This is a genomic window from Flavobacterium sp. GW821-FHT11G01 (assembly GCF_058808175.1).
This window is the reverse complement of record NZ_JBXARK010000006.1, coordinates 173,014-229,176: the sequence shown is the minus strand read 5'-3', so window position 1 is coordinate 229,176 and position 56,163 is coordinate 173,014. Positions and strand designations below refer to the sequence as shown.

Below are 56,163 nucleotides of genomic sequence, written 5' to 3'. Positions count from 1 at the left end.
CAATATTTAAGGATGGATCATCAAATTTAATTCCACCTTCAGAAGCTTTATTATAAAATTGATCACATTTGTACATTACTGAAGCAGTTTCACTAATAACTGAAAATCCATGTGCAAAACCTTGTGGAACTAGTAATTGTTTTTTATTTTCCGCAGTTAATAAAACACTAAAAGATTTACCATATGTTGGAGAATCTTTTCTCAAATCTACTGCTACATCTATAATTTCACCTTCTAAAACACGAACTAATTTAGTTTGTGCAAAAGGTGGATTCTGATAATGTAAACCTCTTAAAGTTCCTTTTTTTGAAAAGGATTGATTATCTTGGACAAAATCAATATTAATTCCTAAATTTTCAAATTTAGTTTTACTATATGATTCAAAAAAATATCCTCTCTCATCCCCAAAAACACTTGGCTCTACAATAACTAAATCTTTTATAAATGTTTCTTCAATTCTCATATTATATTTTATTGTATTTTATGATTTAAAAAAAGTGGTAATTACTTCTCTTATTCTATTTTTATCGTACATTGTTAAATCTGAACCAGATGGCAAACATAAACCTTTTTTAAATAAATTCACAGCTACAGTAGTCCCATAATAGGGATATTTTTTAAAAATTGGTTGTAAATGCATTGGTTTCCAAAGTGGACGACTTTCAATGTTTTTTGCTTCTAGTGCTAACCTTAAATTTTCTCTATTTTTATCTGGGCTTTCAGTATTTATCAAAATAGTGTTCAACCAATAACTTGAAAAATAATCTTCATTTAAAACATCAAAAAGTTGTACGGCTTCTATCTCTTTAAAAATTTCTTTATAAAAACTATGATTTTCCGTTCTTTTTGTAATATTGTCCTCTAGAATTCTCATTTGTCCAAGACCAACTCCTGCACAAATATTACTCATTCTATAATTGTATCCAATTGAGCTATGTTGATAATGTACCTCATTATCTTTTGACTGAGTAGCATAAAAAATTGCTTTTTCTTTGAGCATTTTAGAATTAGAAATCAATGCTCCGCCACTAGAGGTTGTAATAATTTTGTTCCCGTTAAAAGACAAAATTCCTAGGTTGCCAAAAGTTCCACATTTTTTGCCTTTATAAGTACTGCCTAAAGCTTCGGCACTATCCTCAATAATTGGAATTTGATATCGATCTGCTACTGCATGAATCTCATCTACTTTGTAAGGATTTCCGTACAAATGAACTGCTATAATCGCTTTTGGTTTTTTGCCTTTTTTTATTCTGTCTTTTATTGCTATTTCAAGATTTTTGGGGCAAATGTTCCAAGTTTCTTCTTCGCTATCAATAAAAACAGGAATTGCTCCTTGATACAAAATGGGATTTGCAGATGCAGAAAATGTCATTGTCTGGCAAATAACTTCATCATCTTTCTCGACCCCCAATAAAATAAGTGCTAAATGAATTGCTGATGTTCCAGAGTTTAATGCCGTTACAAATGAATTTTCACCTAAATAGTCTTTAAGTTCTATTTCGAAATTATCTACATTTGGTCCTCCAGAAGTTATCCAATTGTCTTCTAAGGCTTTTGAAATGTATTCTTTTTCAAAACCACTTTGTTGAGATAATGATAAATAAATTCTTTTATCCATTTATATTCCAATAATCTGAAGGATAACGAATATCGTCATTAGCAACATCTGATAAAGGCAAAGTAGAAAACGAAATCAATTTTGAATTACTTTCTAAAGATTCCACAGCATTTGCGTATCCTGCTGGAATATGAACAATCTTACTTTCAGATTCAGATAAGAACACTGTTTCAATAGTAAGATTTTTTGAGGGCGCTTCCCAATTATCAACCTTTACAAAATGAATTTTAAAAGATCCTGTAACACAATAAAAGTTTTTAGCATCTAATTTATGACCTTGCCATGCCCTAATTGGATTTTCATCAGAATTACTTATAATATAAAACCTTTCGATATCTTGAAAACTAAAATCATTTACAAATGAAATAGTTCCGCGATGGTCAGAGAAATTTCCACCTTGAATTATTGATGGAATCATGTATTTAACTTTAAATTAATTTTGTTTAATAAATAAAACTTTAGTGTATAAACCAATACTAAAGGTGCTATAACAATTACAAACAATAATACATCATCAACTTTCTGATATAAAAAGATAACTAAAATTGAAATGGCTATTTGAACTAAAGCATAATAAAGAGAAACTAATCTGTGCTGTATTTTATATTCATTACTTAAAACCTGATATAAATGTAAGCGATGTGCTTCAAAAATATTTTGTTTTAAATATAATCTGTGCATAATTGTACAAACCGAATCTATTCCATAAACAGCTAAAAACAGCAACCAGATCAAAGAACTAGTGACTAGAATAAGTTTTAATACCAAATAAATGATGTAAAAAGCAATTGCAATACTCCCAACGTCTCCTGCAAAACATTTAGCTTTTTTTCTATAATTAAAAAATAGAAAAATTAAACTCGCAATCATTCCGTATTTAATAAAACTACCATCAATAAACCATTGAATATTGGAATTGACGTACAAAAGAGATCCCAGTACTGCCAAAGTATAAAGTCCTGTAATACCATTTATACCATCCATAAAATTGTAGGCATTAATTAATCCAATTGCAAAAATATACGCTATCGCTATTCCCCAGATTGGAACTAAATTAAATAATCCTAAATCATAAAAAATTAAGGTAATGGATAAAAAATGAATTGAAATTCTGACCTTATTTGACAAACTTTGAATATCATCCCAAAAACTTACAAAACTAACCAGAGTAATTCCAATAAAGAAAAAATAATTGTTTTGAATATGCTGTAGAAAATACAAAAGAGCAGAGAACCAAAAGATAATTCCTCCTCCTCTTAATGTTATTTCTGTATGAGAACTCCTTAGATTTGGTTTATCAATGATATTAAATTTGTCTGCTACTTTAAAGTAAAGAAGCATTATAATCATTAAAAGAATTCCTAATATTGTGTATTCCATTATTTATTTATAAAAGCTTTTATCGTTTTTTCTAATCCTTGTTGAGCTGTAAAAGGCATTTTTTGGATTCTTAATGCTGTCTTTATTTTTTGATTTGAAACTCTGTAATTTTCAGTCAACTTTTGAATAGTTTCTGTATTTAAAGGAAAATGAACAAAATCACCAATTTTAGCCACTCCATTAATTATATATTTTGGAATTGCAATTGATAAGTTTCTTTTATGAGAAACAGAAGATATAATTTGGATCAATTTATTAGTTGATAAAACATCATCATCTGAAAAATTATAAATCCCAGAAGGAATTTCTTTATTCTGAAGAATTTCTTTAATCAAAAAATTAAGATTGTCAATTCCTAAAAACGATCTTTCATTATGAAATGCTGCCAAAGGATAAGGAATTCTCTTTTTCACCACATTATAAAGTAAGTTTAAATTCCCTTTATTTCCCGGGCCATGAATCATACAGGGTCTAATAATGAAAACTCGTTTTCCGGATGGAATTTCCTTAGATAAAATATATTCTTCTGCTTTCAGTTTTGATTGCCCGTATGGTGTTTTTGGATTAGGCGTAACATCTTCATATAAAATTTCTGAAACTTCGTCTGCAACAGCTTTTACACTACTGAAATAAATAAAATCTTTAATTTCGCTTTGCAAAAAAACATCAAACAATTCTTTGGTTAATTCTGTATTAACTTGAAAATATTCTGAACTATCACTTACATTTTTGGTATCATGTGCCTTTCCTGCTAAATGGATTACAGCTTCTCCCTCAAAATTATTTTTCCACTCTAAATTCCTAAGAGATATAGCGTTTATTAAAAAATAATAATGTGAAAGATACTGTGAAAGATTTTGACCAACGAATCCTGACGTACCTGTAATTATTATATTTTTCATTTTTCGAATTGCTCTAATACTTCTTTATTTATTTTTTTCCTCTCAGAGTCAAAAAACCAACCCCATTTGTTAAAATATGTTATTGCTGAATTTACAAATATCTTGAATAATTTTCTGCTTTTATTTGCCCCCGATTCATATCCATGATAAACAGAAACGATCGGAAAATAAATTGTTTTATAGCGTTGATGTATTCTTCTGGAAAGGTCCCAATCTTCAAAATACATAAAATAGGCATCATCATACATTCCTACTTCTTTAATAGCTTTAAGATTTAATAAAGTAAAGCAACCAGAAATTATAGGTACACTATAAATTTTATTTTTTTCAACAAATCTTAATTCATATTTATCAATAAATTTTTGATAATAATTTTGAGGGATTTTAAATTTCCTAAGTAATATACTAAAAGGATTTGGTAGTAATTTTGGAAGATATTGAATCGTACCATCTATATTTAATATTTGCGGCATCATCATCCCTACATCACCATTTTGTTTCATATAATCAATCATTGGACTAATTATATCAGTCTCAAAATAAATATCGGGATTAACTACAAAATGATATTTTATTCCTTCTGCAATTGCTTTTTTAATTGCAATATTGTGAGCTGATCCAAAACCAGGATTAGACGGATTATGTATATAAATTACATTTTCACGGTTACCCAGACTTGATAAATCATCAGTTGGGGAATTATCGACAATATAAAGTTTAAAGTTTAAATCATTTAAAGAAATATTATTAATTAAATTATTAAGTTCTTCCTTTTCATTATTATAGCTAACTATACTTAAACTAAATTCATTCATTATATTTTTTTTATTAGCGCTAAAATTAGGTTAATCCTAAACATCATTTTTTGAGTCAAACTGTAATTACTTTTCCCTGTTGAAGTACTAGAAGAATTATTTGAATGCTTCCTATGCAAAATTAAGGGAGTGTTAATAAACTTTACTTTAAATTTTAATTCTCCAACAAGCCCAATATAAGAATCATGCATTGGTAAATTACGAGGAAATGGAAGACATATGTCTAATAGACGCCGCGACATTGCCATGCAGCATCCCATGTAACTATTTTTGAAAATATTTTTCACTATTCCTGGTCCCGAATTATTAAAATGAAAATATGATGAATTCCATCTAACTAAATTTTGATCTACTAATTCACAATCGGAAACAACAAGATCATATCCTAATTTCATTTGTTCTACCATTATTTTAACCTTATTATCTAACCAAACATCATCTTGATCGGACATAAATATATATTCACCTGTAGCGTGCTTTAATGCATTTTCAAAATTATAGATAGGGCTCTTGAAATTATTGCCTTGAATTATTTTTATTCTTTTATCATATAATGATTCAACTAACCTTATTGTTGCATCTGTAGAACCATCATCCGAAATAATTAATTCATCACAAATATCTAACTGATTTAAAATAGAACGAATTTGTTGTAAAATAAATTCCTCTCCATTAAATGTAGCAATGCATACTGATACCATTATTATTTAATAAAACTTATGATTCTAAACTTAACCAATAAGATAATCTGTAGGATCTTATTAAAAATTGTATTGCTATAATTCGAACGAATGCTATTAGTTTCTGATATAAATAAGTCCTTTCTTGAATGACTTAGACCATCATTAGCACAAACTGAAATAAATTGATCTGTCGTTATTATTTTTAGTTTAGCTCTATCGAGATAACACATTAAATTTAATTCATAATCTGCAATTGTCTTATATTCTATATTATATCTAAATTCCTTAAATAATCTTTTATTATAAAAGGTTCCCTGATGGTGTATAGTATTGTGCAAAAATAACAAAGAATTAAACCTTGGCTTAACGACTATATTATTAGTATATGTCATATTTCCCAATAAAAGATCTGGTTTATGTTCTTCTAGAATACCAGCCACTTTACTTAAAACATTATTATCGTATAAAATATCATCCGATCCAATAAAATAAAGAAATTGACCTTTTGAAGCATTAATACCTTTGTTCATTGCGTCATAAATTCCCCTATCCTTTTCGGAAACATAATAATTAATAGATTTTTTATATTTTTCTAAAATATTAACTGTATTATCCGTCGATAGGCCGTCAATAATAATCAATTCATAGAAAGGAGATTGATTTAAAATACTATTTATACAATCTTCGATAGTTTCCTGTGCATTAAAGACAACTATTATAATAGATATTAGTGGTTTATTCAAAATTAAATTTATTATATGAATAGAAAAAAATAAAACTTAGTGAAAGCATCGAAAACATGTCTTCAATTCCTGGTCTTTGTAGATAACTAACAAGAAGAACAAGCACCAAAACAAATTCCTTAGTTTTAATATACCTTAAAACTATAGAATAGATTGGTGTAAGAAAGAAAATAATACCATAAAATCCATAATTAGCTAAAAAACCAATAATACTGGGATTATAAAGTTCATATTTTGTCTTGATTTCTAAGTTATCACCTAACCCTAAAAAGAAATTATCTTTTATAGCCTGCCACTGTAAAATAAATGATTCAGACCTATTATCTCCTTCAAAAGTCCCTGATTTATCATTATATTGAAATCTACTGAAAAAAGAATCAAAAATTCTTGAAAGAGCTTCTATTGGGTACAAAAAATTAAATATTAGAACCACAGTAACTATAACTATAGAAATCCAAAATAGCTTTTTAAAATTGATAACCTTTGCGATGATCCAATATATTAAGAACAATATAAATGTCAAATAAAAAGCAAGAGAGAAAGTTAGAATTCCTGCGATAGAAAAAACCCATCTATATTTATTATTTTTAAAAGTTATTTCATTAATAAATAAAAAATAATTCAGCATTAATGCAAATGCTCCTGGCTCATCTGCAAATCCAGCGGACCTTAATGTCGTAATTCCACCCCAATTATATACTGCATTACTAGCTCCAATAAAAAAAAAGTAATGTGGCCTACTATCTAATTTTGTGAATATAAAATAAGGAATAGGTGCTCCTGCTGTCCATAAAACAAAAAGTATAATCGACAATACTGCTATAATATAATTTGCTTTTAAATATATTGTAACGAATTTATTACTTTTAATGATGAGAATAAATGCGGAAATCACAAAAAGTATCTTAAAAAATAACCCTATAAATCTTCGAAAATCAAATAAAGTACCCTCTCTCAAAAAAAGAAAGACAGCATAAATAAATCCCGAAAAGAGATAGATTATCCAGATAATAAACCACTCCTTATCTTTCTGAGCTATTATTTCCTTACTATAAAAATTTGGTATAATTATTATTGATATCAAAAGGATAAGCCCTGATGAGATCAATATATAGAATGAACCAAAAAGGTAATTCCCTATGTAAGGAAATGACGAAAAAGTTATAACAAGAAAAATCCAACAAAAAAATTTGTTCATGAATTCGCTAATTTATTTGAAATCCTGTTATAAACTTCAAAATATTTATAGGAAATTACCTTATAATCAAATTTATTAACTGCATATTTTCTTGAATTCTGTTTAACCTCTAAAACCTTAGAATTATTAATCGCCCATATAATTCCTTTTGCGAAATCATCAACGATAAATGATTTTGCAATATATCCATTCTCTAAATGATTTACTATATCAACTGTTCCGGAAGAATCAAAGCACACTACTGGTTTCTCCATTGTAATACCTTCTAATGCAGTTTGACCAAAACTTTCAAAATAAGAAGGTACTAGAATTACATCACTAGCTGCAAAAAGTATTTTCAAAACAAGTTCGTCAGAAATTTCACCCATAAATTTAGTTTTGACTCCTGATATCATAATATCCTCGCCGCTCGTTCCAAACATAAGAATTTCTAAATTATCTTTCATTTCATCAGGAACTATTTTAATTGCCTCCTTAAGCAACGAAAAACCTTTTCTAATGTCAGAGGTTGGATTTACAGCACCTAAAGTTAAATACATTTTTTCTGATGATAGATTAAGAAGGTTTCGAGCAAATTCTGTGTCAATAGGCCTCCAAGAATCGGTATTAATTGAATTGTGAATTCTAAGCAGATTATTTCCCTTAAAAATTTTGCTATCTTCCACCTCTTTCTTTAGCCAATCTGAAACACATATAATTTCCATATTAAGATTTTTCCACATTTTGCTCTTAATCTTCTTTAAATAAATATCAATAGATTTATTTGTAGCTTCACTATCATTAAAAATCTGAAAATGATGTCTGCCTAGATATGACCAACTATCATGCAGTGTCCACACTATTGGTTTTTTAATTCGGCGAAAGTCTTCTATAGAAATAGTTTCACCTCCGATCCAATGAAGATGTACCAAATCAAAATCAGAATTATTTATAAATTTAATGATTTTTCTTGATGATAGAATATTATATGATTCAGTGCCGACACCGCTTGATCTAAAAATCAAATTCATTAAAACTCTAACGATTCTTGGTCTAAGAAAACTAATTAATTTATCCCAGTTACTTTTAATAGGGGTAACATAATTTGAACGATCATTACTTACTGGATCAATTATCAAATAAGAAGAAGAATATTTTTCCGAAAAATTAAGTCGTAATGACTCATCAATTCTTCTAAGCGCTATAAATGCACCTCCTCTATCAGTATAATTTACATGTAATACTTTCATTTCTTTCTACAATTAGATACGAATAAAATCATAGAGAACTTAAATAAAAAATAAGGCCAATAATAATTAATTTTATTTTTAAAAATAATACTTAAATATTCTCGAATATATAATCTATCCATTTTTGATGAAACTCCGCCACCTTCAAAAATTGCAATAGTTGTATTTTCATAAATAAAACTTTTTTTATCCTTAATTAATCTCTGAAACAAGTCAAAATCTGCAGCAATTTTATAATTTGAATTAAAGCGATATTCTTTCATTAACTGAGTCCTAACAATGGCGGCTTGATGACAAAAAGGCATTGCATAACCAATTGTTTTTAAATCATAAGGAAATACAACTTTATTATTTTCTAAAAGAATATTTCCATAAAAAACATCTTTATTTTTAGTAGATCTCAGGAAATTGAAATTGAAATCTAAAATTTGATCTCCAGCATTGATATAAATTAAATATTTACCATTAGCAATATCAGCCCCCTTGTTCATTGCATCATAAATTCCTTTATCAGGTTCACTAATCCAATGAGAAATTTTATCTTGATAATTCTTTATAATTTCTACTGTACCATCATTACTTCCTCCATCAATTATTATGTACTCATAATCATTGAAGTTTTGATTAGTGACACTTAAAATTGTCTTCTCAATAGATCTAACAGCATTAAATGAAACTGTTATTATAGAAATTAAAGGAATATTGCTATCGTTATTCATCATATACAGAAGGTGATTATTCAATCACTTACTTTATTATTTATAAAAAATTATTAGAATTTTGCTTCATGAAAAGTAAATACTTTCCTTCATGACTTTAACTTAACTTACTTCAAATAGATTTGAATATTTAATGAGAACACGTGCAGCATTCACTAAAAAAGTTATTTAATTTTATAACACGTGCAAAGTAGAATGGTCGCTAATAACTTCTACTTTTAGAAATATATTCTAAGAATAATTAAGAATTAATAAATAGACCAAGGAGGAATTGAAAATTTCACATCAAAATGTAATTTTAAAAGTTGAATATTTACTAGCTAGTTTATATTATATCTAAATTCGCTCTCGCATCCAATCAATTTCATTTTTAACAACTTTTGCTGGTATACCTACTGCAATTGAATTACTTGGAACACTTTTGGTAACTATAGAACCTAAACCTATTATACTATTGTTACCTATATTAACTCCTTTTAAAATTATGGAATTTCTCCCAATCCAAACATGATTGCCAACTACAATATTTTGAGCAGTATTTATTCTTTTCTTATTTAGATTATCAATTATAGAATGAGAATCTCCTGTTCTAATCTCAATTCCGCTTGAAAACATGCAATCTTCACCAATAGTGATAGTTCTTTCCGGTTCCGTAACCGCTAAATGAGCAGATTCTATTGTTGTATTTTGTCCAATAGTTATTTGACAATGATTATCTTCAAACCACACTATTCCATCTTTAAAAAGACAGCTTTCGCCAATTATAAATTTATGATTATCACCTCTAATATAAATTATTAAATTAGATAATCTCGATCCTTTCATAATTTCAATAAGGTTATTATTACCAATAACATCATATTTCACATTGGATAACATACCTTTATTGATGATTTTGTTATCCTTTCCTATTATTTGTTTTCTATATTTAGCCCTTAAGTTTTGAATTCTAATTTTGATCAAACGAATCAAAATACTTTCATTAAGAATTATTTTAATTTTATTTTTCATTACTATTGAAATTTAAAATTATTTTTTATCAATTCCCAGAGATCTAATTTCTTCATCAATTAACATATCTAAAACCGAATAAAAATCTAAATCATAACTCCACTCTAACAGTTCTTTTGCGGGAATATTATCTCCATATATATCTTCAATATCCGTAGGTCTCATTAATTCCTCGCTAACAAGCAACTTATCAAGTGAAATATTTAATGATTTAAAAACATATTCAATAATGGAACGTAGTGTAATGCTTTTTCCAGAGCATATAATAAAATCAGCAGGTACATCTCTTTGGAGCATCAGCCACATGGCTTCAACATATTTTGGAGAATAGCCGAAATCTCTCTTTATATCAATATTACCAACTTTTAAATACCAATCAGGATTATTTCTATTATGAACAGACTCAGTCAAAACTTTTTTTACAAAAAATCCACTTGACCGTAAGAAAGATTCATGGTTAAACAAAACCCCATTACATGCAAAAACATTGTATGATTCTCTATAGTTAACAACAGTCCAATGCGCAGAGGCTTTTGAAATTGCATAAGGACTTAGTGGATGCATTGGCGTGTTAATAGTAATAGGTAGATCCTTTACTGTTCCATACATTTCGCTACTTGAAGCTTGATAGAAACGAGTATCTGGTTTTATAATTCGAATTGCTTCTAATAAATTTATTACAGAAATAATATTAAAATTTACAGTTCCGATAGGTTGTTTAAATGATAAACCTACTGAACTTTGAGCTGCTAAATTATAAATTTCATTCGGTTGATATTTAGTAATTAATGAAATAATACTTGACAAGTCAAGTAAATCGCACTCTTCAATCACAACATTTTCACTTACTTTTAAATAACTGATTTTCTGAAGTATATCTGAATGATTATTTCTAGTTATCCCAATAACTAGATAGTTTTTATTAACTAATAATTTGGTCAAATATGCACCATCTTGTCCACTAATTCCTGTAATAAAAGCTACTTTCATAAAATTTTATTATAAACTTTTATTGTGTCATCAAATGTCTTATCCCAAGAAAAGTGCTGTAATCTTTTAGTTCCTTTTTCAATCAATTCTACACGCAACTGCTGATTATTAATCATACTTGAAGTTGCCTGATAAAGTGAATTCTTGTCGTTAGCATCAAAATAAACCGCTCCAGCTCCACCAATTTCAGGTAACGATCCACCATTACTTAATAACGTTGGACAACCTGAGCCAAAAGACTCTAGAACAGGAAGACCAAAGCCTTCGTATAAACTTGGAAAAGCAAAAAATAAGGCATTTTTGTATAAGTTTGACAAAATTTTGTCATCAATTTTTTTTACAAGGATTATTGTCTTATTTAAACCCATTTTATTAATAAAATCGACCTCGCTAGTAGAAAATTCACCTCCGCCTGCACAAACTAATTTTAAGTTATTTTCAGTTAATAATGAAGAAATCACAGTAACAAAACCTTCAAAATTTTTATATAATGAACGATTACCAACAAATAATATATAATCTTGCTCAACAAATTTATCGACCTCCGCAAGGTTATTTTCCAACGAATTACCTAAATATACTACGTCAATTTTTTCCTTTTCAATACCATAAAGATCAATTATGTCATTTTTGGTTGTTTCGGATATTGCAATAATCCTGTTGGCCTTTTGAGCTAATGTTTTCTTAAATTCATAAATCTTGGTATCGTTAGCGAATTCAGAATATTTATCTGCAAATTTTTCTTGAATCAAATCATAAAAAGTAACTACAAATGGTTTGTTTTTTATGTACTTTAGGAAATAATCATCATAATACGTTGGATGAAAAACATCAAATGCGCCTTTATTAACAGCATTTACTGATGATCTTATATTAAGACTTTTTGTTATTCTAGCCTTTCCTCTAAAATTCACATCATGTAGTACTCTATTTAGTTTAGGATTAAATTCTTTATTATAGTATGCATTCTCTGTAAAAAGAGTCGCTACCTTACAGCTATCATTTACATCATCAAACCTTTTGATTAATTCAAAAAAATATCTCGAAATTCCTCCGTATCGTTGATGTGTAAAGATTTGATGATCAAAAAGTACTTTCATAATTTAAGACTTATTGTGATATTAGAAATGTTAAGAATTTTAAATTAACTTTTATTTCCCCTATTATTTTTATAAAATAAATACACTGGATATAATAAATTTACAAGAAACCATTTAAATCGATACTTAAGTGGGAAATTAAATTTATTTTTATAAAATATTTCTCGATTATTTTTATTTTTTTTAACATCACTAACAAGCTTTAATAAAGGGAATAAATTAAAAATATTGTCTAAATATTTGGCATAAGCTATATCCGAATATGGTTTAATCTTGTTTGGCAATAGTTTAAACCAAATTGGAATATCTTGAAAATAAATTTTAACAGACATATCCTGCCAGGTCTTTTCGACTTCTATAGTTTGTATAATTTTAGTACTAATTACTCCAAATTTACCGGTTGAATATTGACTTAATGCAAGTTCCCATAGTACTCCAGAATAAACATGATTTGTTGTATCTATATATTTTGAATAATCCTGCTTATCAAGAAGCTTCGCTCTATCAACATTAACAACAACATTCCCGAAAGGAATCTTATCCCATAAAGATAAAAACGCACGGCCAACGCTATCTGAATCATGTATATCATGAATTCCCTCTTCATAACTTTTTATTGTATTTCCATCGAGGAGCACAATAAAATCAAGATCCTTTTCCAGATAAGAACTTAGTGTTGAATTTGAATTATCGTTTAAACAATCATCATCTCCAAGTAACCAACAATATTTACTTTTACATAGATCTAAGAATTTAATCATATTTCTATCAATTCCTATATTAGTAAAATTTGGCGAATATTGTATATATTCAGATTTAAATTCATCTACAACATTTTTAGCTAAATCATCTTCATTATTATCTGATACTATTATTTCATATAAACTCTCAGAACTCCAATATTTAAAAACACTTTTTAAAGTTTCTCTAAGTGAATCTTCGCGCTTATATGTTGGTACAAAAAAGGATAAATTCTTATCATTCATATTAACTTAATATTTTTGTTAGTCGCTGACTAGTTTTTGTGCTAAAAATAAAATAATAAACTTGAATAGGAGACAAAATAGAACTAATCCCTATACAAATAATGTTACTAATAATAATTCCGTTTAAGCCAAGACCGCAATATTTAGCGAGATAAATAGATAATGGCACATTTAGAATACCTTGAAAAATTGTTGAGTACATACCAAGATTAATTTTCCCAATACTACCCAAAACACTACCAAAAATATTATTCCAAACAGTAATTATTGAATACACACCAATTAACATTGGCAAATATTCGGGAATTTCCAATGTGTCTCCAATCCAAATTTTAATTATATCAGCAAAAAAATATATGACTATACCGATAGTAATAATAAATGGAATCATCAGCTTGCATAACAAAAGTATTTTAGATTGTATCCAATCTAAATTTCCTTTAGTATATGCCTCTGTATATGAAGAGTAAAAAGGCATCATAACAATATTAGCTAACATAGCAATATTATTAAAAACTAAAAAAGGAATATTATATAACGTAATAAATTTAGGACCAAATAACTGAGTTATAACAACATTATCGGTTGAGAATATTATCATAACCGTAATTTGTATTATAAAAAATTTACCTCCTAAGGAAAGTAATGATTTAACTTTATCTTTTTTAAAATACTCTAATTTAGGAATTAAGTTATTATATACTTTGTAAAAAAAATAAGACACTAAAGATATGCCTAAAATTAAAGCCAAACAATATATGATTGATACAAATAATAATCCCCCCCCATGTGTAGGAAAAAAAAAATAAATTGTAGCTATAAAAAATAAATTTGTAATTATAGGTGAAATAGCTGTCAGCGAATTACGCTGAACTGCATTCATTACCTGATTTAATAATGATAAGACAAAGTAAATTAACATTGAGTAGATAAATATCATCATAATCCATCTAGACTCTTCAACTGTCAATAATTTGTTTGAATTAAGAACTTGATTTAAATCAACTATAAAAAATAACGGCAGCAAAATTACAATCAAACAAACTGCAATAGATGCCATTAAATAGTAAGCTGTTGAAACATACTCTCTTGCATCCTCAATTTTATTACTGGAAAGTGATTCTGTTAATTTATTTCTTAAACCATTTCCTATACCAATATCCATCAATGAAACCCATTGTATTAATGATAGCAATAACGACCATATTCCATAATTTTCTTCACCTAGTTTATTTAGTAATAGGGGGACCAATGCTATACCCATCAAAACAGATAATGCTTTAAAAGAAACTGAAGAAAAAATTTGCTTTATTAGATTCTTATCTCTGGCTTTTCGGTCAATTTTATGTATTTCTAATTGATTTGATTTAAAAATATTTAATTTGATTTTTCTCATTAAAAATTAAAATTCTGAAAACAGGATGGTGTCCTCTGGTAAATATAATTGATCTGAATATGCTAACAATATGAAATCAGATAAATTGTGATTAATAAAAATATGTGCTAAATGGTTAGGTACATAAATAGTTTCAGCCCTTTTTGATGACAAACTAATAGACATTTTTTCTCCGGTTACAATGTCAACTAATTTTAGCTCACATTCTCCAGTAATGAGTGTAAACCACTCATTAGCTAACCTATGATAATGTCCTCCCTTAGCCTCGCCTCCTTTTGCATTAGTAAGATAAACTTCTCCTGTAAAAGTTGGTAAGTTTTCTTCCAAACCATTTATTACTTTTAAAAACCAACCTCTAGAATCTTCAATTTTATTTCTTTTTATAATTCTTATTTTGGATGATATAGTCATATTTTATCGTATGATTGAATAGTTATTTTTAATCCTTCAACAAGATTAAATTTTGGAGTCCAACCTAGATTATTTAGAATTTGAATATCAGCATTTGATTTCATTAATTCAGTTTCTCTCATTGGTATTTTACCAAATAATAATTCCGTTTTACTTCCCGTAAGTTCTTTAATCTTTTCAACAATTTGTCTTATAGAAACAACCTCACCAGACCCTAAAGGCACATTGTTAAATCCCTCAAATTGTGAAATATTATTAATCATAAATGAATAAGCATCTAAAACATCATCTACAAAAATAAAATCTCTTAATTGGATTCCAGCAGTTAGTTCTATTGACGATGTGCCATTATTCATTTTAGCAATCATACTAGAGATAAATTTAGATTGATCATCTTCAGGACCATAAAAATGCTCTAATAAAATATTAATAGATGTTATTTTTGAAGAGTAAAACTCCAAGCATTCAGAAAATTGATTTTTAAATAATGAATAATGATTTGTCAAATATGGTAAAGAAGTTCCAGTATTTATAAAATATTTTACGGAATTTTCCAAAGCAAATTTTAATACTAATAAAGGAAAATCTAAATTTGCTTCTTTAATTTCAAATATAGTTTCTCCCTTTCTGCCGTAAAGCGTTGCAAAATGAATTATAATATCTATCTTATTTTCATTAAACAAATTTTGCAAACTTTGCTCATCATTATTATAAACTTTGACTGCATCAGATGTCAGTTCAATTTTTGAAATATCAGAACTTTCCCTTTTAACAATGCAAATCTTGTAATCGTCTTTTATAAGTTTTTTTAAGAATTTATTTCCTAAATATCCAGTTGCTCCAGTAAGTAGAATTACTTTATTCATTCAAATAAGATTTAATTTGTACCTCTGTAAAATCATTTATATCCATTGTAGACTGAAACACTTTGTACCAATCAATCGTTGCCGTTATTGTTTGTAAAGCATTCATTTTCGGTTTCCAACCTAATTCAGATAAAACTTTACTAATATCCAACTTCAGCAAACCTGCTTCATGAAGTTGATCAGGCGACTGCTGGATATCAAAACTACCAGTTCCAAATGCATTTATTGCTTGCTTTACCATATCCAAAACAGGAAGGGTATCTGAAGTATAAGGTCCAAAATTATAAGCTTGGGAATATTTTTTTGGAGAGTTAGACAATTTAGATCCTAACAATAAATACCCGATTACTGGTTCCAACACATGTTGCCAAGGACGAACAGCATTTGGATTTCTAATTACAACCGATTCATTATTCTTCAAAGCTCTAACTATATCCGGTATTAATCGATCTTGAGACCAGTCGCCTCCACCTATGACATTACCGGCTCTAGCGACTGCAATTGCTTTCTTATGAATTTCGTATCTATCAAGATTGAAAAAGGAATTTCGATATGAATCTATTACTAATTCAGCGCAAGCTTTACTGGCACTATAAGGATCATATCCTCCTAAACGATCATTCTCACGATAAGGATAATCCCATTCATTATTATGATATACTTTATCAGTTGTAATCATTACAACTGAGCAAGGTTTATTCAACAAATTAATCGAATCTAAAAGATTAGCAGTTCCTATTGCATTAACTTCAAAAGTCTCCGATGGTATTTGATAGGATAAACGGACTAAAGGCTGAGCTGCTAAATGAAATACAAAGTCAGGTTGAAAGTCTAATACTGACTGTGTAAGTTTCTTTTTATCACGTAAATCACCAATAACAGACTCACAGATTGAATCTCCTTTTATTACATAATATAAATCATTTTCTGTATTAGGTTTTAACGCATATCCTTTTACTTCTGCACCCAAAAGTGTTAACACTTTCAACATCCAAGAACCTTTAAAACCAGTATGGCCAGTTAAAAAAATTTTCTTTCCTTGGTATACATTTGTTAATTTTTCTAACATAATTACCAGACTTTCCAAGCAGCTTTACCTACTGTCCAACTTTCTTCTAATTCAGTTCTATCTCTTAGAGTATCCATTGGCTTCCAAAAACCTGAATGCTTAAAAGCAACCATTTGTCCCTCTAATGCCAGTTTCTCCATTGGTTCTCTTTCAAAAGTAGTAGAGTCACCATCAATATAATCGAACACTTTAGGTTCACAAACGAAGTATCCTCCATTGATCCAAGAACCATCTCCTTTTGGTTTTTCTAAAAAAGAATGTACTTCATTATTTTCTTTAATATCCAAAGCACCAAATCTTCCTGATGGTTGAACTGAAGTAACCGTACATAATTTTCCGCTTTTTTTATGAAAATTAACTAAATCTCTGATATTTACATCTGAAACACCATCACCGTAGGTTAGCAAAAAAGGTTCGTCTCCAACGTGAGATTTAATTCTTTTAATACGACCTCCAGTCATAGAATCAATTCCGGTATCAACTAAAGTAATTGTCCAAGGTTCTGCTTGTGAATCATGAACCTTTAAAGAATTATCTTTTAAAGAAATAGTTACATCTGATTTATGCAAAAAATAGTTCGCAAAATATTCTTTTATAACATAGCCTTTATAACCACAACATATAATAAAATCATTGAAACCGTAAAACGAATATGTTTTCATAATATGCCACAAAATTGGCATGCCCCCAATCTCAATCATTGGTTTTGGTTTTAATACAGTTTCCTCAGAAATTCTTGTACCTAACCCACCCGCTAATAGAACTACTTTCATACTTAGAATAAATAAAATTTAAAAATCTCTAAACAATTTTAATGAAATGAATAAACTACAAATAATAATTAATAACCAAATTAAATGCAAAACACATATCCGACATTACTCAAATTATTGAAATACTATACAATTTTTTGCATTTAAGATTTAATTTTAATACAATTTTAAATCACTTGCAATCATTTCTTTAATCAATGCAGATAAATCATATTGAGGCTCCCATTTCAATTGAGTTTTAGATTTTGTAGGATCTCCAATAAGCAAGTCTACTTCTGTAGGACGATAATATTCTGGATCTACCCGAACCACAACTTTCCCTATCTCCAATTGATATAGTGGATTATTACACACAGCAACTTTAGCTATTTCACTTTCATTTTCGCCCTCAAAAATCAATTCAACTCCTACCTCTGCAAAAGCCATTATAACGAAGTCTCTAATATATGTAGTGACACCTGTTGCAATTACATAGTCTTCAGGCACCTCTTGTTGTAAAATTCTCCACATTGCTTCAACATAATCTTTTGCATGTCCCCAATCCCTTTGTGAATTTAAATTGCCAAGATAAAGACATTCTTGTTTTCCTTTAGCAATAGCAGCAGTGGCCATGGTAATTTTACGTGTTACAAAAGTTTCTCCTCGTCTTGGAGATTCATGATTAAATAAAATACCATTACAGGCAAACATATTATAAGCTTCACGGTAATTTTTCGTTATCCAAAAACCGTAAATTTTAGCTGCACCGTAGGGAGAACGTGGGTAAAATGGTGAGTTCTCATCATAAAAACCTTTTTCATTTTTATTTTCCGCTAAACCTCCATAAAGTTCAGAAGTGGATGCTTGATAAATTCTAGTTTTTTTTGCTAACCCTAATATTCTTACAGCTTCTAAAATTCGTAAAGTTCCAATTCCATCTACATTTGCTACATATTCAGGAGAATCAAATGATACTTTCACATGAGACATTGCTCCTAAATTATAAATTTCATCTGGTTGAACTTCCTGAATAATTCTAATAATATTAGTTGAATCAGTCAAATCTCCATAATGCAATTTAAAATTCACATGTGTCTCATGTTGATCTTGATAAATATGATCTATACGCTGTGTATTAAAAGAAGATGCTCGGCGTTTAACACCATGAACCATATATCCTTTTTCTAATAATAATTCTGCTAAATAAGATCCATCTTGACCTGTGATTCCTGTAACAAGTGCTATTTTCATTTTCTCTTTTTTTAATCATGAAAGTAAAGAAGTATAAAAAAGACTCCTTTATTTCAATAATATATATTTACAATTTTACTTCTTTATAATTCCCTTCATTTGCAATAAACCAATCATAAGTCTTCTGAATCCCTGATTGCAAGTTTACTTTATGATTCCAACCTAATGTATGCATTTTTGAAATATCCATTAATTTTCTTGGTGTTCCATCTGGTTTGGAATCATCCCATATTATTTCGCCCTTATGGCCTACAATTTTTTGAATAATTTCCGCTAACTCCTTGATTGTTAAATCAACTCCTGTGCCTATATTATACAAATAGTCAGGTAGTTTATTTTCTAATGCAAAAACGACAGCTTCTGCCATATCATCAACAAATAAAAATTCTCTCATTGGGGCACCACTTCCCCATAACATAACAGGACTATTATTGTTTAATTTTGCCTCATGAAATTTTCGGATCATTGCTGGCAAAACATGCGAAGTATTTAAATCGAAATTATCATTAGTCCCATACAAGTTGGTTGGCATTAAACTAACATAATCTCTACCAAATTGCTTGCGAATTGCTTGACAGGCTTTTACTCCAGAAATTTTTGCAATAGCATACCATTCATTTGTGGGTTCTAAATAATTGGACAATAAGTACTCCTCTTTCAAGGGTTGTGGTGCCAATTTAGGATAAATACAAGAACTTCCTAAAAAAATAAATTTCTCTACATCATTACGGTGGGCGGCATCAATTAGATTATTTTGAATTTGCATATTCTCCATAATAAATTGATATGGATAATCATTATTGGCTAATATTCCGCCTACTTTCGCTGCCGCATCAATTACGATTGAAGGTTTCTCATCTTTAAAAAAAGTAGATACTGCATCTTGATTGCGTAAATCTAGTTCTGAGCTTGATCTACCAATTAAATGTTTATATCCCTTAATTTCCAAAACCTTCCAAATTGCGGCACCAACCATACCCTTATGCCCAGCAATATAAATTTTAGTATCTAGATTCATATTCTATTATTCAAAAATTATTTTGTAAACTCTTTTTAAAATCAAAACGAAAACAGTTAAAAATCCTGCTAAAAATGCTCCCAATAATAAGCCTTTTCCTTTTCCAAAACGTTCTTTAGGTAAAGGTAGAATCGGTCTATCAACAACCTGAATTAACGGTGTTTCTTTACGTAATGTAACTTTAGCCAGTTCAGCTTGTTTCACTAATTCTGTAAGTATTGCAGTATTTGCCTGAACATCAACTTGTCTCCTAGCTGAAGGCGCGCGACGAACATTTAGCGCCGGATTTAAATTAAAAGTATTATCATTAGCAACTGCCACCCCTGTAATAGCCCCATTTAATTCTCCTCTAATAGAATCAACTTGACGTTCTAAAATATCCATATTTATTCTTGCTTTTTTACTTTTTGTATCAACGTAAAATGTTCCTACTTGTTTAGCTAAAGCTTCACAAAAATATTTTGAGAACATTTCGTTTGTAGAAGAAACCTCGATACTTGAAATATTTGATTTCTTATCCTTTTGTCCTACAAATAAATCTGATGCTGATAAATGTTCATACATTCTACCAAGTATACTATCTTGTGTGCGAGTAAATTTTTTACGATCAGGATTAGGTAAAAATTCAATGTTTGATAATTTCGGATTTTCTTTCCAAGTTTCTCTCCAATGATTATTTTGTATATACATCTCCGCTAAAGAAACTTGTTTTCCATTTAAATAAACTGGAGATAATAATGTTTTTTCAACCATAATTCTTGACTTAAATAGCTCTGTTAGATTAGATCCTGCAAAAATTCCTCCACCACTTCCTCCAAGATTTAATCCGAATGAGCTAGCCAATCCAAGTGCGCCCCCTACACCGCCACCTTGTTCATCCTCTAATGCGAAAGATAATGTTGCAGTATAGATCGGCTTTTTTGTAAAGGAATATATTAATCCCAATGAAGCTCCAATGATACCAGCTAAAACAATAATTTTCCATTTCGAAACTAAGTAGAAATACCATTCTTTTACTTTTTGCATCAAATCTTTTAACGAAATTTCATCGTTTTCAATAATTCTATTCTCCATGAAATTGATTTATTTAAAAGCTGTAACAATTAATAATGCTAAACTAGTAAGAACACTACCAATACTAACCCACTCTCCGGTACTCATTTTCTTAGTCTCTGGTTTTTCAGGAACAACAATTTGAGAATCTGGCTCTACGGTAGGATAAGATCGAAAAAACAAAAATGATTTTGTTACATCGGCTTTACCATTAGGATAAATAATGTATGCTTTTTTCTTCCATCCTTTACTATCTACCCCACCAACAGCATTAATATAATACTTAAATCCTTTACCACCACGATATGGGATCTCAGATGTCAACAATACATTACCTGTAACTTTGACTCCTTCATTATAAACCGCAACCTCTATTTCGTCTCCTGGAAATAAAGTCACATTCGAATAGTGATTTTTATCTTTTACAATTTTTTCCCAGTTAACAGGGATGGTTGCATATTTTAGATCTTCTTTTAACTTTTTAGTTAATTTTTCTTTTAGTGTATCATTTTTAGATAAATTCAAATCAATACTTTCTATTTTTTCAATTTGCTCTTCTTTAATAGGTCTCTTAATTTTCATTCCATCTAAATTTGCAATTGAAGTTAGTCCGCCGGCTCGCATGACTACATTGTAAACTGTTTCCTTTTTATTGGCCAAAACATATTTTCCAGGATAACCAACTGCTCCTGTTACCGTTACCATTTGTGGTTTTTCATAAACAGCCATTCGACGAATATTAATAACATCAAAAGGTTTTAAAACAAAGTTTTTAATTTGTTCATTGTTATCAGCTGTAATTTCAAGTTCAATTAATTCAACACGTTTTGGATCAGCATCATCTATTACATCCGATTTTACCATTCGGGCAATTTCTACTCTTTTAGATGCAGAACCTGTCAAACCTCCGACTTGTACTACCAGGTCATTTAAAGTTAAATTTTCAAAATATTCATATTCACCTGGATTTTTAACTTCTCCATCAATAGTAACTTTGTATTCTTCTCTAAAATCCAGAATAGAATAAACTGTTATTATATCTTCTCTTTTTAATTCAATATCAGCATTTAAATCACCTGATAGTGCAGCACTTAAATCTACGTTTACAATTTCTGTGGTTAAATCTGTTTTTAAACGAATAATTCTTGCTCTTTTAGTGTACGCATCTTCCTTAAGGCCTTCAGCTCTTGTAATAAGATCAGAAATTCGCATTCCTTCAGTGTATGAATAATAATCTGGTCGAAAAACAGCCCCTTCAATTTTTATTCGATTTTCAAAACGATTTAAAATCTTAGTTACTCTAAAAACATCTCCCGATTGTGGTATATATGAACTATATTCGCTTTCATTAATATCATGAACTTTAAATTCCTTGCCTGTCTTCTGTATAACATTTACAGAAGCTGTATAGGCAAATTCATTAAAACCAGAAGCAAAATTTAATAAATCAGAGAAAGTTTCTCCTTTTTTCATTTCAAAAATACCAGGACGTTTTACTTCTCCTTCTACTACTACCTTTTGACTATATGCTGGAATTCTAATTACATCATTGTCTTTCAAACTAACATTATCAGATTGATCTCCTTTAACTAAAAATCTATAGATATCTATATTTCTATAAACTTTATTGTTTCTTATTAATTCAATATTTCTGTAACTTCCATTTTTACCAGGACCTCCTGCTAAATGCAATGCATTGTAAACTGTAGCTAAAGATGAAATCGAATAATTGCCTGGCTGTTTACCTCCTACAACTGTAACTTTAATTGTGCGTATACGCCCCAAACTTACACTAACTTGTGATTGACCTGATCGAACTGTGCTATAAACTCTAGCAATTGCAGCTTTAATTTTTTGAGTAGCTGCCTCAATTGTCATACCAGAAACAGCAATTTGACCCACATATTGAATTGTTATTTTTCCTTCAACACTAACAGGAATACTCTCGTTATACTCTTGAACACCGTAAACACTTACTTGTAATTCATCACCTGGTCCCAAAACATAGTTCATTGGAGTCGCTAACTTCAAATCAGGTTCAAAATTTAAGGTTGGATTATCAAATAATTCTGAACCAAAAATTAATGCGTTTGCAGAATCTTTTACTTTCTCATTTTTGATTTGTTCCTGTTTTCTTCCGAATTCAGAATCTTTCTCTTCTAATTTTGGTTTAATACTTTTATCATTCCCAGAATCCTTAGCATTTTTTTTCTCATATGCATTAAGCTTAATCTTAAGCTTATTGAATTCTGCTTGACTCATACCTTTTGACAAAGCCATCGCCTCCACTTGATCAATGGTTGCATTATTGCTTTTTAATTGAGCACTAATTTTCGCTAAATCATCGTCTGAAAGATAATCTACCTGTACTGTACTCAAATCTTTAGATTTCATTATATCCTGAGCATGTACACTTAAAGACATTGATAATATCAAAAAGAGAGTAAGAACGTATGTTATTTTTTTCATATTGAATTAAAATTTAAATCTTAAATTTTTATGATTAATTATGAATATTGTTTTTGATAATAATCCTTATATGTACCTGAAGTTACATTTTTCAACCATTCTTCATTACTTAAATACCAATTAATTGTTTTTTCCAGACCTTCTTCAAAAGTTACAGATGGCTTCCAGCCTAATTCCTTATTAATTTTTGACGCATCAATAGCATAACGTAAATCATGTCCCGGTCTATCCTTCACATAAGTGATTAATTTCGCCGAAGTTCCTGTATTTCTATTTAGTTTTTGATCCATAATTTGGCATAACAATTTAACCAAATCAATGTTTTTCCATTCATTAAAACCACCAATATTATAAGTTTCATGATTTTTACCCTCATGAAAAACCAAATCTATGGCAATAGCATGATCTTCTACAAAAAGCCAGTCACGTGTATAATTTCCATCTCCATACACTGGTAATGGTTTATTATTTATAATGTTGTTTATAAAAAGTGGAATTAATTTTTCAGGAAAATGATACGAACCATAATTGTTTGAACAATTTGTTAAAACATAAGGCAGTCCATAAGTCTCACCATAAGCTCTTACAAAGTGATCTGAACTTGCTTTTGAAGCAGAATAAGGCGAATTTGGATCATAAGATGTAGTTTCAGTAAAAAGCCCTTCAGCACCTAATGAACCGTATACTTCGTCTGTACTAATATGATAAAATCTTTTACCCTCAAAATTACCTTTCCATTGATTTTTCGCTGCATTTAGCAGATTCATAGTCCCAATAACATTGGTTTTCACAAATGCTAAAGGATCTTCAATCGAACGATCAACATGTGATTCAGCAGCTAAATGCAAAACACCATCAAAATTATGTAATGAAAAAAGTTCATTTATAAAGTTCTCATCAACAATATCCCCTTTGACAAAGGTGTAATTTGATTGACTTTCAATATCTTTAATATTCTCCAAATTGCCTGCATAAGTTAAGGCATCTAAATTGAATATTTGATATTGTGGATATTTGTTTACAAAACGTCTAACTACGTGTGAACCAATAAAACCCGCACCACCAGTTATAAGAATTTTTTTCATTGTAAATCTGAATTAATTTAGTAAATCTGAATTTATCTTTTCTAACTCACTGTAGATATCCTTAACATCTTGTGAGTTTTCTTTTTGCAAAATTAAATTTGCAGTATCAGTATATACAAAAATAGTATTTTTTAATCCCAGAAAAGTTGTATGCTTACCAGAACCAATTACCATATTACCATTCTTATCAATAGGATGATTTCTTGAGACCAAATAGTCGTAAACTGATTCAAACGACCCTAAATCTGACCATGAAAAAGAAGCTGGTACTACTTTTATTTTTTTACTGCGTTCCATTACAGCATAATCGATACTAATTGAAGGAATCTCTAATGATAAATTCAAGTCTAAAAATCCATCTTTACTAACTTCCCAAACTGCCTTAGACTTCTCATAAACATCTGGTTGAAATTGTTTCAATTCCTCTAGAAGAACACCTGCTTTAAAACAAAACATACCGCTATTCCATAGAAAGTTACCTTTTGCAATAAATTCTTTAGCAGTGGTTTCATTTGGCTTTTCACGAAATGAAATCACCTTATCTCCTTTTGATTCAATATAACCATAACCCGTTTCTGGTTTAGTCGGTATAATTCCGAATGTTACAATAAAACCATCTTTCGCTTTTGATACAGCTTCATCGATAGCAGAATTATAATTATCCATTAAATCAATAATATGATCTGAAGGAGTAACAATTAAAACATCCTCAGGATTAGATGCAAACGCAGCGAATGCAATTGCAGCGGCAGTATTTCTAGGGGTTGCTTCTACAATATTCACATAAGAAGTATTGGTTTTATCCATAACTTTACCACTCAAATGATGATTATCAACATTCCCCACTACCATCACCTTTTCTGCCAAATGACTATTTCTATCAACAGTCATTTCGAATAAAGATCTACCCTCAAATATTTCTAAATATTGCTTTGGCTGGCTTTTACGAGAAAGCGGCCATAATCTACTACCTACTCCTCCAGTTAATATTACATGTGTAATTGACTTGTCTGTACTCATATTGTTTTTAAATAAAAAAAAGAATTTTAGGTACTATAATCTATTATCAGCTACAGTACCTAAAACTCCCTTTACATCGTATAATAAACTATTTTCTTTTTGCAAATCTGAAAAATTTAGTTTTAAAAATTCATTGTGTGAAACTCCTAAAACAATAGCATCGAATTTATCAGTTGGAACAGAATCAACAGTTACTAAATTATATTCTTTTTTTACATCTTTTACACTAGCGAGAGGGTCGTAAATGGTTACAGAAACACCATATTCTGTTAATGCTGTTATTACATCGACAATTTTAGTATTTCTAACATCCGGACAGTTTTCTTTAAATGTAATCCCAAGCATTAGCAACTTAGCTCCATTTACTGAAATCCCCTTTTTAATCATCAATTTCACTACTTGCGAAGCTACATATTCTCCCATACTATCATTCAAACGACGTCCTGCTAAAATTATTTCAGGGTGATACCCAAATTCCTGAGCTCTTTGTGCTAAATAGTAAGGATCTACACCAATGCAATGCCCTCCAACTAAACCAGGCTTGAATGGCAAAAAATTCCATTTTGTAGCGGCAGCCGCTAATACTTCCTGAGTATCAATATTCATTAAATTGAATATTTTAGCTAACTCATTTACAAAAGCAATGTTTATATCCCTTTGAGAATTTTCGATGACCTTAGCTGCTTCAGCTACTTTTATTGTGGGAGCCAAATATGTCCCTGCAATAATAACAGATTTATATAAGGCATCAACTTTTAAACCGATTTCAGCTGTAGAACCCGAAGTGACTTTTAAAATTTTCTCTACTGTATGTTCTTTATCTCCTGGATTTATTCGTTCAGGAGAGTATCCTGCGAAAAAATCTTCATTGAATTTTAGCCCTGAAACTTTTTCTAAAACCGGAACACATTGCTCTTCTGTTACACCAGGATAAACTGTTGATTCATAAATTACAATATCTCCTTTTTTCAATATTTTACCGACAGATTCGCTCGATTTATACAATGGCGTTAGATCAGGACGATTATTCCTATCAACTGGCGTTGGAACAGTTATTATAAAGTAATTACAATCTGCGAGATCAGTGAGAGCAGTTGTACAGAATAATCCTATTTCAGCCTTGGCATTATTAACCAATACTTCTTTAAGTTCTTCCTCATCAACTTCTAATGTCGAATCTATTCCTGATCGCAGGCTTTCTACTCTTGATTCATTAACATCAAAACCAATAACTGGATATTTTGTGGAGAATAATCTGGCCAATGGAAGACCAACATACCCCAAACCTATAACAGCTATTTTTATGTTCTCTTTCATTTAAAAAATATTAGCTTAAGTAACAACTGAACACGGCTTCGCCATTCCAAGTCACATCTATTTACTTGGCTTTTAAAAAGTATATTCTCGGCAAATATAACATATTAAGTCAATTTATTCAATACGGTTTCCCGTAATACAAGAAAAACAAAAGTTAAAAAAGTAACTAAAATTAGCAACTCCCTATTTGTCAGTATGTAAAAAATTACATTATAAAAAAAACAGAAAATAAAATCTCAAATTAGTAAAATTTTATCTTTCTGTTTTTGACTTTGGCTAAAATAATTATATCTTAACCTATTTATATTTTATTTTAAGTACACATCCTAAAGATTCCAAAACCAAAGTATAATAAGTTTTTGATATTTCCTGAACAATTGCAGTTTGGTTACTGAAAGCTCCAGAATCTAATTTTATTCTATCCCCAACCTGAATTGAAGTCACAGAAATATCGCTTACATTTGAATCACTAAGGCTCTTCTTTATAATATTTATCTCTTCATCTCTAACAATTGCAGGTTTCCCCAGCCAAAAAAGATAACGCACAACACCTGGTGCTTGAAAAACAGCATTTCGATCTATATCTTCGAGCTGTACAAAAACATAGGAATTAAACAGAGGTACTTCTACTTTTTTCTTTCTATCTGACCATTGTTTAATTTGAGTAATTAATGGACAATAACACTCGACTCCTGATTGAGTTAGTTTTTCTGCAACTTTCTTTTCCCATTTGGGTTTTGTATAAACGACGTACCAATTCATAATTCACATTTATTGAAATAAAACTTTCAAGTCAGCATCTTTAATCATTTCACATTAATTCTAATCCAATTCAACTTTCAACTAAGAGCCTATACCTTTGTAAATAAAGCCCATATCTTCTATTTTTTTTGCATCCAATATATTTCTTCCATCAAATAGAAATGCTGGTTTATGCATTGAATCATATATTTTTTTCCAATCGTAAGTTGTAAATTCATCCCACTCTGTTAAAATTGCAATTGCATGTGCTCCTTTGCATGCTTCATAAGCATTATCAAATATTGCTAACGCATTACTATTTTCTTCAACTGATCTGGTTTCTAAATAATCCAAATCACTCAACATTTTTGTTCTTGAAACTTTAGGGTCAAAAACAGATATTTTAGCTTGTTCATTTATTAAATCATTTGCTACATAAATAGCTGCAGATTCGCGAGTGTCATTAGTGTCTTTTTTGAAAGACCAGCCCAAAAATGTAATCTTTTTGTCAGCTACCGTATTGTATAAAGTCTGAACTATTTTATTTGAAAATCTTCTCTTTTGATGATCATTCATAATAATTACTTGTTCCCAGTAATCTGCAACTTCATTTAAACCGTAAGATTTTGCGATGTAAACCAAATTCAAAATATCCTTTTGAAAACAAGAACCTCCAAAACCTACTGAAGCCTTTAAGAATTTTGGACCAATCCTGCTATCCATACCAATTGCTTTTGCCACTTCATTTACATCTGCTCCTGTCTTTTCACATAATTCAGACATTGCATTTATCGAGGAAATTCTTTGTGCCAAAAATGCATTTGCAGTAAGTTTTGATAATTCTGATGACCAAACATTAGTTGTTAAAATTTTGTCCTTATCAACCCAATTTGCATATACATCAACTAATGCATTAATTGCAGCTTCGCCTTCGGAAGTTGTATCTCCACCTATTAATATTCTATCCGGGTTTAATAAATCTGTTACCGCAGTTCCTTCCGCTAAAAACTCAGGATTTGATAATATTTGAAACTGAACTCCATTTCCTGTATTATCTAAAATACTCTTAATGGCTTCGGCTGTCCTTACAGGTAAAGTAGATTTTTCTACTACAATTTTATTTTGCTTTGCTACTTTTGCGATTTGTCTTGCACATAACTCAATATATTTCAAATCTGCTGCCATACCTTTTCCTTTTCCATAGGTTTTGGTCGGTGTATTTACAGATATAAAAATTACCTGAGCTTCATCAATCGCTTTTTCTACTTCAGTTGAAAAAAAAAGATTTCGTCCTCTTGCTTCTGCTACTATTTCTGAAAGACCTGGTTCGTAAATTGGAATATTATCAGTATTTGGATCGTTCCAGTCTTTAATTCTTTGTTCGTTCAAATCAACAACAGTGACTTGAATATGCGGACATTTTTGAGCAATTACTGCCATAGTTGGACCTCCAACATAACCTGCACCAATGCAACAAATTTTTGTAATTTTCATTTATCTTATTGTTATCTTGATCTCTTTTCTATTTCAAATTATTCCAATACCAGCTCACTGCCTCTTTCAATCCTTTTTGTAAAGAATATTTAGGATTATAACCCAATATTGATCTTGCTTTATCTATGCTTGCTAAGGAATGCGGAATATCACCATCTCTATTTGCACCGTAAACTATTTCTACATCAGCAATTTTCGAATCAAATTCAGTGAGATATTTTTTCAAATAGCCCACCAAATCATTTAATGTATTTCGATCACCAAATGCCGTGTTGTAAACTGTGTTTATTGCCTGTGGATTTTGACTTATTATAGCTAATTCATTCATCTGTATTACATTATCTATATAAGTAAAATCCCTTGAATAATTTCCGTCACCATTAATAATAGGACTTTCATAATTCATTAACTGCATAACAAATTTTGGAATTACTGCTGCGTATGCGCCTTTTGGGTCTTGCTTTCTTCCAAAAACATTAAAATAACGCAGGCCAATAGTTTCTAAACCATATGTTTTACTAAAAATCTCCGCATACAATTCGTTTACATATTTTGTAATAGCATAAGGAGATAACGGTTTGCCAATAACATCTTCAACTTTTGGCAATCCTTGAGAATCTCCATATGTTGAGGAACTTGCAGCATAAATAAAACGTTTAACTTTTGCATCGCGAGAAGCAACAAGCATATTTAAAAATCCTGATACGTTTACATCATTTGTCGTTATAGGATCATTAATCGATCTCGGAACAGAACCAAGGGCTGCCTGATGCAAAACATAATCAACTTCTTCAACAGCTGCAATACAATCAGAAATATTTCGAATATCTCCTTCTATTAATTTGAAATTTGAGTTGTTTACAAAATCTTCTAAATTATGTCGATGACCTGTCGAGAAATTATCCAAACAAATTACTTTATATCCTGATTCTAAGAAATACTCACACAAATTTGAACCAATAAAACCAGCTCCACCCGTAATTAAAATTGTATTTTGAGTTGTCGTTTTCATTTACTTCAAATTATTTCTTATTGAATTTAGCTAAAAGGGTTTTCCATAAACTTAATTTAATTTCTTCATCATGATATCCGTTTGAATATGCCCCATAGCCATAGCCATATCCGGATCCATACTTAGCTTTGTTCTCATATCCATTGAAGACAATACTGGCGTTGTTGAGTTCGCCTCTTTTTATTCTAGTATTCAACAACGTGATCATATCTTTTTTAGTATAATTTTGTCTTACAATATACAATGTAACATCTGCATATTGGGCCAATTCTAACGCATCAGAAACCAATCCAACCGGAGGTGTATCTAAAATTATATAATCATATTTCTGCTTCAATTCATCTATTAATTCTTTCATTGCATCACTTAAAATAAGCTCAGAAGGATTTGGCGGTATTGGTCCTGAAAGAATAACATCAAGATTTGGAATTTGCGTTGAGTTAGTAATTTCAGACAAGCTATTCTGTTTAATCAAATAATTTACAACACCCAATTGGGTACTTAAATTAAACTCATCAGCTAATCTTGGCTTTCTTAAATCTAAGCCTATAATTACTGTTTTCTTCTCACTTAAGGCAAAAACAGTTGCAATATTGATAGAACAAAATGTTTTCCCTTCTCCACTAATTGACGATGTTATCATCAAAGTCTTCGATCCGCTTACCTGCTGTTTCTTATACAAAAATTGTAAGGAAGAACGAATTGTCCTAAAAGCTTCAGAAAGTGCTGATTTTGGTTTATCAAATACTGCCAAACTAACATTATCTTTATTAACTCCGACAATACCAATTAACGGAATTTGCGTTAATTTACTAATATCATCAGTATTTTGGATAGAATCATTAATAAAGAAAATACCAAAAACAAATAGTAACGGAATCAATAAACCTAGAAAGAGGGCTAAAACATAATTTACAGAAGTTTTGGGTCCAATTAATCCACCTCCAATATCTTTTGCCGGGTCTATAAAATGTATATCTGATAAATTAGACGCTTTAACTATTTCTGCTTCATTTCTCTTCTGAAGAAATTCAGTATAGATATTATCGTTTAAATCATATTTTCTTTTGATTTTTAATAATTCTTGTTGCTCCTCAGGGAGTCTTTTAACTGTATTTTCTGCCTCAGCAATTTTAGCATTGACCAATGATAAATCATATAATACTGATGATTTTGCCGAAGCAATATTTTCTAACAGAACACTTTTAACTGCCTGCATTTGATTATCAAAATCCTTAAAAATCTTTTCGCTTTTTACAGCATAAGCCATTTCTGATCTTTGGGCAGAAAGCGCTATTAATTTTGACACATTTGCAACAACATTGGGATCTTCAATTCCAGCAACAGAAGGTGCTGGTAATCTTGAATAATCTACACTATTATTCAGATACATTTTTAAAGAATTATAGTACGCTATTTTTCTGGAAATCTGATCTTTTTCTACGTCAAAATCCATTATTTTATCAGAAAACTTAGCTCCTCCACCTTCTATTTCGTAGATGTTTTTATCTTTTCTAAAAGACTTTAACTCGTTGCCGTTTTGTTTCAATTGCGATTCCATTGCAACAAGAGTACTATCAATGAATCTTATGGTATTGGTTGCAAACTGATTTTTTCCGTCAAGCTGAATTTTGATCAACATTTTTACTGTCGAATTCAAATATTCTACCATTCTTGCCTTGTTAGTTCCCTGCATACCTAATGTCAATATGGAACCTCCTTTATCATCCGAATTAACATTTATTCCTTTATATCGAGAAACTGTACCATCAAAATCATTAAACCTTACAAAGTATTCATTTCCAGTATAAAGTCCTGGATTATCATTTATCTGTAATTTCCAATTTAGAAAAGGTAGTGAAATCTGTTCTCCAACTTTATATTTTTTAATAAATTCAACCGGTTGAACAGCTGTATTCGAATATGAATTTTCAGAATAATTAATTAGTGAAACCGAATTATTCTCAAATGGAATTCTAATTTCATATTCATTTGGGCTCAAAAACTTAATGCCTATTAAGGTATTCGCCAATTGTCCCTTCGATTTGTCAATATCTACATAAAAAGGAACTGCACCATAAGAATCTACCAAGTTATATTTCGCTTGTGTTAGATAATCAATATAAAATTGCAACTTACTAACGACTAATTCATTATGAGACCTTGATTGCAATATTGTTGAAATTCCATTTACCTGATCTGAAATCCCACCCCAATTAAAAACCAAACTTGTATTAGACGTAAAAAACGGATTGCTTTCTTCCTTAATAGAAATCATCGTTTGCATTCCGTAGATTTTTTCTTTTCGGATATTTACCTGATAGGCAATAGTAAATGCAATTATCAAACTAACTAAAAACCATTTCCAGTAACTAAGGATTTTCAATAAAAATCCTTTAAAATCAAAATTTGAATGATTTTCAAAAATGGAAAAATCTTTTATATCTAACATTTTTTGAATTTAATTTTTAGTTTTTGATAATTAAATATACTGTTGTCGCCAATGACAATAAAGTGATTATAGTACCAATTGACTGAATACCAGTTTGACCCGTTCCCCATGTTTTCTGTTTTAGTGGCTTTACGTAAATATAGTCGTTGGGTTGTAAATAATAATATGGTGATTTCATTACGTTAGCATCTGTAAGATCAATTTCATTCATTTGAACACCAGTTGGAGTTTGACGAATTATCATCACAGCCTTTCTATTACCCACTGTACTTATATCTCCTGCATTTGCAACTGCTTCCATAATATTTACATGCGGTTGAAACAATGTTTTTGTACCTGTACTTCCAACTTCTCCGTTTATTGTATACCTAAAACCAGCAAGTTTTACTGTTACAAAAATATTAGCTTCACTTTTAAAATATTCTTCGAGTAATTTTTTCTCAATTTTAATTCTAACTTCTTCCAGAGTATAACCAATAACATTTATTTCTCCTAAAATTGGCATTCTGATATTTCCATGATCATCAACAGTAAATCCATCAAAATATAAGGCTGATTCTGATTTTCCTGTTGTTGTACCTTCTGTTGTATTAAAAATCGAAACGAATTTAGGATCAATTGCTTTTATATTAACACTTAACACATCATTTGTCTGCAATCTGTAAGGTTTTGATTCGACTGCTGAAACTGTATTTTGCTCACCTGATTTTTTTTTATCTTGTAAATACCATAGATCTTTTACCGGAATACAGGATGTAAATAGTGCACTAAATAGTAATAGTATATAAAAGCTCTTTTTTGTCATTATTGAAAATTTATCGCAAATATAGCTTTTCCTTTAATTCTCAGGAAATCTAACTTTTATTTGATCGTATTTAATTATTTTTGAACGTTTTTTCGAATGGAACGCGATGTAAAATACTTCGTCCGAGTGTAATTTCATCAGCATATTCTAATTCATCACCAACAGCTATTCCCCGTGCTATTGTAGAAATTATAATCTCTGATTCAGCAATTTGTTTATAGATATAAAAATTTGTGGTATCGCCCTCCATCGTTGAACTTAGTGCAAAAATAATTTCTATTACTTTTCCGGTTTTAACTTTTTCAACCAAACTGGAAATATTCAATTGACTCGGACCAACCCCTTCGATTGGTGAAATCTTACCTCCCAGCACATGATATATTCCTTTATACTGCCCTGTATTTTCAATAGCCATTACATCACGTATGTCTTCGACTACACAAATAGTCTGATGATTTCGAGTTGCATTTGCACAAATCTCACAAACTTTTGTGTCTGAAATATTATGACAATTTTCGCAAAACTTAATATCCGCGCGCATGTTTAATAATGCCTGAGACAAAAAACCAGTTTGTTCTTTCGGTTGTTTTAACAAATGAAGAACTAATCGTAATGCCGTACGTTTACCAATTCCGGGTAATTGAGACATTTCGTTAACTGCTTTTTCTATTAATTTTGATGAAAATTCCATGACGACAAAAGTAATACTTTAATGTTTCTTTTTAACCCCAATAGAGGTTGAAATCCTTTTGTTTTCCCTTAAAAACAAAAAATTGAAACAGATAGCGGATTAGCTGCTAAAAAAATTAATATTGATTAGTAGCCAATAAAACCAAAGTACAAGCTACTTCAGGTTTAATATTATTCAACTCTAGCAATTGATATAATTCCGGGTTTTCAGTTCCTGGATTAAAGACAACTCTTTTTGGTTGCGCTTCGATAATATAATTGTAATAATCGCGCTGACGTGAAGGATTTAAATATAACGTTACAGTATCTATATTTTTCACAGGTATTGCTTTTGTATGAATTTTTACTCCGGCAACTTCACCTGTATTTTGACCAATTGCCAATACAGTATGTCCTTTTTGAACCAACATATTTATAGCTCTATATGCGTATCGATCTGGTTTTGTAGTAGCTCCCAGAACTAAAGTTTTCTTGTTTTTCATTATTTTTAGAATATAGTGCAAAAGTAATCAAAAAGAATGAGCTTAGTTTATCTTATTAATTTAGAATTCAATCAACAAAAACAATATCCTAACATGAATTTACTTTACACAATTAAAAAATGTCTATTTTTACTTTATTAACCAAAACTCTATGGATCTTTTTATTTATTTATTTGCCGCTCTTTTTTCAGTTTTAAACCCAATTGGAACCGTTCCAATTTTTGTTGGATTAACCCAGCATGATTCTCAAAAAGAACGTTCCCGGATTTCATTATGGACTGCAATAAACGTTTTTATTATTTTAATAGTCTCTTATTTTATAGGTCAATATGTTCTGACTTTTTTTGGAATCAGTATTGATGCGCTTCGAATTGCCGGTGGAATTGTAATTGTAAATTCAGGATTTTCATTACTTTCTGGTAAATTCAACAAAAAACGAGGGATTAATAAAAAAATTGAAAATGAAGCACAACAACGAAATGACATAGCCTTAACTCCATTAGCAATTCCGATGCTTGCTGGTCCAGGATCAATTTCTTTATTGATAGCTTTTTATCAAGAGCATCATGGAATGGAAGAAATTATCATTTCATCTTTAGCAATTTTTGCAATTGCCGTTGCCATTTTCGCTATTTTAAAAAGTGCTCATTATTTAGCAAGAATATTAGGTGCCTCAGGAATTGTCGCAATTTCTAGAATTGTTGGTTTTATCGTAATTTCTATCGGAATTCAATATATCGTGAGTTCGATTATTAATATTATCAAAGGAAATTTGATGTAAATCATTTCATTTCACAAATAACAAAAAGGGATAAAACTTACGTTCTATCCCTTTTTTATTTCTTAAAAAGATTTTTTTAATTTCTTGGCAAAAACACTTCAGCCATCATACATCGTGCACTTCCTCCTCCACAAGCTTCGATAGTATCTAAACTTGAACTTAAAATTTCAGCATGACTTTCTAATTGAGCAATTTGTTTTGGAGTTAAACTTTGATGAGCTGATGCACTCATCACAATATATTTTTTATCATTTGTCCCTCGAACTTCTAACATATTACCTGCAAAATTATTTACCTGAGCTTCTGTAATCAGAATAATTTCTTTTTTATCTGCTTTTAGATTTTCAAGAACCATTTTACGTTCTTTTTTATCATCAATACAATCTGCACAGATAACTGCAAAAGTTTCTCCTAAGCACATCATTACGTTTGTATGATAAATCAATTTACGTTCTCCATCGACAGTCTGAAATGCTTCGAAAATTACCGGAGCATAATCAAAATCTTCACAAAACTCTATAAACAATTCTTCATCAGCACGAGGTGATAACGCACAATAAGCCTTTGCATTGGTACGATCTAAAAGCAAACTACCTGTTCCTTCTAAAAAATACCCATCATCTTCTGCCGATGTATAATCCATTATATTAGAAATCTCAAAACCTTTTTCTTCAAGAGTGTCTAAAATATCTTCACGACGTTCCTGACGACGATTTTCAGCGAACATTGGATAAAGAGCCACATCACCATTTTCGTGAAATGAAACCCAGTTGTTCGGAAAAATACTGTCCGGAGTATCCGTTTCTAAAGTATCCTCAATAACCGTAACATCCACCCCAACTGCTCTAAGTTTTTCAACAAAAACATCAAATTCTTGTTGTGCTTTTGCATTTACTGTACTTGGCAAAAGCCCATCCAATACTTTTTGATAGTAATTATTTACTGCTGTTTGCTCATTCATTCTGAAAGCAACTGGACGAATCATTACGATTGCATTTGTTGTTTGTTTCATTTTATATACTTTTTTATTTCAGGTTTCAAGTTTTAGGTTACAATAACTTGAACCTGAAACAAAAAAAACGTGAAACTTATTTTTAGTCTCTAATTAACGGTAAAGTAGAACATCTTAATAACCCTTCTTGTTTTGCAATTTCAGCATATGGAATCTCTTCAACTGTAAATCCATTTGCACGAAGCCAGTTATTTAAACGTGTAAAATTTTTCTCAGAAACAACTACATTTTCATCAATAGAAAAAACATTCGAAAACATATTGTACATTTCATTTCTTTCAATGTGAAATAAATTTTCTTTCCCGAAAAGATTTACCAAATACAAATAATCAGCTTCTTCACGAAAACCTCTTTTATAAATTATTCCTTTATCTTTTCCAACTGGCTGAAAACAGCAATCTAAGTGCAAAGCATTATCACGAGCTTCTAATTTAGATTTCACCAAGTCAAACTCTTTAACAATTTTATTCGGAAATAATTCTTTAATATAGTTCACACCGTACATATTGGTTCTTGCCGTGATATAATCTTTATAATCACTGCCTTTATAAGTACCAATAAAAATATGATCATTCCAAAGCATTACATCTCCACCTTCAATATGAACTTCTTCTGGCGGCCTAACCACTTTTGAAGAATCCATTTGATCAATAACATATTGAATTGCATCTAATTCACGTTCTCTATCAGGTAAAATATTTGATTTTACAAAAATATCATCAATTACAAAACCAATATCTCTTGCAAAAATTTGATTGTAATTTTCAATCATTTCCGGGCGATAAACGGTTACATCATATTTCTGAAAAACAGCATTAAAAGCATCCATTTCAGCAACCATATCCTTTTCAACAGGATAAGTTCCTGCCTTAATATGTTCCAATGATTTGGGATCGTAGGCTTCATCTAAAGATGGAGTCGGCCCATTATGAACGGCAGAACCCAAAACTACGGCACGCAGTCTTGACGTTTCGTTCTTTATATTTAATTGCAACATAACTCTATTATATTTTGAGCAAATATAAAAAAAGCTTCACAGTTAAGTGAAGCTTTAAAGTTATTTTATTTATTAGACTTAAAGTCTCTTAATGGATGTCCTGTATAAATTTGTCTAGGTCTTCCGATTGGTTCTTTGTTTTCACGCATTTCTTTCCATTGTGCGATCCAGCCTGGTAATCTACCAATAGCAAACATTACTGTAAACATATCAGTTGGAATCCCTAATGCTCTGTAAATAATTCCAGAGTAAAAATCTACGTTTGGATATAAATTTCTTGATTTGAAATAATCATCTTCAAGAGCAGCCGCTTCTAATTTTTTAGCAATTTCTAAAATCGGATCATTAACACCTAAAGTTTCTAATACTTCTTTAGCTGCTTTTTTAATAATTTTAGCTCTTGGATCAAAGTTTTTATAAACCCTATGACCAAATCCCATTAAACGGAAAGGATCATTTTTATCTTTTGCTTTCGCTAAAAACTTATCAGTATCACCACCATCTTTATTGATTTCTTCTAACATTTCAAGAACTGCCTGATTTGCACCACCATGAAGTGGTCCCCAAAGTGCAGAAACACCTGCAGAAATTGAAGCAAATAAACCTGCGTGAGATGAACCTACCATTCTTACTGTAGATGTAGAACAGTTTTGTTCGTGGTCTGCATGAAGAATAAATAATTTATCTAAAGCATCAACTATAACAGGATTTGCAGAATATGGTCCTGTAGGCAATTTAAACATTAATTGCATAAAATTATCAACATAACCAGTTGTGTTATCGTAATAATTTAATGGATATCCCATAGATTTTCTATAAGTCCATGTAGCAATTACAAGAAATTTTCCCATTGTTTTGCAAATGGCCTCATACATTTCCTTTTCATTATCAACATTTACAGCTTTTGGATTAAATGCTGTTAATGCACTTGTCAAAGCAGACAAAACGCCCATTGGGTGAGCTGTTTTTGGAAAACCGTCAATGATATTTTTCATTTCTTCGTTTACCAAAGTATGTTTTTTGATACCATTTTCAAACTGCTCTAATTCATGAGCCGTTGGCAATTCGCCAAAAATTAAAAGATAAGACACTTCTAAAAAACTAGCTTTCTCAGCTAAATCTTCTATTGAATATCCTCTGTAACGCAAAATTCCTAATTCTCCGTCTAAGAAAGTGATTTCACTTTTACATGAACCAGAATTTTTATATCCCGGATCAATTGTAATAATACCAGTTAAATCACGTAATTTGTTAATATCGATAGCTGATTCATTTTCGCTTCCTGTAATTACCGGCAGCTCAATTTTTTGACCATCTACTTCTAATGTAGCTATTTTTGACATAATATATCGGAAATAATTCTTTAAAATAATAATTTATCAAATCTAAGGAATTTAAGACTAATTAAAAAAAGAATCCTGCTATGAATTTGTTAAAACTCCAAAAAAAAACCATCCATTAAGAAATGGATGGTTTAAATCTATATATAACCTTACAATTATTTAATCTTGAAAGCTTTTAACCCTGGAAAATATGCAGTACTACCCAATTCTTCTTCAATTCTTAATAATTGGTTGTATTTTGCCATACGATCAGAACGAGACGCAGAACCAGTTTTAATTTGACCACAGTTTAAAGCTACAGCTAAATCAGCAATCGTATTATCTTCTGTTTCTCCTGAACGATGAGACATTACTGAAGTATAACCAGCATTTTTAGCCATGTTAACAGCTGCAATAGTCTCAGTCAAAGTACCAATTTGGTTTACTTTTACTAAAATTGAATTTGCAATTCCTTTTTCAATTCCAGTTGATAAACGCTCAACATTAGTAACAAACAAATCATCACCAACTAATTGTACTTTATTTCCAATTTTATCCGTTAAGTATTTCCATCCATTCCAGTCATCTTCGTACATACCATCTTCGATAGAAATAATTGGATATTTAGCAGCAAGTTCAGCTAAATAATCAGCTTGCTCTTCAGAAGTTCTGATTTTTCCAGTTTCACCTTCAAATTTAGTGTAATCGTATTTTCCGTTTACATAAAACTCAGAAGCAGCACAATCAAGAGCTATCATAATTTCGTCACCAAAAGAATAACCTGCTTTTTCAACCGCCAATTTAATAGTATCAAGAGCATCCTCAGTACCACCAGCTAAATTTGGTGCAAAACCACCTTCGTCACCTACAGCAGTACTTAAACCTCTATCGTGTAATACTTTTTTCAAGCTATGAAAAATCTCAGTTCCCATTTGCATAGCATGTGTAAACGAAGTTGCCTTTACAGGAAAAATCATAAACTCCTGAAAAGCAATAGGCGCATCAGAGTGAGAACCACCATTAATGATATTCATCATTGGAACAGGTAATGTATTAGCAGAAACTCCACCAACATATCTGTATAATGGCAATCCAAGTTCATTGGCAGCAGCTTTTGCAGCAGCCAAAGAAACTCCTAAAATAGCATTAGCTCCTAATTTAGATTTGTTTGGTGTTCCATCCAAATCAATCATTAATTGATCGATAGTGTTTTGTTCGAAAACAGAAGTTCCAACTAATTCTTCAGCAATAACAGTATTTACATTATTCACTGCATTTAAAACTCCTTTTCCTAAAAATGCTTTTCCTCCGTCACGTAATTCAACAGCCTCATGTTCTCCTGTAGAAGCTCCAGAAGGAACAGCTGCTCTACCTAGAACACCATTTTCTGTAACTACATCAACTTCAATAGTAGGATTACCTCTGGAATCAAAAATTTGTCTTGCGTGAACTTTAATTATAATACTCATTATTTTTGTTTTTTATTAATAAATTATATTTTTTTTCGAAATTATAAAAATATTTAATAGAAAAAATGCATTCTTACTATTAAACACCTTTATTTATTAACTATATCGTTTTAGCAGTAGCTAGTTTTATATTCTCAACAAACTGATCAAACAGATAGGAAGAATCATGTGGTCCTGGACTAGCTTCCGGATGATATTGTACAGAAAAACAATTCTTATTTTTCATACGCATCCCGGCAACAGTATCATCATTAAGATGTATGTGTGTAATCTCCAACTCAGGATGATTATCTAATGCTTCTCTTTTAACTGCAAAACCATGATTTTGAGACGTTATCTCACCTTTACCTGTAATTATATTTTTTACAGGATGATTAATTCCACGGTGACCACCAAACATTTTATAAGTTTTAACACCGTTTGCTAAAGCTATAACTTGATGACCTAAACAAATCCCAAACAATGGCTTATCATCTGCTATAATTTCTTTAGCGACTTGTATAGCACCAAATAACGGATCTGGATCTCCAGGACCATTTGACAGAAAATATCCATCAGGATTAAATTCAGCCAAATCTTTATAAGTTGAATTATATGGGAAAACTTTAATATAGCAATCTCTTTTAGCAAGATTTCTTAAGATGTTCTTTTTGATTCCAAGATCTAAAGCTGATATTTTATAAGTAGCATTTTCATCCCCAAAAAAATAAGGCTCAGTAGTCGATACTTTTGAAGCCAACTCTAAACCTTCCATATTTGGCACATTTGCCAACTCTTTTTTCAAATCTTCAACTGAAGTTCCATCAGTACAGATAACAGCATTCATAGCTCCGTTGTCACGGATGTAACTTACCAATGCACGAGTATCAACATCAGAAATACAGATTAAATTCTGTTTGGTAAAATAATCTTCTAAACTTCCTGAAGCATCTTCACGTGAATAATTAAAGCTGAAGTTTTTACAAACTAAACCAGCAATTTTGACACTGTCGGATTCTATTTCTAAATCATTAACACCATAATTCCCAATGTGCGCATTAGTAGCAACTAATATTTGACCAAAATAAGAAGGATCAGTAAAAATTTCCTGATATCCGGTCATTCCAGTATTAAAACAAACTTCACCAAAAGTCTTACCGCTAATCCCGATAGATTTTCCATGAAAAATAGTCCCATCACTTAGTAATAAAATGGCGCTTTGTCTTGTTGTGTATTTCATTCTTTAATTTGTATTGTTTTTAATCGTTATAAAACCAGCCAGGCTTGTTTTATTTGTAATTAGATATTTTGCAAATTTACTTCTTTAAAAGAGTGCTTCCAAGATTTTTTAAAAATTTCATTCATAAAAATAAAACCTAAGTATTAAAATAAGTTATATTTTGATTTCTTTAAAAAAAATCAAAAAAAAAGGATAAACTAAAAATTAGCTTATCCTTGATTTTTATAGAATCATTACTTTCATAATTATTCAGAAGCTTCAGTAGTCGTTTCTGAATCAGCAGCTGGAGCTTCAGTAGTTTCCTCAGCTTTTTTTGCTTTACCACCACGACGGCTTTTTGCTTTTTTAACTTCTTTTTTACCTCCATTGTAAAGTTCGTTGAAATCTACAAGTTCGATCATTGCCATATCAGCATTATCTCCCAAACGATTTCCAACTTTAATGATACGAGTGTATCCACCTGGACGGTCTCCAACTTTAGCAGCTACGTCTCTGAACAAATCAGTTACCGCATATTTGCTACGTAAGTAAGCAAAAACAATACGACGATTATGAGTCGTATCTTCTTTTGATTTTGTGATTAAAGGCTCAACGAATTGTTTAAGCGCTTTAGCCTTAGCAACAGTAGTGTTAATACGTTTGTGCTCAATAAGAGAACAAGCCATATTAGCTAACATAGCTTTTCTATGTCCAGTCTGTCTGCTTAAGTGATTGAATTTTTTTCCGTGTCTCATTGCTATTTTAAATTTAATCTGCCGTGGCGGATTGAATTATTCTTTATCTAATTTGTATTTAGCTAAATCCATTCCGAAAGTTAAATTTTTAACTGCTACAAGTTCATCTAGCTCTGTTAAAGATTTTTTACCAAAATTACGGAATTTCATTAGGTCATTTTTATTGAACGATACTAAATCACCAAGTGTATCAACTTCAGCCGCTTTCAAGCAATTTAATGCTCTCACAGATAAATCCATATCAACAAGCTTAGTTTTAAGCAATTGTCTCATATGCAATGACTCTTCATCATACGATTCTGTTTGTGCAATTTCGTCAGCCTCGAGTGTAATTCTTTCATCAGAAAACAACATGAAGTGGTGAATTAAAACCTTAGCAGCTTCAGTAAGAGCATCTTTTGGATTAATAGAACCATCAGTTTTAATTTCAAAAACTAATTTTTCGTAATCTGTTTTTTGCTCTACACGGAAGTTTTCAATTGCATATTTTACATTTTTTACCGGAGTAAAAATTGAGTCTGTAAAAATGGTTCCAATTGCAGCATTCTGTTTTTTGTTCTCCTCAGCAGGAACATATCCTCTACCTTTTTCGATTGTTAAATCGAAGTTCAATTTGATTTTTGAATCTAAATTACAGATAACAAGGTCTGGATTCAAAACTTGGAAACCTGAAATAAATTTTTGAAAATCACCTGCTGTCAATTGATCTTTACCAGAAACAGAAATTGTAACTGCTTCATTATCGATATCTTCGATCTGACGTTTGAAACGTACTTGTTTTAGATTAAGGATAATTTCGGTAACATCTTCAACAACACCTGAAATAGTAGAAAACTCATGATCTACACCTTCGATACGAACAGATGTAATTGCATAACCTTCTAATGCTGAAAGCAAAACTCTTCTAAGTGCATTACCAACTGTCAATCCATAACCAGGTTCTAAAGGTCTAAATTCGAATTTACCTTCAAAATCGGTTGAATCGATCATGATAACTTTATCGGGCTTTTGAAAATTAAATATTGCCATAAATTTCGACTAAGTCAATTATTATTTGTTGTACAACTCTACGATTAATTGTTCTTTAATGTTTTCTGGAATCTGAAGTCTTGCAGGTACAGAAACAAAAGTTCCTTCTTTAAGATCATTATTCCAAGTAATCCATTCATAAACATGACTTGAATTTGACAAAGAACGTTCGATAGCTTCTAAAGATTTAGATTTTTCACGAACTGCAACTTTATCACCAGGTTTAAGGTGGTAAGAAGCGATATTTACAACTTCACCATTAACAGTAACGTGTCTGTGAGAAACTAATTGTCTAGCACCTCTTCTAGAAGGAGCAATACCCATTCTAAAAACAACGTTATCTAATCTTGCTTCACATAATTGTAAAAGAACTTCACCAGTAACACCTTTAGTAGCTGATGCTTTTTTGAATAAATTTCTGAATTGTTTTTCTAAAATTCCATAAGAATATTTAGCTTTTTGCTTTTCCATTAACTGAACAGCGTACTCAGATTTTTTACCTCTTTTTTTAGCCATCCCGTGTTGTCCAGGTGGGTAATTTCTTTTTTCGAAAGATTTATCATCTCCGAAGATTGCTTCGCCAAATTTACGAGCAATTCTAGTTTTAGGACCAGTATATCTTGCCATTTCTAAAAAATTAAATTTAAGGTAGAGATTATGAATTCAGGTCAAATCCTTCGATAATCTATATTCTACCTTGTTATACTATAATAAATAAATTAAACTCTACGTCTTTTTGGAGGACGACATCCGTTGTGAGGCATTGGAGTAACATCGATAATCTCTGTAACTTCAATTCCACCGTTATGAATAGAACGGATAGCAGACTCACGCCCATTTCCTGGTCCTTTTACATAAACTTTTACTTTTTTAAGTCCTGCCTCAAGAGCTACTTTACTACAATCTTCTGCTGCCATTTGAGCTGCGTACGGAGTATTCTTTTTAGAACCTCTGAAACCCATTTTACCAGCTGAAGACCAAGAAATAACTTCACCTTTCTTATTTGTCAAAGAAATGATAATGTTGTTGAAAGTGGCAGAAATATGAGCTTCACCCGTTGATTCAACGATAACTTTACGTTTTTTTGCAGTTGCTTTAGCCATATTACTTATTATTTAGTTGCTTTTTTCTTGTTAGCAACAGTTTTTCTTTTACCTTTTCTTGTTCTAGAGTTGTTTTTAGTTCTTTGTCCTCTTAACGGAAGACCAGATCTATGACGGATACCTCTGTAACAACCAATATCCATTAAACGTTTGATGTTTAAAGAAACCTCAGAACGTAATTCTCCTTCAATTTTGTAAAATGAAACTGCGTCACGAATCGCTCCGATCTCATCATCATTCCAATCTTGAACTTTTTTGTCTTGGCTAACTTGAGCTTTCTCTAAAATCTCAATAGCTCTACTTCTTCCTAATCCAAAGATATAGGTAAGTGCTATAACACCTCTTTTATTTTTTGGGATATCTACCCCTGCTATTCTTGCCATAATTATCCTTGTCTTTGTTTAAATCTAGGATTCTTTTTGTTTATTACGTACAATCTCCCTTTTCTACGCACAATGATGCACTCGGGACTTCTCTTTTTTACTGATGCTCTAACTTTCATAGTGAATATCCTTTAATATCGATAAGTAATTCTTGCTTTTGACAAATCATAAGGGCTCATTTCCAGTTTCACTTTATCACCAGGTAATAATTTGATGTAATGCATACGCATTTTTCCAGAAATATGAGCAATTACAATATGTCCATTTTCTAACTCTACACGGAACATTGCATTTGACAATGCTTCAATGATTGATCCGTCTTGTTCTATTGCTGATTGTTTTGCCATAAATATATTAAGCTACCGCTTTTCTATTTTTACCAGTCTTCATTAAACCATCATAATGTTTGTTTAACAAGTATGAATTGATTTGCTGAATAGTATCTATTGCAACTCCAACCATAATTATTAATGAGGTACCTCCAAAAAACATTGCCCAAGATTGTTGTACATCCATAATACTTACAACAATAGCTGGGAACACAGCAATCAAAGCAAGGAATAAAGATCCTGGGAAAGTTATTAAAGACATCACTTTATCTAAGAAATCAGAAGTTTCAGCACCTGGACGAACTCCAGGAATAAAACCACCGCTTCTTTTTAAATCATCAGCCATTTTGTTAGTAGGAACAGTAATTGCAGTGTAGAAGAATGTAAATACAATAATTAAAGTTGCAAATACAAAATTATACCAAAAACCGAACATATTACTAAATGCTCCAACAATAGATTGTGATGTGTCTGATTTAGACAATCCAGCTACAGCTGCAGGTATAAACATAATTGCCTGAGCAAAAATGATTGGCATAACTCCAGAAGCATTAAGCTTAAGAGGAATCCATTGTCTATTACCACCTGCCAAATCTTGCTCATAATCACCAGTTGTTGTACGACGAGCGTATTGAACTGGGATTCTACGTACTGCCATTGTAAGCAATACACAAGAAATAATCACTAATAACCACACAATAATTTCAATAACTAATAACATTGGACCTCCATTGTTATTGGTAACTCTCGTTGTAAACTCTTGAATAAAAGCTTGCGGTAAACGAGCTAAGATACCAACCATAATTAATAATGAAATTCCATTTCCAATACCTTTATCAGTAATTTTCTCTCCAAGCCACATAGCAAAAATAGTACCAGTAACTAAGATAATAACAGACGAGAATAAAAATTCAGGAGAATTAAAGCCTAGTAAGAATGCACTACCAGGCAATGTTCTGTATAAATTATAGATATAAGTTGGACCTTGAACCAGTGTAATAGCTATAGTCAACCAACGAGTGATTTGATTAATCTTTTTTCTACCACTTTCTCCATCATTTTGAAGTTTTTGTAAATAAGGAATCGCAATTCCCATCAACTGAACCACAATAGACGCAGAAATATAAGGCATAATACCTAAAGCAAAAACTGAAGCTTTAGAGAAAGCACCCCCAGTAAACATGTCTAGGATAGATCCTAAACCATTTTTAGTTTGTCCCGCTAAACCAGTTAATTGAGTTGCGTCAATTCCAGGTAGCGTAACGTGTGCACCAAAACGATATACTAAAAGCAATCCTAATGTAATTAAGATTCTGTTTTTCAGTTCTTCGATTTTCCAAACATTACTTATTGATTCAATAAATTTCTTCATCTTAATAGATAAGTTATATAGTTACAGCCTCTCCACCAGCAGCTTCAATAGCAGCTTTTGCAGTAGCAGTAAATTTGTGGGCAGTTACTTTTAATTTTGCTTTTAATTCTCCTCTACCTAAAATCTTAACGATTTCATTTTTGGTAGCTAGACGATTTGCTACGAAATCTGTCATAGAAACAGAATCAGTAATCACACCATTGTCTACTAATAATTGAAGCGTATCTAAATTAACACCTTCGTATTCTTTACGATTGATGTTTGTGAAACCAAACTTAGGCACACGTCTTTGAAGTGGCATTTGCCCTCCTTCAAAACCAATCTTTTTAGAATAACCAGAACGAGATTTTGCTCCTTTGTGACCTCTTGCAGCAGTGCCACCTTTTCCAGAACCTTCTCCTCTACCTAATCTTTTATTTTGATTATGCGTTGATCCTTCAGCTGGTTGTAAGTTACTTAAATTCATAACAGTATTTGTTATTTAGTTTCCTCAACAGAAACTAAGTGTTTAACTTTGTTTATCATACCAAGGATAGCAGGGTTTGAATCATGCTCTACAACTTGTCCCATTTTACGTAGACCTAAAGCTTCCAAACCTCTCTTTTGAGAAAGAGGACAGTTGATTTTGCTTCTTACTTGTTTTACTAATAATTTAGCCATAATTTCCTTGAATTAACCTTTAAAAACTTTTTCTAAAGAAACACCTCTTTGTTTTGCAACAGTATGAGCGCTTCTCATTTGTAATAAAGCATCAAAAGTTGCTTTAACTACGTTATGAGGATTTGATGATCCTTGAGATTTAGATAATACATCGTGAATACCTACTGATTCAAGAACTGAACGAACAGCTCCACCAGCAATAACTCCTGTACCATGAGAAGCAGGAATTAAGAATACACGTGCACCACCAAATTTACCTTTTTGTTCGTGAGGAACAGATTGTCCGTTCAAAGGAATTTTTACTAAATTTTTCTTAGCATCTTCTACTGCTTTCGCAATTGCTTCAGAAACGTCTTTAGATTTTCCTAATCCATGACCAACTACTCCATTTTCATCACCTACAACTACAATAGCAGAAAAACCGAAAGCTCTACCACCTTTTGTAACTTTAGTAACACGATTAACACTTACCAGACGATCTTTAAGTTCAAGACCACTTGGTTTTACCAATTCTACATTTTTGTATTTAGACATAATATATTAGAATTTAAGTCCAGCCGCTCTTGCGCCTTCTGCTAATGATTTAATACGACCGTGATATAAATATCCACCTCTGTCAAAAGTGATGGTATCAATCCCGGCTTTTAACGCTTTCTCCGCAACTAGTTTTCCAACAGCAGCAGCTACTTCAACGTTAGTACCTTTTCCTATTTCTTTTTCTCTTGAAGATGCAGCTAATAAAGTAACTCCATTTACGTCATCAATAAGTTGAGCGTAAATTTCTTTGTTACTTCTAAATACAGATAGTCTTGGATTAGTAGCAGTACCACTGATCGATTTTCTAATTCTGAATCTAATTCTCTGTCTTCTATCAGATTTTGTTAATGACATAATCTTATTTTTTAAGCTGATTTACCTGCTTTTCTTCTTAATACTTCACCCACAAATTTAACACCTTTCCCTTTGTACGGCTCAGGCTTACGGAAACCTCTGATTTTCGCAGCTACCTGACCTAAAAGTTGTTTGTCAAATGATGTTAATTTTACGATAGGGTTTTTACCTTTTTCAGATATTGTTTCTAAAGCTACTTCCGGAGCAATTTCTAAAACAATATTGTGAGAATATCCAAGAGCTAAATCTAATTTTTGACCTTGGTTTGAAGCTCTATAACCAACTCCTACTAATTCTAGTTCTTTAGTAAAACCTTCATTTACACCAACAATCATATTATTGATTAATGATCTGTATAATCCGTGTTTTGCTCTTTGGTCTTTATGATCAGACGATCTTTCTACTTGTACTTGATCGCCTTCAACTTTTACAGTTACGTCCGAAAACTCCTGAGTTAGTTGACCTTTTTTTCCTTTTACTGTAATGATACCGTCTTTAACTTCTACAGTTACGCCAGCAGGGACTACAATTGGGCTTTTACCTATTCTTGACATCTTATCTAGTCTTTAAAATTAGTATACGTAACAAATTACTTCACCACCTACATTCAATTGTTTCGCTTGTTTTCCAGTCATAAGACCTTTTGAAGTTGAAACAATAGCAATTCCTAATCCGTTAAGGATTCTTGGTAATTTGGCAGCACCTGCGTATTTACGTAAACCAGGTTTACTAATTCTTTGGATATCTTTAATTACTGGCTCTTTAGTATCTTTATCATACTTCAAAGCAATTTTGATTGAACCCTGAACAGTGTTCGTTTCAAATTTGTAACTCAAGATATAACCTTGATCAAATAAGATCTTAGTTATCTCTTTTTTAAGATTAGAAGCTGGAATTTCAACAACTTTGTGGTTTGCAGCCACAGCGTTACGAACTCTAGTCAAATAATCTGCAATAGGATCTGTATACATATGTATTTGATTGCGATTACGGTTTTCAGGAAGCACTATGCCTCCTGAACCTTTAATCAATTAAAATTATATTTTGGTTTGCAAAAGTAGTAACTTATTGCGAGATTACCAAGATGCTTTTTTTACTCCAGGAATTAACCCATTATTAGCCATTTCACGAAAAGTTACACGTGAAATACCGAATTGACGGATATAACCTCTTGGTCTACCTGTTAATTTACAACGATTGTGTAAACGAACTGGTGAAGCATTTTTAGGTAATTTTTGTAGGCCTTCATAATCTCCAGCTTCTAATAAAGCTTTTCTTTTTTCAGCGTACTTAGCTACCGTTTTCTCTCTTTTCACCTCGCGGGCTTTCATTGATTCTTTAGCCATGTCTTAATTCTTTTTAAAAGGTAATCCTAATTCAGCCAATAATGACTTTGCTTCCTTGTCTGTTTTTGCAGTAGTAACAAATGTAATATCCATTCCTGAAATTTTGTTTACTTTGTCAATATCAATTTCAGGGAAAATGATTTGCTCTAAAACTCCAAGATTGTAGTTACCTCTTCCGTCGAAACCTGTAGCTTTGATACCACTAAAATCTCTAACGCGTGGCAAAGCAGAAGTAACAAGTCTATCTAAAAACTCATACATTCTTTCTCCACGTAAAGTAACTTTTGCTCCAATAGGCATCCCTTTTCTCAATTTAAAAGACGCAACGTCTTTCTTTGAAATTGTAGAAACTGCTTTTTGTCCAGTGATCTTTGTTAACTCATCAACTGCATAGTCAATAAGTTTTTTATCAGATACAGCTGCTCCAACTCCACGGCTCAAAACGATTTTTTCAAGTTTTGGAACTTGCATTACGTTTGTATATCCGAATTCCTCTTTAAGAGCAGAGATTACTCTACTCTTATATTCTTCTTTTAGTCTAGGTGTATATGCCATTACTATAGTACTTGATTAGATTTTTTTGAAAATCTTACTTTCTTATCTCCTTCTACTCTAATACCAACTCTAGTTGTTTCCTTAGTTTTAGGATCAATTAGTGAAATGTTAGATATTTGTATAGAAGCTTCTTTCTTAACGATACCACCTTGAGGGTTTTTAGCACTTGGTTTTGTATGTTTTGAAACCATGTTTACACCTTCAACTATCGCTTTATTTTTCTCACGGTAAACACGTAACACCTTACCTTCAGCACCTTTATGGTCTCCAGCAATAACTCTTACGATATCTCCTGATTTTATTTTTAGCTTTATCATCTTAAAACGAATTAAAGCACTTCTGGTGCTAATGATACAATTTTCATGAATTGTTTTTCACGAAGTTCTCTTGCTACCGGACCAAAAACACGAGTTCCTCTCATTTCCCCTGCAGCATTCAAAAGAACACATGCATTGTCATCGAAACGGATATAAGAACCATCAGCTCTTCTCACTTCTTTTTTGGTACGTACAACAACTGCAGTTGAAACAGCTCCCTTTTTAACGTTACCGTTAGGAGTTGCATCTTTAATAGATACTACAATCTTGTCACCAACAGAGGCATACCTTCTTTTGGTACCTCCTAAAACACGGATAGTTAAAACTTCTTTTGCTCCCGTGTTATCTGCTACTTTTAGTCTTGATTCCTGTTGTACCATAATTATTTAGCTCTTTCTAAGATTTCAACTAATCTCCAACATTTTGTTTTACTTAAAGGACGCGTTTCGCTAATTCTTACAGTATCTCCAATGTTACAGTCGTTTGTTTCGTCGTGTGCAACATATTTTTTTGTTTTTAACACGAACTTACCGTATAATGGGTGTTTTACTTTTCTTACTTCAGCAATAACAATAGACTTATCCATTTTATTTGAAGTAACAACACCTATTCTTTCTTTTCTTAAATTTCTTTTTTCTTCCATCTTTCAGCAGAATACAATTATTGTAACTCTCTTTTAGTTAACTCTGTAGCCAATCTTGCAACTGTTCTTCTTACACTTCTAATTTGAAGCGGATTCTCAATTGGAGAAATAGCGTGAGCCATTTTTAGGTCAGCATATATTTTCTTAGTTTGACTAAGTTTTTCTTGCAACTCCGCTGCAGAAAGATCTTTTATTTCTGATTGTTTCATAATATAAATTTAATTATGCTTCGAAATCTCTAGCAACGACGAATTTAGTTTTTACTGGAAGCTTTTGAGCTGCAAGACGTAACGCCTCTTTTGCAACTGACAAAGGAACTCCTCCAACTTCAAACATAATTCTTCCGGGTTTAACAACGGCAGCCCAATATTCAACGGCACCTTTACCTTTACCCATACGTACCTCAAGAGGCTTCTTAGTAATTGGTTTGTCTGGAAATATTTTGATCCATAATTGTCCTTCTCTCTTCATGAAACGAGTTGCAGCAATACGTGCAGCTTCGATTTGACGAGACGTTAAGAACATTCCATCTTCATGTACAGATTTAATACCAAACATTCCATTAGAAAGTTCATGCCCTCTTTGAGAGTTACCTTTCATTTTACCTTTCTGTACCTTACGGTATTTTGTTCTTTTAGGCTGTAACATTTTTCTTTAGTTTAAAAATTTACTTTCTTTTACGAGCGTCTGGTTTTCCACCTTTATTAAAAGGCTTTCTGTCTCCTCTTGGAGAATCTCCACCTTTACCACCACCAGTTCCAGATTGTTTTTTATCCATTCCTGCAAGTGGAGAAAGATCTCTCTTTCCATAAACTTCACCTTTCATGATCCATACTTTGATACCCATTCTACCATAAGTAGTGTGAGCTTCAGCCAAAGCATAATCAATATCAGCTCTGAAAGTTGATAGAGGAATTCTACCTTCTTTAAAACCTTCTGAACGTGCCATCTCAGCACCATTCAAACGACCAGAAATCAAAACTTTGATACCTTCAGCGTTCATACGCATAGAAGCAGCAATAGCCATTTTGATTGCACGTCTGTAAGAGATACGGCTTTCGATTTGACGAGCGATGCTTGTCGCCACAAGATAAGCATCTAATTCAGGTCTTTTGATTTCAAAGATGTTGATTTGAACCTCTTTGTCAGTAACTTTCTTAAGTTCTTCTTTTAACTTGTCTACCTCTTGTCCACCTTTTCCGATAATGATACCAGGTCTAGCAGTAGTGATAGTAACGGTTACAAGTTTCAAAGTTCTCTCGATGATTACTTTTGATACACTAGCTTTTGATAAACGAGCGTGGATATACTTTCTGATTTTGTGATCTTCGGCAAGTTTATCACCGTAATCATTTCCACCATACCAGTTTGAGTCCCACCCTCTGATGATACCAAGTCTATTTCCAATTGGATTTGTCTTTTGTCCCATGCTGCTTAAGAATTGCTTTGTGTGTTATTGATAGCTCCAAGCACGATTGTTACGTGATTAGAACGTTTTCTTATTCTGTGTGCACGACCTTGTGGAGCTGGACGAAGTCTTTTCAACATCATTCCACCATCTACTCTGATCTCTTTAACAAATAATCCAGCTTCTTCTAAATTACCTTCACTATTTTTTTGCTCCCAGTTGTTGATTGCAGATAATAATAGTTTTTCTAATTTTCTTGAAGCTTCTTTAGAACTGAATCTTAAGATGTTAAGTGCTCTTTCTACCTTCTGACCTCTTACCAAGTCCGCTACTAAGCGCATTTTTCTAGGTGAAGTAGGGCAGTTATTCAATTTTGCGAAAGCAATAGACTTATTAGCCTCTTTTCTCGCATCTGCTGTTTCTCTTTTACGAACTCCCATTGCTTCTTATTTTTTACCTTTATTTTTTGCTCCAGCATGACCTCTAAAAGATCTAGTTGGTGAAAACTCTCCTAATTTGTGACCTACCATGTTTTCTGTTACGTAAACTGGTACAAATTGACGACCGTTATGAACTGCGATTGTTTGTCCAACAAAGTCTGGAGTAATCATAGAAGCTCTAGACCAAGTCTTTACCACTCCTTTATTTCCGTTTTCAATGTTTTCCTGAACTTTCTTGTCTAACTTATAATGAACGAAAGGTCCTTTTTTTAATGAACGTGCCATATCTTATTATTTCTTTCTACGTTCTACGATATACTTGTTACTCGGGTTTTTCTTAGAACGAGTTCTATAACCTTTTGCTGGTATTCCATTTCTTGAACGTGGATGTCCACCAGAAGAACGTCCTTCTCCACCACCCATTGGGTGATCAACAGGGTTCATTGCAACAGGTCTTGTTCTAGGTCTTCTTCCTAACCATCTTGTTCTACCAGCTTTTCCTGATACAACTAATTGGTGGTCTGAATTAGAAACAGCTCCAATTGTAGCCGAACAAGTTAACAAGATCAATCTTGTTTCACCAGAAGGCATTTTGATTGTAGCATATTTCCCATCTCTTGCCATTAACTGAGCAAATGTACCAGCTGAACGAGCAATTACTGCTCCTTGACCTGGACGTAACTCAATACAAGAGATTACAGTTCCTAAAGGAATTCTGCTTAAAGGCAATGTATTACCAATTTCAGGTTGAGATTCTGGACCAGAAACTAATTTCTGACCAACTTTCAATCCGTTTTGAGCAATTACATAAGTTTTCTCTCCATCAGCATAAGCTAATAAAGCGATAAATGCAGTACGATTTGGATCGTATTCGATTGATTTCACAGTAGCCGGAATTCCGTCTTTAGTTCTTTTGAAATCAATAATACGATATCTCTGCTTGTGACCACCACCCGTATAACGCATGGTCATCTTTCCTTGACTATTTCTACCTCCAGAGTTTTTTATCGGTGCTATCAAAGAGCGTTCCGGCTTATCAGTTGTAATGGCGTCATAACCATTCACAACTCTAAATCGCTGACCTGGGGTAATAGGTTTTAATTTTCTTACTGACATTTTTCTATCTTAGATATTGTTGTAAAAATCAATTGTTTCTCCTTCTTGTACTTGAACAATCGCTTTTTTAATTGCATTTGTCTTTCCACTGATTAAACCACTTTTAGTGTATTTTGTAGTTCTATCCGGTCTTACATTCATCGTGTTAACTGAAACGATAGTTACTCCATAAGCAGCTTCAATAGCTTTCTTAATTTGAACTTTGTTTGCTTTTTTGTCAACAACGAATCCGAAGCGGTTTAAAACTTCACTTTCTTTGGTTACTTTTTCCGTTACTATAGGTCTAATTATGATACTCATATTCCTATTATTTGCTTAAATTTTCTTCAATTAACTCTAAAGAACCTTCTAAAAGCACTAAATTATTAGTGTTTAATATAGCGTAAGTGCTTAATTCTGAGCTAGTTACGACATTTGAAGCCTTTAAATTGCGTGAGGACAAATATACATTTTTATTCGACTCTCCCAACACAAATAGAGATTTTTTATTTTCTAACCCTAAAGCTTTCAAAACGTTAATGAAATTTTTAGTGTTTGGCGCTTCAAAATTAAAGTCTTCAAGAACGATGATATTCGCCTCTTTTGCTTTGATTGAGAAAGCTGATTTTCTAGCCAATCTTTTCAAGCTTTTATTCAATTTGAATGAATAACTTCTTGGTCTTGGTCCGAAAACTGTTCCACCACCTTTAAACAATGGGTTCTTGATACTTCCCGCACGAGCCGTACCAGTTCCTTTTTGTTTTTTAATCTTACGTGTACTTCCTGTCACTTCAGCTCTTTCTTTAGCTTTGTGAGTTCCTTGTCTTTGATTAGCAAGATACTGCTTAACATCAAGGTATACAGCGTGATTGTTTGGTTCAATTGCGAATACTGAATCAGAAAGTTGAACTTTTCTTCCAGTATCTTTTCCGTTGAAATCTAATACTTTTACTTCCATTACTTCTGAATGATTACATAAGAGTTTTTATGTCCAGGAACACATCCTTTAATAACAAGTAGATTCTTTTCAGCAACTACTTTTAAAACTCTAAGGTTTTGAACTTTTACATTGTCTCCTCCCATTCTTCCAGCCATACGCATTCCTTTGAATACTCTAGATGGATATGAAGAAGCTCCTACAGAACCTGGCGCTCTTAAACGGTTGTGTTGACCGTGAGTTGCTTGTCCAACACCACCAAATCCGTGACGTTTAACAACCCCTTGAAAACCTTTACCTTTAGATACACCTTGTACATCTACAAATTCTCCTTCAGCAAAAATAGAAACATCAATAAGATCTCCTAATTTTTGTTCAGTTGCAAAATCTTGAAATTCAACGACTTTTTTCTTAGCAACAGTTCCAGCTTTTTTAAAGTGACCTAGAGCCGCTTTCGTGGAATGTTTCTCGTTTTTGTCATCGAAACCAAGTTGCAACGCTTCGTACCCGTCAACACCTTTGGTTCTGACTTGGGTAACAACACACGGCCCAGCTTCGATTACTGTACAAGGAATGTTTTTCCCGTTTTCATCAAAAATGCTAGTCATGCCGATTTTTTTACCAATTAACCCAGACATAAATATTAATTATTAATTACTAAAATTCCCTTCAATTTGAAAATAACAGAAATTTCCAAACAGGGAGTGCAAAAGTAGATATAAAATTTGAATATACCAAACGCTTATAAAAATTAAATCGCTCATTATCAAAATCAAAGAAATAAATCAAAGACCAACCTCATTTAATTTAACCTAAAAACAAACCATCACATCCTTAACTCTCAACAACCTTTTACTTAACAATTCCATAATTTATCGAATAAAAAACTTCGGCAACAGCCTAAATAAAAGACATTTCAATAAAAAGCGCAATTATCCCCCAAAACAAGATACTTCAATAATCATTAAAAATTAAAATTTTCAACAACAAAAAAAGCGAGACATTTCTGTCTCGCTTTTTATATAAAAAAATATAATAAAAATTATACTTTTATCTCTACTTCAACACCACTTGGCAATTCAAGTTTCATTAAAGCATCAATAGTTTTAGATGAAGATGAATAAATATCAATCAATCTCTTGTATGACATTACTTCAAATTGCTCTCTCGCTTTTTTGTTAACGTGCGGAGAACGCAATACAGTGAAAAGTTTTTTGTGAGTTGGCAACGGAATTGGACCTGTTACAACTGCTCCAGTAGTTTTTACTGTTTTTACGATCTTTTCAGCAGATTTATCTACCAACATGTGATCGTAAGATTTTAGTTTTATTCTGATTTTTTGACTCATTTTCTTAAGAATTAAG

Annotated in this window: 70 protein-coding genes (2 of these 70 cut by a window edge); 1 reads left to right on the top strand and 69 read right to left on the bottom strand. The window is 31.3% G+C overall.

All coding sequences use genetic code 11. The features are described from left to right. The 34 genes from rfbC to AC1RRN_RS12975 all read right to left on the bottom strand — a co-directional run. Positions 1-463, bottom strand: partial view of a dTDP-4-dehydrorhamnose 3,5-epimerase gene (gene rfbC / locus AC1RRN_RS13140; protein ID WP_492967716.1) — the 5' portion only. Its footprint begins 86 nt before the window's first position; 463 of the gene's 549 nt are visible here — the first part of the coding sequence; its start codon is at positions 461-463; its stop codon lies off the left edge, out of view. A gap of 18 nt (positions 464-481) precedes the next feature. After that, a complete protein-coding gene (locus AC1RRN_RS13135) occupies positions 482-1,618 on the bottom strand; it encodes a DegT/DnrJ/EryC1/StrS family aminotransferase (protein ID WP_492967715.1) in 1,137 nt (378 codons plus the stop codon). Then, complete coding sequence (locus tag AC1RRN_RS13130; RefSeq protein ID WP_492967714.1) at positions 1,611-2,036, bottom strand: WxcM-like domain-containing protein; 426 nt, start codon at positions 2,034-2,036, stop codon at positions 1,611-1,613. The genes AC1RRN_RS13135 and AC1RRN_RS13130 overlap by 8 nt, the downstream gene beginning before the upstream one ends. Next, positions 2,033-2,998 carry an MraY family glycosyltransferase gene (locus AC1RRN_RS13125; RefSeq protein WP_492967713.1) on the bottom strand — a complete coding sequence of 322 codons (966 nt, stop codon included), beginning with the start codon at positions 2,996-2,998 and terminating at the stop codon, positions 2,033-2,035. Before AC1RRN_RS13125 ends, AC1RRN_RS13130 begins: the two co-directional genes overlap by 4 nt. Next, positions 2,998-3,900, bottom strand: coding sequence for an NAD-dependent epimerase/dehydratase family protein (locus AC1RRN_RS13120; protein ID WP_492967712.1), 903 nt, complete (start codon positions 3,898-3,900; stop codon positions 2,998-3,000). Before AC1RRN_RS13120 ends, AC1RRN_RS13125 begins: the two co-directional genes overlap by 1 nt. Continuing rightward, positions 3,897-4,715 carry a glycosyltransferase gene (locus tag AC1RRN_RS13115; RefSeq protein ID WP_492967711.1) on the bottom strand — a complete coding sequence of 273 codons (819 nt, stop codon included), beginning with the start codon at positions 4,713-4,715 and terminating at the stop codon, positions 3,897-3,899. Before AC1RRN_RS13115 ends, AC1RRN_RS13120 begins: the two co-directional genes overlap by 4 nt. Continuing rightward, complete coding sequence (locus AC1RRN_RS13110; RefSeq protein WP_492967710.1) at positions 4,715-5,416, bottom strand: glycosyltransferase family 2 protein; 702 nt, start codon at positions 5,414-5,416, stop codon at positions 4,715-4,717. The genes AC1RRN_RS13115 and AC1RRN_RS13110 overlap by 1 nt, the downstream gene beginning before the upstream one ends. A gap of 2 nt (positions 5,417-5,418) precedes the next feature. Further along, the gene (locus AC1RRN_RS13105; RefSeq protein WP_492967709.1) at positions 5,419-6,141 is read right to left on the bottom strand and encodes a glycosyltransferase family 2 protein; all 723 of its coding nucleotides are present in this window, start codon (positions 6,139-6,141) and stop codon (positions 5,419-5,421) included. After that, positions 6,134-7,339 carry a hypothetical protein gene (locus tag AC1RRN_RS13100; protein WP_492967708.1) on the bottom strand — a complete coding sequence of 402 codons (1,206 nt, stop codon included), beginning with the start codon at positions 7,337-7,339 and terminating at the stop codon, positions 6,134-6,136. The genes AC1RRN_RS13105 and AC1RRN_RS13100 overlap by 8 nt, the downstream gene beginning before the upstream one ends. After that, a complete protein-coding gene (locus tag AC1RRN_RS13095; protein ID WP_492967707.1) occupies positions 7,336-8,568 on the bottom strand; it encodes a glycosyltransferase in 1,233 nt (410 codons plus the stop codon). Before AC1RRN_RS13095 ends, AC1RRN_RS13100 begins: the two co-directional genes overlap by 4 nt. After that, positions 8,565-9,290: a glycosyltransferase family 2 protein gene (locus tag AC1RRN_RS13090; protein WP_492967706.1), complete on the bottom strand. Its 726-nt coding sequence runs from the start codon at positions 9,288-9,290 to the stop codon at positions 8,565-8,567. The genes AC1RRN_RS13095 and AC1RRN_RS13090 overlap by 4 nt, the downstream gene beginning before the upstream one ends. 333 nt (positions 9,291-9,623) lie before the next feature. Continuing rightward, the gene (locus AC1RRN_RS13085; protein WP_492967705.1) at positions 9,624-10,298 is read right to left on the bottom strand and encodes an acyltransferase; all 675 of its coding nucleotides are present in this window, start codon (positions 10,296-10,298) and stop codon (positions 9,624-9,626) included. An 18-nt stretch (positions 10,299-10,316) separates the two neighbouring features. After that, a complete protein-coding gene (locus AC1RRN_RS13080; RefSeq protein WP_492967704.1) occupies positions 10,317-11,288 on the bottom strand; it encodes a GDP-mannose 4,6-dehydratase in 972 nt (323 codons plus the stop codon). Further along, positions 11,285-12,388 (bottom strand): glycosyltransferase family 4 protein, encoded by a 1,104-nt coding sequence (locus tag AC1RRN_RS13075; protein ID WP_492967703.1) that lies wholly within the window; start codon positions 12,386-12,388, stop codon positions 11,285-11,287. The genes AC1RRN_RS13080 and AC1RRN_RS13075 overlap by 4 nt, the downstream gene beginning before the upstream one ends. 44 nt (positions 12,389-12,432) lie before the next feature. Continuing rightward, the gene (locus tag AC1RRN_RS13070) at positions 12,433-13,374 is read right to left on the bottom strand and encodes a glycosyltransferase family 2 protein (RefSeq protein WP_492967702.1); all 942 of its coding nucleotides are present in this window, start codon (positions 13,372-13,374) and stop codon (positions 12,433-12,435) included. Position 13,375: 1 nt separating this feature from the next. Further along, on the bottom strand, positions 13,376-14,770 hold the full coding sequence (locus tag AC1RRN_RS13065; RefSeq protein ID WP_492967701.1) for an oligosaccharide flippase family protein: 1,395 nt from the start codon (positions 14,768-14,770) through the stop codon (positions 13,376-13,378). Between the two features lie 6 nt (positions 14,771-14,776). Continuing rightward, positions 14,777-15,181 (bottom strand): polysaccharide biosynthesis C-terminal domain-containing protein, encoded by a 405-nt coding sequence (locus tag AC1RRN_RS13060; RefSeq protein ID WP_492967700.1) that lies wholly within the window; start codon positions 15,179-15,181, stop codon positions 14,777-14,779. Then, the gene (locus tag AC1RRN_RS13055; protein ID WP_492967699.1) at positions 15,178-16,047 is read right to left on the bottom strand and encodes an NAD-dependent epimerase/dehydratase family protein; all 870 of its coding nucleotides are present in this window, start codon (positions 16,045-16,047) and stop codon (positions 15,178-15,180) included. Before AC1RRN_RS13055 ends, AC1RRN_RS13060 begins: the two co-directional genes overlap by 4 nt. Next, positions 16,040-17,116: a CDP-glucose 4,6-dehydratase gene (gene rfbG / locus AC1RRN_RS13050; RefSeq protein WP_492967698.1), complete on the bottom strand. Its 1,077-nt coding sequence runs from the start codon at positions 17,114-17,116 to the stop codon at positions 16,040-16,042. Before rfbG ends, AC1RRN_RS13055 begins: the two co-directional genes overlap by 8 nt. 2 nt (positions 17,117-17,118) lie before the next feature. Beyond that, positions 17,119-17,889: a glucose-1-phosphate cytidylyltransferase gene (gene rfbF / locus AC1RRN_RS13045; RefSeq protein ID WP_492967697.1), complete on the bottom strand. Its 771-nt coding sequence runs from the start codon at positions 17,887-17,889 to the stop codon at positions 17,119-17,121. 156 nt (positions 17,890-18,045) lie between these two features. Beyond that, entirely contained in the window at positions 18,046-19,119 is a 1,074-nt protein-coding gene (gene gmd, locus AC1RRN_RS13040) for a GDP-mannose 4,6-dehydratase (protein ID WP_492967696.1), read from the bottom strand. Between the two features lie 67 nt (positions 19,120-19,186). Then, positions 19,187-20,137, bottom strand: coding sequence for a GDP-L-fucose synthase family protein (locus AC1RRN_RS13035; protein WP_492967695.1), 951 nt, complete (start codon positions 20,135-20,137; stop codon positions 19,187-19,189). A 6-nt stretch (positions 20,138-20,143) separates the two neighbouring features. Beyond that, the gene (locus AC1RRN_RS13030) at positions 20,144-21,211 is read right to left on the bottom strand and encodes a Wzz/FepE/Etk N-terminal domain-containing protein (RefSeq protein WP_492967694.1); all 1,068 of its coding nucleotides are present in this window, start codon (positions 21,209-21,211) and stop codon (positions 20,144-20,146) included. A gap of 9 nt (positions 21,212-21,220) precedes the next feature. After that, positions 21,221-23,659 (bottom strand): SLBB domain-containing protein, encoded by a 2,439-nt coding sequence (locus tag AC1RRN_RS13025; protein WP_492967692.1) that lies wholly within the window; start codon positions 23,657-23,659, stop codon positions 21,221-21,223. Positions 23,660-23,697: 38 nt separating this feature from the next. Next, positions 23,698-24,744 carry a dTDP-glucose 4,6-dehydratase gene (rfbB, locus tag AC1RRN_RS13020; RefSeq protein ID WP_492967691.1) on the bottom strand — a complete coding sequence of 349 codons (1,047 nt, stop codon included), beginning with the start codon at positions 24,742-24,744 and terminating at the stop codon, positions 23,698-23,700. 12 nt (positions 24,745-24,756) lie between these two features. Continuing rightward, on the bottom strand, positions 24,757-25,764 hold the full coding sequence (locus AC1RRN_RS13015; RefSeq protein WP_492967690.1) for a mannose-1-phosphate guanylyltransferase: 1,008 nt from the start codon (positions 25,762-25,764) through the stop codon (positions 24,757-24,759). A 33-nt stretch (positions 25,765-25,797) separates the two neighbouring features. Beyond that, a complete protein-coding gene (locus tag AC1RRN_RS13010) occupies positions 25,798-27,081 on the bottom strand; it encodes a nucleotide sugar dehydrogenase (RefSeq protein ID WP_492967689.1) in 1,284 nt (427 codons plus the stop codon). A 297-nt stretch (positions 27,082-27,378) separates the two neighbouring features. Continuing rightward, positions 27,379-27,843: a UpxY family transcription antiterminator gene (locus tag AC1RRN_RS13005; protein ID WP_492967688.1), complete on the bottom strand. Its 465-nt coding sequence runs from the start codon at positions 27,841-27,843 to the stop codon at positions 27,379-27,381. Between the two features lie 81 nt (positions 27,844-27,924). Next, positions 27,925-29,316, bottom strand: a complete 1,392-nt coding sequence (locus tag AC1RRN_RS13000) for a UDP-glucose 6-dehydrogenase (protein WP_492967687.1) — start codon at positions 29,314-29,316, stop codon at positions 27,925-27,927. A 28-nt stretch (positions 29,317-29,344) separates the two neighbouring features. Then, on the bottom strand, positions 29,345-30,328 hold the full coding sequence (locus AC1RRN_RS12995) for an SDR family oxidoreductase (protein ID WP_492967686.1): 984 nt from the start codon (positions 30,326-30,328) through the stop codon (positions 29,345-29,347). A 10-nt stretch (positions 30,329-30,338) separates the two neighbouring features. Then, positions 30,339-32,780, bottom strand: a complete 2,442-nt coding sequence (locus AC1RRN_RS12990) for a polysaccharide biosynthesis tyrosine autokinase (protein WP_492967685.1) — start codon at positions 32,778-32,780, stop codon at positions 30,339-30,341. 16 nt (positions 32,781-32,796) lie between these two features. Next, a complete protein-coding gene (locus AC1RRN_RS12985) occupies positions 32,797-33,585 on the bottom strand; it encodes a polysaccharide biosynthesis/export family protein (protein ID WP_492967684.1) in 789 nt (262 codons plus the stop codon). Positions 33,586-33,655: 70 nt separating this feature from the next. Beyond that, a complete protein-coding gene (gene recR / locus AC1RRN_RS12980; RefSeq protein ID WP_492967683.1) occupies positions 33,656-34,276 on the bottom strand; it encodes a recombination mediator RecR in 621 nt (206 codons plus the stop codon). A gap of 115 nt (positions 34,277-34,391) precedes the next feature. Further along, complete coding sequence (locus AC1RRN_RS12975) at positions 34,392-34,757, bottom strand: CoA-binding protein (protein ID WP_492967682.1); 366 nt, start codon at positions 34,755-34,757, stop codon at positions 34,392-34,394. Positions 34,758-34,908: 151 nt separating this feature from the next. Here AC1RRN_RS12975 and AC1RRN_RS12970 point away from each other — a divergent pair, with 151 nt between their 5' ends. Then, on the top strand, positions 34,909-35,538 hold the full coding sequence (locus AC1RRN_RS12970; RefSeq protein WP_492967681.1) for a MarC family NAAT transporter: 630 nt from the start codon (positions 34,909-34,911) through the stop codon (positions 35,536-35,538). Between the two features lie 76 nt (positions 35,539-35,614). Here the strand turns inward: AC1RRN_RS12970 and ctlX are convergent, their stop codons facing one another. The 35 genes from ctlX to fusA form a co-directional block, all read right to left on the bottom strand. After that, a complete protein-coding gene (gene ctlX / locus AC1RRN_RS12965) occupies positions 35,615-36,550 on the bottom strand; it encodes a citrulline utilization hydrolase CtlX (RefSeq protein WP_492967680.1) in 936 nt (311 codons plus the stop codon). An 82-nt stretch (positions 36,551-36,632) separates the two neighbouring features. Continuing rightward, positions 36,633-37,547 (bottom strand): dimethylarginine dimethylaminohydrolase family protein, encoded by a 915-nt coding sequence (locus tag AC1RRN_RS12960; protein WP_492967679.1) that lies wholly within the window; start codon positions 37,545-37,547, stop codon positions 36,633-36,635. A 65-nt stretch (positions 37,548-37,612) separates the two neighbouring features. Next, entirely contained in the window at positions 37,613-38,890 is a 1,278-nt protein-coding gene (locus AC1RRN_RS12955) for a citrate synthase (RefSeq protein WP_492967678.1), read from the bottom strand. 155 nt (positions 38,891-39,045) lie between these two features. Next, positions 39,046-40,338: a phosphopyruvate hydratase gene (eno, locus tag AC1RRN_RS12950; RefSeq protein ID WP_492967677.1), complete on the bottom strand. Its 1,293-nt coding sequence runs from the start codon at positions 40,336-40,338 to the stop codon at positions 39,046-39,048. Between the two features lie 100 nt (positions 40,339-40,438). Next, positions 40,439-41,557 (bottom strand): glutamine-hydrolyzing carbamoyl-phosphate synthase small subunit, encoded by a 1,119-nt coding sequence (gene carA / locus AC1RRN_RS12945; RefSeq protein WP_492967676.1) that lies wholly within the window; start codon positions 41,555-41,557, stop codon positions 40,439-40,441. Between the two features lie 245 nt (positions 41,558-41,802). Continuing rightward, positions 41,803-42,291, bottom strand: coding sequence for a 50S ribosomal protein L17 (gene rplQ, locus AC1RRN_RS12940; protein ID WP_492967675.1), 489 nt, complete (start codon positions 42,289-42,291; stop codon positions 41,803-41,805). Between the two features lie 36 nt (positions 42,292-42,327). Continuing rightward, the gene (locus AC1RRN_RS12935; RefSeq protein ID WP_026109818.1) at positions 42,328-43,320 is read right to left on the bottom strand and encodes a DNA-directed RNA polymerase subunit alpha; all 993 of its coding nucleotides are present in this window, start codon (positions 43,318-43,320) and stop codon (positions 42,328-42,330) included. A gap of 21 nt (positions 43,321-43,341) precedes the next feature. Further along, a complete protein-coding gene (gene rpsD, locus AC1RRN_RS12930) occupies positions 43,342-43,947 on the bottom strand; it encodes a 30S ribosomal protein S4 (protein ID WP_026982953.1) in 606 nt (201 codons plus the stop codon). Between the two features lie 92 nt (positions 43,948-44,039). After that, positions 44,040-44,423: a 30S ribosomal protein S11 gene (gene rpsK / locus AC1RRN_RS12925; RefSeq protein ID WP_007803677.1), complete on the bottom strand. Its 384-nt coding sequence runs from the start codon at positions 44,421-44,423 to the stop codon at positions 44,040-44,042. An 8-nt stretch (positions 44,424-44,431) separates the two neighbouring features. Continuing rightward, entirely contained in the window at positions 44,432-44,806 is a 375-nt protein-coding gene (gene rpsM, locus AC1RRN_RS12920; RefSeq protein WP_007803675.1) for a 30S ribosomal protein S13, read from the bottom strand. A 2-nt stretch (positions 44,807-44,808) separates the two neighbouring features. Beyond that, complete coding sequence (gene ykgO / locus AC1RRN_RS12915; RefSeq protein ID WP_072945378.1) at positions 44,809-44,925, bottom strand: type B 50S ribosomal protein L36; 117 nt, start codon at positions 44,923-44,925, stop codon at positions 44,809-44,811. 12 nt (positions 44,926-44,937) lie between these two features. Beyond that, on the bottom strand, positions 44,938-45,153 hold the full coding sequence (gene infA, locus AC1RRN_RS12910) for a translation initiation factor IF-1 (protein ID WP_007136545.1): 216 nt from the start codon (positions 45,151-45,153) through the stop codon (positions 44,938-44,940). Positions 45,154-45,160: 7 nt separating this feature from the next. Further along, positions 45,161-46,507 (bottom strand): preprotein translocase subunit SecY, encoded by a 1,347-nt coding sequence (gene secY, locus AC1RRN_RS12905; protein WP_017495008.1) that lies wholly within the window; start codon positions 46,505-46,507, stop codon positions 45,161-45,163. A 13-nt stretch (positions 46,508-46,520) separates the two neighbouring features. Next, the gene (gene rplO, locus AC1RRN_RS12900) at positions 46,521-46,973 is read right to left on the bottom strand and encodes a 50S ribosomal protein L15 (protein WP_026982954.1); all 453 of its coding nucleotides are present in this window, start codon (positions 46,971-46,973) and stop codon (positions 46,521-46,523) included. Between the two features lie 11 nt (positions 46,974-46,984). Further along, the gene (gene rpmD / locus AC1RRN_RS12895; protein ID WP_007803665.1) at positions 46,985-47,167 is read right to left on the bottom strand and encodes a 50S ribosomal protein L30; all 183 of its coding nucleotides are present in this window, start codon (positions 47,165-47,167) and stop codon (positions 46,985-46,987) included. 12 nt (positions 47,168-47,179) lie between these two features. Beyond that, positions 47,180-47,704: a 30S ribosomal protein S5 gene (rpsE, locus tag AC1RRN_RS12890; RefSeq protein ID WP_085950926.1), complete on the bottom strand. Its 525-nt coding sequence runs from the start codon at positions 47,702-47,704 to the stop codon at positions 47,180-47,182. Between the two features lie 3 nt (positions 47,705-47,707). Further along, a complete protein-coding gene (rplR, locus tag AC1RRN_RS12885; protein ID WP_072960630.1) occupies positions 47,708-48,058 on the bottom strand; it encodes a 50S ribosomal protein L18 in 351 nt (116 codons plus the stop codon). Between the two features lie 11 nt (positions 48,059-48,069). Next, positions 48,070-48,612, bottom strand: a complete 543-nt coding sequence (gene rplF / locus AC1RRN_RS12880; RefSeq protein ID WP_041516264.1) for a 50S ribosomal protein L6 — start codon at positions 48,610-48,612, stop codon at positions 48,070-48,072. A gap of 18 nt (positions 48,613-48,630) precedes the next feature. Further along, positions 48,631-49,029: a 30S ribosomal protein S8 gene (gene rpsH / locus AC1RRN_RS12875; protein ID WP_029272051.1), complete on the bottom strand. Its 399-nt coding sequence runs from the start codon at positions 49,027-49,029 to the stop codon at positions 48,631-48,633. A gap of 105 nt (positions 49,030-49,134) precedes the next feature. Next, positions 49,135-49,404, bottom strand: a complete 270-nt coding sequence (gene rpsN, locus AC1RRN_RS12870; RefSeq protein WP_031456037.1) for a 30S ribosomal protein S14 — start codon at positions 49,402-49,404, stop codon at positions 49,135-49,137. Between the two features lie 3 nt (positions 49,405-49,407). Then, positions 49,408-49,959: a 50S ribosomal protein L5 gene (gene rplE, locus AC1RRN_RS12865; RefSeq protein ID WP_007803652.1), complete on the bottom strand. Its 552-nt coding sequence runs from the start codon at positions 49,957-49,959 to the stop codon at positions 49,408-49,410. A gap of 2 nt (positions 49,960-49,961) precedes the next feature. Continuing rightward, a complete protein-coding gene (rplX, locus tag AC1RRN_RS12860; RefSeq protein WP_007803650.1) occupies positions 49,962-50,276 on the bottom strand; it encodes a 50S ribosomal protein L24 in 315 nt (104 codons plus the stop codon). 11 nt (positions 50,277-50,287) lie between these two features. After that, positions 50,288-50,656, bottom strand: a complete 369-nt coding sequence (gene rplN, locus AC1RRN_RS12855; RefSeq protein WP_007803649.1) for a 50S ribosomal protein L14 — start codon at positions 50,654-50,656, stop codon at positions 50,288-50,290. Between the two features lie 2 nt (positions 50,657-50,658). Then, positions 50,659-50,919, bottom strand: coding sequence for a 30S ribosomal protein S17 (rpsQ, locus tag AC1RRN_RS12850; RefSeq protein WP_007803646.1), 261 nt, complete (start codon positions 50,917-50,919; stop codon positions 50,659-50,661). A gap of 17 nt (positions 50,920-50,936) precedes the next feature. Continuing rightward, positions 50,937-51,128, bottom strand: coding sequence for a 50S ribosomal protein L29 (gene rpmC / locus AC1RRN_RS12845; protein WP_007803639.1), 192 nt, complete (start codon positions 51,126-51,128; stop codon positions 50,937-50,939). A 13-nt stretch (positions 51,129-51,141) separates the two neighbouring features. Further along, positions 51,142-51,567 carry a 50S ribosomal protein L16 gene (gene rplP / locus AC1RRN_RS12840; protein WP_007803637.1) on the bottom strand — a complete coding sequence of 142 codons (426 nt, stop codon included), beginning with the start codon at positions 51,565-51,567 and terminating at the stop codon, positions 51,142-51,144. A gap of 19 nt (positions 51,568-51,586) precedes the next feature. Beyond that, positions 51,587-52,348 carry a 30S ribosomal protein S3 gene (gene rpsC / locus AC1RRN_RS12835; protein ID WP_007803635.1) on the bottom strand — a complete coding sequence of 254 codons (762 nt, stop codon included), beginning with the start codon at positions 52,346-52,348 and terminating at the stop codon, positions 51,587-51,589. 5 nt (positions 52,349-52,353) lie between these two features. Continuing rightward, positions 52,354-52,767 carry a 50S ribosomal protein L22 gene (rplV, locus tag AC1RRN_RS12830; protein ID WP_007803631.1) on the bottom strand — a complete coding sequence of 138 codons (414 nt, stop codon included), beginning with the start codon at positions 52,765-52,767 and terminating at the stop codon, positions 52,354-52,356. A gap of 6 nt (positions 52,768-52,773) precedes the next feature. Then, positions 52,774-53,052, bottom strand: coding sequence for a 30S ribosomal protein S19 (rpsS, locus tag AC1RRN_RS12825; RefSeq protein WP_007803626.1), 279 nt, complete (start codon positions 53,050-53,052; stop codon positions 52,774-52,776). 6 nt (positions 53,053-53,058) lie between these two features. Further along, the gene (rplB, locus tag AC1RRN_RS12820; RefSeq protein WP_007803623.1) at positions 53,059-53,883 is read right to left on the bottom strand and encodes a 50S ribosomal protein L2; all 825 of its coding nucleotides are present in this window, start codon (positions 53,881-53,883) and stop codon (positions 53,059-53,061) included. A gap of 9 nt (positions 53,884-53,892) precedes the next feature. Next, positions 53,893-54,183, bottom strand: coding sequence for a 50S ribosomal protein L23 (gene rplW / locus AC1RRN_RS12815; RefSeq protein WP_007803621.1), 291 nt, complete (start codon positions 54,181-54,183; stop codon positions 53,893-53,895). Positions 54,184-54,190: 7 nt separating this feature from the next. Next, on the bottom strand, positions 54,191-54,820 hold the full coding sequence (gene rplD / locus AC1RRN_RS12810) for a 50S ribosomal protein L4 (RefSeq protein WP_026982957.1): 630 nt from the start codon (positions 54,818-54,820) through the stop codon (positions 54,191-54,193). Further along, positions 54,820-55,437: a 50S ribosomal protein L3 gene (gene rplC, locus AC1RRN_RS12805; protein WP_007803612.1), complete on the bottom strand. Its 618-nt coding sequence runs from the start codon at positions 55,435-55,437 to the stop codon at positions 54,820-54,822. The genes rplD and rplC overlap by 1 nt, the downstream gene beginning before the upstream one ends. 404 nt (positions 55,438-55,841) lie before the next feature. Then, positions 55,842-56,147, bottom strand: a complete 306-nt coding sequence (gene rpsJ, locus AC1RRN_RS12800; protein WP_007803605.1) for a 30S ribosomal protein S10 — start codon at positions 56,145-56,147, stop codon at positions 55,842-55,844. An 11-nt stretch (positions 56,148-56,158) separates the two neighbouring features. Then, on the bottom strand, positions 56,159-56,163 hold the end of the coding sequence (gene fusA, locus AC1RRN_RS12795) for an elongation factor G (protein ID WP_029272048.1). Its footprint extends 2,152 nt past the window's final position; only the last 5 of its 2,157 coding nucleotides appear in the window; its start codon lies off the right edge, out of view; the stop codon is at positions 56,159-56,161.

Excerpts from the sequence above, each read along its gene's own strand:
- rplO (WP_026982954.1), bottom strand. The coding sequence starts at position 46,973 with ATGAATTTAAGTAACTTACAACCAGCTGAAGGATCAACGCATAATCAA.
- rpsH (WP_029272051.1), bottom strand. The coding sequence starts at position 49,029 with ATGTATACAGATCCTATTGCAGATTATTTGACTAGAGTTCGTAACGCT.
- rplN (WP_007803649.1), bottom strand. The coding sequence starts at position 50,656 with ATGGTACAACAGGAATCAAGACTAAAAGTAGCAGATAACACGGGAGCA.
- rfbG (WP_492967698.1), bottom strand. The coding sequence starts at position 17,116 with ATGTTAGAAAAATTAACAAATGTATACCAAGGAAAGAAAATTTTTTTA.
- AC1RRN_RS13010 (WP_492967689.1), bottom strand. The coding sequence starts at position 27,081 with ATGAAAGAGAACATAAAAATAGCTGTTATAGGTTTGGGGTATGTTGGT.
- rpsS (WP_007803626.1), bottom strand. The coding sequence starts at position 53,052 with ATGGCACGTTCATTAAAAAAAGGACCTTTCGTTCATTATAAGTTAGAC.
- ykgO (WP_072945378.1), bottom strand. The coding sequence starts at position 44,925 with ATGAAAGTTAGAGCATCAGTAAAAAAGAGAAGTCCCGAGTGCATCATT.
- rpsJ (WP_007803605.1), bottom strand. The coding sequence starts at position 56,147 with ATGAGTCAAAAAATCAGAATAAAACTAAAATCTTACGATCACATGTTG.
- AC1RRN_RS12955 (WP_492967678.1), bottom strand. The coding sequence starts at position 38,890 with ATGTCAAAAATAGCTACATTAGAAGTAGATGGTCAAAAAATTGAGCTG.
- AC1RRN_RS12975 (WP_492967682.1), bottom strand. The coding sequence starts at position 34,757 with ATGAAAAACAAGAAAACTTTAGTTCTGGGAGCTACTACAAAACCAGAT.
- AC1RRN_RS13000 (WP_492967687.1), bottom strand. The coding sequence starts at position 29,316 with ATGAAAATTACAAAAATTTGTTGCATTGGTGCAGGTTATGTTGGAGGT.
- AC1RRN_RS13070 (WP_492967702.1), bottom strand. The coding sequence starts at position 13,374 with ATGAATGATAAGAATTTATCCTTTTTTGTACCAACATATAAGCGCGAA.
- AC1RRN_RS13110 (WP_492967710.1), bottom strand. The coding sequence starts at position 5,416 with ATGGTATCAGTATGCATTGCTACATTTAATGGAGAGGAATTTATTTTA.
- rplB (WP_007803623.1), bottom strand. The coding sequence starts at position 53,883 with ATGTCAGTAAGAAAATTAAAACCTATTACCCCAGGTCAGCGATTTAGA.
- AC1RRN_RS13060 (WP_492967700.1), bottom strand. The coding sequence starts at position 15,181 with ATGACTATATCATCCAAAATAAGAATTATAAAAAGAAATAAAATTGAA.
- AC1RRN_RS13130 (WP_492967714.1), bottom strand. The coding sequence starts at position 2,036 with ATGATTCCATCAATAATTCAAGGTGGAAATTTCTCTGACCATCGCGGA.
- rplC (WP_007803612.1), bottom strand. The coding sequence starts at position 55,437 with ATGTCTGGGTTAATTGGTAAAAAAATCGGCATGACTAGCATTTTTGAT.
- AC1RRN_RS13030 (WP_492967694.1), bottom strand. The coding sequence starts at position 21,211 with ATGGAGAATAGAATTATTGAAAACGATGAAATTTCGTTAAAAGATTTG.
- AC1RRN_RS12990 (WP_492967685.1), bottom strand. The coding sequence starts at position 32,780 with ATGTTAGATATAAAAGATTTTTCCATTTTTGAAAATCATTCAAATTTT.
- AC1RRN_RS13065 (WP_492967701.1), bottom strand. The coding sequence starts at position 14,770 with ATGAGAAAAATCAAATTAAATATTTTTAAATCAAATCAATTAGAAATA.
- secY (WP_017495008.1), bottom strand. The coding sequence starts at position 46,507 with ATGAAGAAATTTATTGAATCAATAAGTAATGTTTGGAAAATCGAAGAA.
- carA (WP_492967676.1), bottom strand. The coding sequence starts at position 41,557 with ATGAAATACACAACAAGACAAAGCGCCATTTTATTACTAAGTGATGGG.
- rpsQ (WP_007803646.1), bottom strand. The coding sequence starts at position 50,919 with ATGGAAGAAAAAAGAAATTTAAGAAAAGAAAGAATAGGTGTTGTTACT.
- AC1RRN_RS12985 (WP_492967684.1), bottom strand. The coding sequence starts at position 33,585 with ATGACAAAAAAGAGCTTTTATATACTATTACTATTTAGTGCACTATTT.
- AC1RRN_RS12995 (WP_492967686.1), bottom strand. The coding sequence starts at position 30,328 with ATGAAAACGACAACTCAAAATACAATTTTAATTACGGGTGGAGCTGGT.
- rfbB (WP_492967691.1), bottom strand. The coding sequence starts at position 24,744 with ATGAAAAAAATTCTTATAACTGGTGGTGCGGGTTTTATTGGTTCACAC.
- AC1RRN_RS13025 (WP_492967692.1), bottom strand. The coding sequence starts at position 23,659 with ATGAAAAAAATAACATACGTTCTTACTCTCTTTTTGATATTATCAATG.
- AC1RRN_RS13015 (WP_492967690.1), bottom strand. The coding sequence starts at position 25,764 with ATGAGTACAGACAAGTCAATTACACATGTAATATTAACTGGAGGAGTA.
- rpsN (WP_031456037.1), bottom strand. The coding sequence starts at position 49,404 with ATGGCTAAAGAATCAATGAAAGCCCGCGAGGTGAAAAGAGAGAAAACG.
- ctlX (WP_492967680.1), bottom strand. The coding sequence starts at position 36,550 with ATGAAACAAACAACAAATGCAATCGTAATGATTCGTCCAGTTGCTTTC.
- AC1RRN_RS13100 (WP_492967708.1), bottom strand. The coding sequence starts at position 7,339 with ATGAACAAATTTTTTTGTTGGATTTTTCTTGTTATAACTTTTTCGTCA.
- rplQ (WP_492967675.1), bottom strand. The coding sequence starts at position 42,291 with ATGAGACACGGAAAAAAATTCAATCACTTAAGCAGACAGACTGGACAT.
- AC1RRN_RS13085 (WP_492967705.1), bottom strand. The coding sequence starts at position 10,298 with ATGAAAAATAAAATTAAAATAATTCTTAATGAAAGTATTTTGATTCGT.
- rplF (WP_041516264.1), bottom strand. The coding sequence starts at position 48,612 with ATGTCAAGAATAGGTAAAAGCCCAATTGTAGTCCCTGCTGGCGTAACT.
- rpsK (WP_007803677.1), bottom strand. The coding sequence starts at position 44,423 with ATGGCTAAAGCAACTGCAAAAAAACGTAAAGTTATCGTTGAATCAACG.
- rplW (WP_007803621.1), bottom strand. The coding sequence starts at position 54,183 with ATGAGTATCATAATTAGACCTATAGTAACGGAAAAAGTAACCAAAGAA.
- rplX (WP_007803650.1), bottom strand. The coding sequence starts at position 50,276 with ATGATAAAGCTAAAAATAAAATCAGGAGATATCGTAAGAGTTATTGCT.
- AC1RRN_RS13075 (WP_492967703.1), bottom strand. The coding sequence starts at position 12,388 with ATGAAAGTACTTTTTGATCATCAAATCTTTACACATCAACGATACGGA.
- rplE (WP_007803652.1), bottom strand. The coding sequence starts at position 49,959 with ATGGCATATACACCTAGACTAAAAGAAGAATATAAGAGTAGAGTAATC.
- recR (WP_492967683.1), bottom strand. The coding sequence starts at position 34,276 with ATGGAATTTTCATCAAAATTAATAGAAAAAGCAGTTAACGAAATGTCT.
- AC1RRN_RS13055 (WP_492967699.1), bottom strand. The coding sequence starts at position 16,047 with ATGAATAAAGTAATTCTACTTACTGGAGCAACTGGATATTTAGGAAAT.
- infA (WP_007136545.1), bottom strand. The coding sequence starts at position 45,153 with ATGGCAAAACAATCAGCAATAGAACAAGACGGATCAATCATTGAAGCA.
- rpsC (WP_007803635.1), bottom strand. The coding sequence starts at position 52,348 with ATGGGACAAAAGACAAATCCAATTGGAAATAGACTTGGTATCATCAGA.
- AC1RRN_RS13115 (WP_492967711.1), bottom strand. The coding sequence starts at position 4,715 with ATGAATGAATTTAGTTTAAGTATAGTTAGCTATAATAATGAAAAGGAA.
- gmd (WP_492967696.1), bottom strand. The coding sequence starts at position 19,119 with ATGAAAATAGCACTTGTTACAGGAATCACAGGTCAAGATGGATCTTAT.
- AC1RRN_RS12935 (WP_026109818.1), bottom strand. The coding sequence starts at position 43,320 with ATGGCAATATTTAATTTTCAAAAGCCCGATAAAGTTATCATGATCGAT.
- AC1RRN_RS13035 (WP_492967695.1), bottom strand. The coding sequence starts at position 20,137 with ATGAATCTAGATACTAAAATTTATATTGCTGGGCATAAGGGTATGGTT.
- AC1RRN_RS13005 (WP_492967688.1), bottom strand. The coding sequence starts at position 27,843 with ATGAATTGGTACGTCGTTTATACAAAACCCAAATGGGAAAAGAAAGTT.
- AC1RRN_RS13125 (WP_492967713.1), bottom strand. The coding sequence starts at position 2,998 with ATGGAATACACAATATTAGGAATTCTTTTAATGATTATAATGCTTCTT.
- rplD (WP_026982957.1), bottom strand. The coding sequence starts at position 54,820 with ATGGAAGTAAAAGTATTAGATTTCAACGGAAAAGATACTGGAAGAAAA.
- AC1RRN_RS12970 (WP_492967681.1), top strand. The coding sequence starts at position 34,909 with ATGGATCTTTTTATTTATTTATTTGCCGCTCTTTTTTCAGTTTTAAAC.
- AC1RRN_RS13090 (WP_492967706.1), bottom strand. The coding sequence starts at position 9,290 with ATGATGAATAACGATAGCAATATTCCTTTAATTTCTATAATAACAGTT.
- AC1RRN_RS13095 (WP_492967707.1), bottom strand. The coding sequence starts at position 8,568 with ATGAAAGTATTACATGTAAATTATACTGATAGAGGAGGTGCATTTATA.
- rplV (WP_007803631.1), bottom strand. The coding sequence starts at position 52,767 with ATGGGAGTTCGTAAAAGAGAAACAGCAGATGCGAGAAAAGAGGCTAAT.
- rpsM (WP_007803675.1), bottom strand. The coding sequence starts at position 44,806 with ATGGCAAGAATAGCAGGGGTAGATATCCCAAAAAATAAAAGAGGTGTT.
- rfbF (WP_492967697.1), bottom strand. The coding sequence starts at position 17,889 with ATGAAAGTAGTTCTATTAGCGGGTGGGTTAGGTACAAGAATTTCTGAG.
- rpmC (WP_007803639.1), bottom strand. The coding sequence starts at position 51,128 with ATGAAACAATCAGAAATAAAAGATCTTTCTGCAGCGGAGTTGCAAGAA.
- rplR (WP_072960630.1), bottom strand. The coding sequence starts at position 48,058 with ATGTCATTAACAAAATCTGATAGAAGACAGAGAATTAGATTCAGAATT.
- rpsD (WP_026982953.1), bottom strand. The coding sequence starts at position 43,947 with ATGGCAAGATATACTGGTCCTAAAACTAGAATTGCTCGTAAATTTGGC.
- AC1RRN_RS13135 (WP_492967715.1), bottom strand. The coding sequence starts at position 1,618 with ATGGATAAAAGAATTTATTTATCATTATCTCAACAAAGTGGTTTTGAA.
- rpmD (WP_007803665.1), bottom strand. The coding sequence starts at position 47,167 with ATGGCTAAATTATTAGTAAAACAAGTAAGAAGCAAAATCAACTGTCCT.
- AC1RRN_RS13120 (WP_492967712.1), bottom strand. The coding sequence starts at position 3,900 with ATGAAAAATATAATAATTACAGGTACGTCAGGATTCGTTGGTCAAAAT.
- rplP (WP_007803637.1), bottom strand. The coding sequence starts at position 51,567 with ATGTTACAGCCTAAAAGAACAAAATACCGTAAGGTACAGAAAGGTAAA.
- eno (WP_492967677.1), bottom strand. The coding sequence starts at position 40,338 with ATGAGTATTATAATTAAAGTTCACGCAAGACAAATTTTTGATTCCAGA.
- AC1RRN_RS13080 (WP_492967704.1), bottom strand. The coding sequence starts at position 11,288 with ATGAAAGTAGCTTTTATTACAGGAATTAGTGGACAAGATGGTGCATAT.
- AC1RRN_RS12960 (WP_492967679.1), bottom strand. The coding sequence starts at position 37,547 with ATGTTGCAATTAAATATAAAGAACGAAACGTCAAGACTGCGTGCCGTA.